The sequence below is a fragment of the Sphingosinicella xenopeptidilytica genome, assembly GCF_042676985.1.
Lineage (GTDB): Bacteria > Pseudomonadota > Alphaproteobacteria > Sphingomonadales > Sphingomonadaceae > Sphingosinicella > Sphingosinicella xenopeptidilytica.
This window is the reverse complement of record NZ_JBHTIK010000001.1, coordinates 274,525-330,444: the sequence shown is the minus strand read 5'-3', so window position 1 is coordinate 330,444 and position 55,920 is coordinate 274,525. Positions and strand designations below refer to the sequence as shown.

54 protein-coding genes (1 of these 54 only partly in view) are annotated in these 55,920 nt (G+C 66.5%); 35 read left to right on the top strand and 19 right to left on the bottom strand.

Annotation, left to right across the window (positions count from 1 at the left end; all coding sequences use genetic code 11):
* The 4 genes from ACFQ00_RS01730 to ACFQ00_RS01715 all read right to left on the bottom strand — a co-directional run.
* Positions 1-64: the 5' portion of an efflux RND transporter periplasmic adaptor subunit gene (locus ACFQ00_RS01730; protein WP_381485272.1), read on the bottom strand. Its footprint begins 1,337 nt before the window's first position; 64 of the gene's 1,401 nt are visible here — the first part of the coding sequence; it begins with the start codon at positions 62-64; its stop codon lies off the left edge, out of view.
* Positions 61-1,503 (bottom strand): efflux transporter outer membrane subunit, encoded by a 1,443-nt coding sequence (locus ACFQ00_RS01725; RefSeq protein ID WP_381485269.1) that lies wholly within the window; start codon positions 1,501-1,503, stop codon positions 61-63. Before ACFQ00_RS01725 ends, ACFQ00_RS01730 begins: the two co-directional genes overlap by 4 nt.
* Positions 1,504-1,590: 87 nt before the next feature.
* Complete coding sequence (locus ACFQ00_RS01720; RefSeq protein WP_381485266.1) at positions 1,591-2,331, bottom strand: lysophospholipid acyltransferase family protein; 741 nt, start codon at positions 2,329-2,331, stop codon at positions 1,591-1,593.
* The gene (locus ACFQ00_RS01715) at positions 2,328-3,551 is read right to left on the bottom strand and encodes a class I SAM-dependent methyltransferase (protein ID WP_381485263.1); all 1,224 of its coding nucleotides are present in this window, start codon (positions 3,549-3,551) and stop codon (positions 2,328-2,330) included. Before ACFQ00_RS01715 ends, ACFQ00_RS01720 begins: the two co-directional genes overlap by 4 nt.
* 126 nt (positions 3,552-3,677) lie before the next feature.
* Here ACFQ00_RS01715 and ACFQ00_RS01710 point away from each other — a divergent pair, with 126 nt between their 5' ends.
* Complete coding sequence (locus tag ACFQ00_RS01710) at positions 3,678-4,151, top strand: septal ring lytic transglycosylase RlpA family protein (RefSeq protein WP_381485258.1); 474 nt, start codon at positions 3,678-3,680, stop codon at positions 4,149-4,151.
* A gap of 38 nt (positions 4,152-4,189) precedes the next feature.
* Here ACFQ00_RS01710 and rlmN read toward each other — a convergent pair whose 3' ends face one another.
* Positions 4,190-5,404 carry a 23S rRNA (adenine(2503)-C(2))-methyltransferase RlmN gene (gene rlmN, locus ACFQ00_RS01705; protein ID WP_381485254.1) on the bottom strand — a complete coding sequence of 405 codons (1,215 nt, stop codon included), beginning with the start codon at positions 5,402-5,404 and terminating at the stop codon, positions 4,190-4,192.
* 33 nt (positions 5,405-5,437) lie between these two features.
* Positions 5,438-6,088, bottom strand: a complete 651-nt coding sequence (locus ACFQ00_RS01700) for a histidine phosphatase family protein (protein ID WP_381485252.1) — start codon at positions 6,086-6,088, stop codon at positions 5,438-5,440.
* A 105-nt stretch (positions 6,089-6,193) separates the two neighbouring features.
* Here ACFQ00_RS01700 and ACFQ00_RS01695 point away from each other — a divergent pair, with 105 nt between their 5' ends.
* The 7 genes from ACFQ00_RS01695 to dnaN all read left to right on the top strand — a co-directional run bounded on the left by ACFQ00_RS01695 (position 6,194) and on the right by dnaN (position 12,647).
* Positions 6,194-6,898 (top strand): CoA transferase subunit A, encoded by a 705-nt coding sequence (locus tag ACFQ00_RS01695; RefSeq protein WP_381485249.1) that lies wholly within the window; start codon positions 6,194-6,196, stop codon positions 6,896-6,898.
* Between the two features lie 10 nt (positions 6,899-6,908).
* Positions 6,909-7,757 carry a 5'-nucleotidase, lipoprotein e(P4) family gene (locus ACFQ00_RS01690; protein ID WP_381485246.1) on the top strand — a complete coding sequence of 283 codons (849 nt, stop codon included), beginning with the start codon at positions 6,909-6,911 and terminating at the stop codon, positions 7,755-7,757.
* On the top strand, positions 7,757-8,398 hold the full coding sequence (locus ACFQ00_RS01685) for a CoA transferase subunit B (RefSeq protein ID WP_381485244.1): 642 nt from the start codon (positions 7,757-7,759) through the stop codon (positions 8,396-8,398). The genes ACFQ00_RS01690 and ACFQ00_RS01685 overlap by 1 nt, the downstream gene beginning before the upstream one ends.
* A gap of 85 nt (positions 8,399-8,483) precedes the next feature.
* Entirely contained in the window at positions 8,484-9,509 is a 1,026-nt protein-coding gene (locus tag ACFQ00_RS01680) for an efflux RND transporter periplasmic adaptor subunit (protein WP_381485241.1), read from the top strand.
* A gap of 4 nt (positions 9,510-9,513) precedes the next feature.
* A complete protein-coding gene (locus ACFQ00_RS01675; protein ID WP_381485239.1) occupies positions 9,514-10,764 on the top strand; it encodes an ABC transporter permease in 1,251 nt (416 codons plus the stop codon).
* A complete protein-coding gene (locus tag ACFQ00_RS01670; protein WP_381485236.1) occupies positions 10,761-11,447 on the top strand; it encodes an ABC transporter ATP-binding protein in 687 nt (228 codons plus the stop codon). Before ACFQ00_RS01675 ends, ACFQ00_RS01670 begins: the two co-directional genes overlap by 4 nt.
* A gap of 99 nt (positions 11,448-11,546) precedes the next feature.
* Complete coding sequence (gene dnaN / locus ACFQ00_RS01665) at positions 11,547-12,647, top strand: DNA polymerase III subunit beta (RefSeq protein WP_374596058.1); 1,101 nt, start codon at positions 11,547-11,549, stop codon at positions 12,645-12,647.
* Positions 12,648-12,660: 13 nt separating this feature from the next.
* On the opposite strand, the gene ACFQ00_RS01660 is transcribed toward dnaN, so the two are convergent.
* Entirely contained in the window at positions 12,661-13,407 is a 747-nt protein-coding gene (locus ACFQ00_RS01660) for an SDR family NAD(P)-dependent oxidoreductase (protein WP_381485233.1), read from the bottom strand.
* Positions 13,408-13,568: 161 nt separating this feature from the next.
* Between ACFQ00_RS01660 and ACFQ00_RS01655 the strand changes: the two genes are divergently transcribed.
* Entirely contained in the window at positions 13,569-13,982 is a 414-nt protein-coding gene (locus ACFQ00_RS01655) for a GlcG/HbpS family heme-binding protein (protein ID WP_381485230.1), read from the top strand.
* Between the two features lie 13 nt (positions 13,983-13,995).
* Here ACFQ00_RS01655 and ACFQ00_RS01650 read toward each other — a convergent pair whose 3' ends face one another.
* A complete protein-coding gene (locus ACFQ00_RS01650; protein WP_381485226.1) occupies positions 13,996-14,715 on the bottom strand; it encodes a hypothetical protein in 720 nt (239 codons plus the stop codon).
* A gap of 48 nt (positions 14,716-14,763) precedes the next feature.
* On the opposite strand from ACFQ00_RS01650, the gene recF reads away from it, so the two are divergent.
* The 3 genes from recF (at position 14,764) to ACFQ00_RS01635 (ending at position 19,124) form a co-directional block, all read left to right on the top strand.
* The gene (gene recF / locus ACFQ00_RS01645) at positions 14,764-15,864 is read left to right on the top strand and encodes a DNA replication/repair protein RecF (protein ID WP_381485223.1); all 1,101 of its coding nucleotides are present in this window, start codon (positions 14,764-14,766) and stop codon (positions 15,862-15,864) included.
* A 7-nt stretch (positions 15,865-15,871) separates the two neighbouring features.
* Positions 15,872-18,238 carry a DNA topoisomerase (ATP-hydrolyzing) subunit B gene (gyrB, locus tag ACFQ00_RS01640; protein WP_381485221.1) on the top strand — a complete coding sequence of 789 codons (2,367 nt, stop codon included), beginning with the start codon at positions 15,872-15,874 and terminating at the stop codon, positions 18,236-18,238.
* 88 nt (positions 18,239-18,326) lie between these two features.
* Positions 18,327-19,124 (top strand): universal stress protein, encoded by a 798-nt coding sequence (locus ACFQ00_RS01635; protein WP_381485218.1) that lies wholly within the window; start codon positions 18,327-18,329, stop codon positions 19,122-19,124.
* On the opposite strand, the gene ACFQ00_RS01630 is transcribed toward ACFQ00_RS01635, so the two are convergent.
* The 3 genes from ACFQ00_RS01630 to mutS all read right to left on the bottom strand — a co-directional run bounded on the left by ACFQ00_RS01630 (position 19,072) and on the right by mutS (position 25,030).
* Positions 19,072-19,440: a hypothetical protein gene (locus tag ACFQ00_RS01630; protein WP_381485216.1), complete on the bottom strand. Its 369-nt coding sequence runs from the start codon at positions 19,438-19,440 to the stop codon at positions 19,072-19,074. The two genes, ACFQ00_RS01635 and ACFQ00_RS01630, sit on opposite strands and share 53 nt — an antisense overlap.
* Positions 19,441-19,691: 251 nt before the next feature.
* On the bottom strand, positions 19,692-22,421 hold the full coding sequence (locus ACFQ00_RS01625) for a [protein-PII] uridylyltransferase (RefSeq protein WP_381485890.1): 2,730 nt from the start codon (positions 22,419-22,421) through the stop codon (positions 19,692-19,694).
* A 2-nt stretch (positions 22,422-22,423) separates the two neighbouring features.
* Positions 22,424-25,030, bottom strand: coding sequence for a DNA mismatch repair protein MutS (mutS, locus tag ACFQ00_RS01620; RefSeq protein ID WP_381485213.1), 2,607 nt, complete (start codon positions 25,028-25,030; stop codon positions 22,424-22,426).
* A 104-nt stretch (positions 25,031-25,134) separates the two neighbouring features.
* Here mutS and ACFQ00_RS01615 point away from each other — a divergent pair, with 104 nt between their 5' ends.
* Complete coding sequence (locus ACFQ00_RS01615) at positions 25,135-27,396, top strand: NADP-dependent malic enzyme (RefSeq protein ID WP_381485210.1); 2,262 nt, start codon at positions 25,135-25,137, stop codon at positions 27,394-27,396.
* Positions 27,397-27,430: 34 nt separating this feature from the next.
* Positions 27,431-28,201: an alpha/beta hydrolase gene (locus tag ACFQ00_RS01610; RefSeq protein WP_381485207.1), complete on the top strand. Its 771-nt coding sequence runs from the start codon at positions 27,431-27,433 to the stop codon at positions 28,199-28,201.
* A gap of 16 nt (positions 28,202-28,217) precedes the next feature.
* Here the strand turns inward: ACFQ00_RS01610 and ACFQ00_RS01605 are convergent, their stop codons facing one another.
* Positions 28,218-28,670 (bottom strand): cupin domain-containing protein, encoded by a 453-nt coding sequence (locus ACFQ00_RS01605; protein WP_381485204.1) that lies wholly within the window; start codon positions 28,668-28,670, stop codon positions 28,218-28,220.
* A 41-nt stretch (positions 28,671-28,711) separates the two neighbouring features.
* On the opposite strand from ACFQ00_RS01605, the gene dapE reads away from it, so the two are divergent.
* On the top strand, positions 28,712-29,848 hold the full coding sequence (gene dapE / locus ACFQ00_RS01600; RefSeq protein ID WP_381485202.1) for a succinyl-diaminopimelate desuccinylase: 1,137 nt from the start codon (positions 28,712-28,714) through the stop codon (positions 29,846-29,848).
* Here dapE and ppc read toward each other — a convergent pair.
* The gene (ppc, locus tag ACFQ00_RS01595) at positions 29,845-32,541 is read right to left on the bottom strand and encodes a phosphoenolpyruvate carboxylase (protein WP_381485199.1); all 2,697 of its coding nucleotides are present in this window, start codon (positions 32,539-32,541) and stop codon (positions 29,845-29,847) included. The two genes, dapE and ppc, sit on opposite strands and share 4 nt — an antisense overlap.
* 47 nt (positions 32,542-32,588) lie before the next feature.
* On the bottom strand, positions 32,589-33,167 hold the full coding sequence (locus ACFQ00_RS01590; RefSeq protein WP_381485196.1) for an HNH endonuclease: 579 nt from the start codon (positions 33,165-33,167) through the stop codon (positions 32,589-32,591).
* Positions 33,168-33,363: 196 nt separating this feature from the next.
* On the opposite strand from ACFQ00_RS01590, the gene gluQRS reads away from it, so the two are divergent.
* From gluQRS to ACFQ00_RS01540, 10 genes are all read left to right on the top strand, one after another.
* A complete protein-coding gene (gluQRS, locus tag ACFQ00_RS01585) occupies positions 33,364-34,185 on the top strand; it encodes a tRNA glutamyl-Q(34) synthetase GluQRS (protein ID WP_381485887.1) in 822 nt (273 codons plus the stop codon).
* A gap of 57 nt (positions 34,186-34,242) precedes the next feature.
* A complete protein-coding gene (locus ACFQ00_RS01580; RefSeq protein WP_381485193.1) occupies positions 34,243-35,223 on the top strand; it encodes a DUF481 domain-containing protein in 981 nt (326 codons plus the stop codon).
* 55 nt (positions 35,224-35,278) lie between these two features.
* Complete coding sequence (locus tag ACFQ00_RS01575; RefSeq protein ID WP_381485190.1) at positions 35,279-35,482, top strand: twin transmembrane helix small protein; 204 nt, start codon at positions 35,279-35,281, stop codon at positions 35,480-35,482.
* A 4-nt stretch (positions 35,483-35,486) separates the two neighbouring features.
* Positions 35,487-36,047 carry a cob(I)yrinic acid a,c-diamide adenosyltransferase gene (locus ACFQ00_RS01570; protein ID WP_381485188.1) on the top strand — a complete coding sequence of 187 codons (561 nt, stop codon included), beginning with the start codon at positions 35,487-35,489 and terminating at the stop codon, positions 36,045-36,047.
* 29 nt (positions 36,048-36,076) lie between these two features.
* On the top strand, positions 36,077-37,267 hold the full coding sequence (egtB, locus tag ACFQ00_RS01565) for an ergothioneine biosynthesis protein EgtB (protein WP_381485185.1): 1,191 nt from the start codon (positions 36,077-36,079) through the stop codon (positions 37,265-37,267).
* A gap of 13 nt (positions 37,268-37,280) precedes the next feature.
* Positions 37,281-38,243, top strand: a complete 963-nt coding sequence (gene egtD / locus ACFQ00_RS01560) for an L-histidine N(alpha)-methyltransferase (RefSeq protein ID WP_381485182.1) — start codon at positions 37,281-37,283, stop codon at positions 38,241-38,243.
* A gap of 130 nt (positions 38,244-38,373) precedes the next feature.
* On the top strand, positions 38,374-38,604 hold the full coding sequence (locus ACFQ00_RS01555; protein WP_381485180.1) for a hypothetical protein: 231 nt from the start codon (positions 38,374-38,376) through the stop codon (positions 38,602-38,604).
* 84 nt (positions 38,605-38,688) lie between these two features.
* A complete protein-coding gene (locus ACFQ00_RS01550) occupies positions 38,689-38,961 on the top strand; it encodes a hypothetical protein (RefSeq protein WP_381485177.1) in 273 nt (90 codons plus the stop codon).
* Between the two features lie 19 nt (positions 38,962-38,980).
* The gene (locus ACFQ00_RS01545; RefSeq protein ID WP_381485884.1) at positions 38,981-40,165 is read left to right on the top strand and encodes a YcaO-like family protein; all 1,185 of its coding nucleotides are present in this window, start codon (positions 38,981-38,983) and stop codon (positions 40,163-40,165) included.
* On the top strand, positions 40,156-40,866 hold the full coding sequence (locus tag ACFQ00_RS01540; protein ID WP_381485175.1) for a TfuA-like protein: 711 nt from the start codon (positions 40,156-40,158) through the stop codon (positions 40,864-40,866). The genes ACFQ00_RS01545 and ACFQ00_RS01540 overlap by 10 nt, the downstream gene beginning before the upstream one ends.
* Here the strand turns inward: ACFQ00_RS01540 and ACFQ00_RS01535 are convergent.
* A complete protein-coding gene (locus ACFQ00_RS01535) occupies positions 40,838-42,841 on the bottom strand; it encodes a BTAD domain-containing putative transcriptional regulator (protein ID WP_381485172.1) in 2,004 nt (667 codons plus the stop codon). The two genes, ACFQ00_RS01540 and ACFQ00_RS01535, sit on opposite strands and share 29 nt — an antisense overlap.
* Before the next feature lie 165 nt (positions 42,842-43,006).
* Between ACFQ00_RS01535 and ACFQ00_RS01530 the strand changes: the two genes are divergently transcribed.
* The 3 genes from ACFQ00_RS01530 to ACFQ00_RS01520 are packed head-to-tail and all read left to right on the top strand — an operon-like array spanning position 43,007 to position 45,549.
* Positions 43,007-43,756: an electron transfer flavoprotein subunit beta/FixA family protein gene (locus tag ACFQ00_RS01530; RefSeq protein WP_381485168.1), complete on the top strand. Its 750-nt coding sequence runs from the start codon at positions 43,007-43,009 to the stop codon at positions 43,754-43,756.
* Complete coding sequence (locus ACFQ00_RS01525; RefSeq protein ID WP_381485164.1) at positions 43,753-44,682, top strand: electron transfer flavoprotein subunit alpha/FixB family protein; 930 nt, start codon at positions 43,753-43,755, stop codon at positions 44,680-44,682. Before ACFQ00_RS01530 ends, ACFQ00_RS01525 begins: the two co-directional genes overlap by 4 nt.
* A gap of 3 nt (positions 44,683-44,685) precedes the next feature.
* Positions 44,686-45,549 (top strand): 3-hydroxybutyryl-CoA dehydrogenase, encoded by an 864-nt coding sequence (locus ACFQ00_RS01520; protein WP_381485162.1) that lies wholly within the window; start codon positions 44,686-44,688, stop codon positions 45,547-45,549.
* Here ACFQ00_RS01520 and ACFQ00_RS01515 read toward each other — a convergent pair.
* Positions 45,546-46,778, bottom strand: coding sequence for a NupC/NupG family nucleoside CNT transporter (locus ACFQ00_RS01515; RefSeq protein WP_381485160.1), 1,233 nt, complete (start codon positions 46,776-46,778; stop codon positions 45,546-45,548). The two genes, ACFQ00_RS01520 and ACFQ00_RS01515, sit on opposite strands and share 4 nt — an antisense overlap.
* 79 nt (positions 46,779-46,857) lie before the next feature.
* Here ACFQ00_RS01515 and ACFQ00_RS01510 point away from each other — a divergent pair, with 79 nt between their 5' ends.
* Entirely contained in the window at positions 46,858-47,493 is a 636-nt protein-coding gene (locus ACFQ00_RS01510) for a queuosine precursor transporter (RefSeq protein WP_381485157.1), read from the top strand.
* Here the strand turns inward: ACFQ00_RS01510 and ACFQ00_RS01505 are convergent.
* Positions 47,490-48,440, bottom strand: a complete 951-nt coding sequence (locus ACFQ00_RS01505; protein WP_381485154.1) for a cation diffusion facilitator family transporter — start codon at positions 48,438-48,440, stop codon at positions 47,490-47,492. The two genes, ACFQ00_RS01510 and ACFQ00_RS01505, sit on opposite strands and share 4 nt — an antisense overlap.
* Positions 48,441-48,574: 134 nt before the next feature.
* Between ACFQ00_RS01505 and argB the strand changes: the two genes are divergently transcribed.
* On the top strand, positions 48,575-49,477 hold the full coding sequence (gene argB, locus ACFQ00_RS01500) for an acetylglutamate kinase (protein ID WP_374596025.1): 903 nt from the start codon (positions 48,575-48,577) through the stop codon (positions 49,475-49,477).
* A 24-nt stretch (positions 49,478-49,501) separates the two neighbouring features.
* Here the strand turns inward: argB and ACFQ00_RS01495 are convergent, their stop codons facing one another.
* A complete protein-coding gene (locus tag ACFQ00_RS01495) occupies positions 49,502-50,776 on the bottom strand; it encodes an MFS transporter (protein ID WP_381485152.1) in 1,275 nt (424 codons plus the stop codon).
* 103 nt (positions 50,777-50,879) lie between these two features.
* On the opposite strand from ACFQ00_RS01495, the gene ACFQ00_RS01490 reads away from it, so the two are divergent.
* The 5 genes from ACFQ00_RS01490 to folE all read left to right on the top strand — a co-directional run bounded on the left by ACFQ00_RS01490 (position 50,880) and on the right by folE (position 55,374).
* On the top strand, positions 50,880-51,242 hold the full coding sequence (locus ACFQ00_RS01490; protein WP_381485149.1) for a DUF4870 family protein: 363 nt from the start codon (positions 50,880-50,882) through the stop codon (positions 51,240-51,242).
* A gap of 44 nt (positions 51,243-51,286) precedes the next feature.
* A complete protein-coding gene (gene acs, locus ACFQ00_RS01485; protein ID WP_381485146.1) occupies positions 51,287-53,236 on the top strand; it encodes an acetate--CoA ligase in 1,950 nt (649 codons plus the stop codon).
* A 146-nt stretch (positions 53,237-53,382) separates the two neighbouring features.
* The gene (locus ACFQ00_RS01480; RefSeq protein WP_381485142.1) at positions 53,383-54,156 is read left to right on the top strand and encodes a CsgG/HfaB family protein; all 774 of its coding nucleotides are present in this window, start codon (positions 53,383-53,385) and stop codon (positions 54,154-54,156) included.
* A gap of 82 nt (positions 54,157-54,238) precedes the next feature.
* On the top strand, positions 54,239-54,739 hold the full coding sequence (locus ACFQ00_RS01475) for an NUDIX hydrolase (protein ID WP_381485140.1): 501 nt from the start codon (positions 54,239-54,241) through the stop codon (positions 54,737-54,739).
* Between the two features lie 47 nt (positions 54,740-54,786).
* A complete protein-coding gene (gene folE / locus ACFQ00_RS01470) occupies positions 54,787-55,374 on the top strand; it encodes a GTP cyclohydrolase I FolE (RefSeq protein ID WP_381485138.1) in 588 nt (195 codons plus the stop codon).
* A gap of 39 nt (positions 55,375-55,413) precedes the next feature.
* On the opposite strand, the gene ACFQ00_RS01465 is transcribed toward folE, so the two are convergent.
* Positions 55,414-55,872: a CVNH domain-containing protein gene (locus tag ACFQ00_RS01465; RefSeq protein ID WP_381485135.1), complete on the bottom strand. Its 459-nt coding sequence runs from the start codon at positions 55,870-55,872 to the stop codon at positions 55,414-55,416.
* Positions 55,873-55,920: the final 48 nt, after the last annotated feature.

The following is a 55,920-nucleotide window of genomic DNA, read 5'->3' as shown; positions in this document are numbered from 1 at the left end:
GCCACGGTTTTTCCGGCTGCGCACCGAGGAAATCATCGAGCGGCGGGGTGTTGGTGTCGTTCATTCGGGCTGCCATCCGTCAATCGGGTTCATTGTCTGCCATCCACCGCCAAGTGCGCTGTAAAGCTCCGCCGCCGCGAGCACTTCATCGGCGTCCGCATCGGCAAGACCCTGCCGCGCCGACAGCAAGGACTGTTCGGCGCTGAGGAGTGTCTGGAAATCGGTGAGGCCCGCCTGATACTGGCTGCGCGCGAGGATCGCGCTGGTGTTCGCCGCATCATAGGCCTCGGTATACTGCACCTGACGTTCGCGCGCGGCGCGGAGCGCGACGAGCGCGTTCTCGACATCTTCGAGCGCGCCGAGCACCGAGGCCTTGTAGGCCGCGAACGCCCCTTCCGCCGCCGCTTCCTGCGCACGAACGCGCGAAGCGGTGGCGCCGCCGTCGAAGATCAGCTGGCCGATCGAGGCGAACAGACCGCCGGTGATGATATCGCCGAGGCTGCCGAGCGAAAGCGCACTGGTGCCCACATTGCCGCTGATCCGAAGCGACGGGTAAAGCGCGGACTCCGCGACACCGATGCGAGCTGTCGCGGCGGCAAGCGCACGCTCCGCCTGCCGCACATCCGGCCGCTGGCGAAGCGTATCGGCAGGGATGCCCACGGTGATCGCATCGGGCGCATCCGGAATCGGCGACGGCGCTTCGAGCGCGCGCGTCGCCTCGCCCGGCGCATCGCCGGTGAGAACGGCGATACGATTGAGCGCGCCTGCAAGGCTCTGCTCGATCGACGGGATCGAAGCGCGGTTCTGCGCGAGCTGCGCGCGCGCCTGCTCCGCGTCGAGCGACGAGACGAGACCCGCCTCCACGCGCCAGCGCGCGATATCGTAATTGTCCTCGACCGTCTTCAGCGTGTCGCGTGAGATGCGTAGGCGCTCCTGCGCAAGGCGTGCGGTGACATAGTTGCTCACTGTTTCCGCGACGATCGCCGCGCGCACGTTCGCAAGGCTGTAGCCCGCCGCGAAGAGATCGGCGCGCGAGGCTTCGACCGCGCGGCGGGTGCCGCCGAACAGGTCGATCTCCCACGCCGCGTCGGCGCCAAGCGAATAGCTGCTGCTGTCGGCCGAGCCTTCGCGGAAATTGCGCCCGCCGCTGCCCGAGGCATTGACCGACGGCAGAAAATCCGCCCGCGACTGCCGGAGCGATTCCCGCGCCTGACGCAGCCGCGATACCGCCTGCGCGATATCGAGATTGTTTTCCACGGCGCGGGCGACAAACCCATCGAGCACCGGGTCGTTGTAGACACGCCACCATTCGGCGAGCGCCGCGTCGCCTTCGGGCGCGGCGCTGCCGTCGCTCCACGCCGCGGGCACGCCGAGCGCCACAGGCACAGGCGCACGATAGTCCGGACCGGCCGCACACGCGGCGAGCGCCAACCCGGAAAGGAGGGGAAACAGCTTCTTCACACGCACCTTGTTCGATTTCAGGTGGCAACGGACCGTCGCCATAAACGCCATACGTACGACGTACAGGTTATTCCCTGCAGCCGGCATGAATATACTGAAGAAAAAATTGCGAGTGGCCCGATCGCCTGCTCACGGCCAGTAGTGACGGAGCATCACCTCGCGGCAATGCTCGGCGAGCGCCTTGCGCGTATCGAATGCGGAAGCGGCGACCGGCTCGTGGAAATGGAGGACGACACCGGCACGCAGGCGCGCGAGCGCGAGCGCATTCGGCAGCATGTCCTCGTCGCCGATCCACGCGATCGCATCGAGCGCTTCCGGATCAAGAGGGCCTCCGCCCGGCGACGTGTAACGGATGGTGACGGGTTGGACCGCGGCAGCGGCGTCCGCCGCCGCGAACAGGCTGCTGCGGAAAGGCAGCAGGCCGCGGCCATCGGATGTGGTGCCCTCCGGGAACATCAGCACGCGCCGCCCGGCGATCAGCCGCTGCCGGATCGCCTCCATCTGGCTCACCGCCTGCGAGCGCCGCTCGCGCTCGACGAAGATCGTGCCGGTGCGCCCGGCGAGCGCACCGATACCCGGATAGGCGGCGACATCGGCCTTCGCGACGAAATCCGTATCCACCACCGCCGCGACGCTGATGATATCCGCCCAGCTGATGTGATTGGCGACGAACATCGTGCCCGCTGCGCCCGGCGTTCCGAGCACCTGCGGGCGCAGGCCGAAGCCCGCCGCGATCGTGCGATGGAAGCGGCGCTCCAGCGCCTTTGCGGGCACGCTTTTTGGGCTCATCAGGAGCCAGGGCGGGACCAGCATGGCGGCGCTCGCAAGGCCGAGCGCGGCGCGTGTGCGTCCGAGCGGGCGGTGGCTCATCTCATCCCGGCGTAACGCGCTTCGGCCTCGACCATATAATCGCGCGTGATCGGCAGCGCATCACGGCGGCGCGCGAGCTGGATCTGGAAATTGACGTGCCCGTCGTGCCGGAAAGCCCCGCGCGCGGCGGCGAGGTAGAAGGTCCACATGCGGTAGAAACGCTCGTCGTAGAGCTGCACGATCTCCGCCCTCGCCGCCTCCGTACGGCGCAGCCATTCCTCGAGCGTCTTCGCATAGTGAAGACGCAGCACCTCGACATCGGTGATCCACAGCATTTCGCGCTCGATCGCGGGGACGATCTCCGAAAGCGCGGGCGAATAGCCGCCGGGGAAGATGTACTTCGCCGTGAACGCGTCGGTCGCGCCGGGTCCGTCCGCGCGGCCGATCGTGTGGAGGAGCGCGACGCCGTCTTCCTTGAGCAGGCCACGGACATGGCGGAAGAAGGTGCGGTAGTTCGGAATGCCGACATGCTCGAACATGCCGACCGAAACGATCCGATCGAAGGCGCCCTGCACGTCGCGGTAATCGATCAGCTCGAAGCGCACCCGGTCCGCGACGCCGGCATCCGCGGCGCGGCGACGCGCCACCTTGAGCTGCTCTTCCGACAGCGTGATGCCAAGCACGTCCACATCGGCGACACGATTGAGATACAGCGCCATGCCGCCCCAGCCGCAACCGATGTCGAGCACCTTCTGCCCCGGCTTCAGGGCCAGTTTCGCAGCGATGTGCCCCTTCTTGTCGACCTGCGCCTGTTCGAGCGTTTCATCCTCCGCGCGGTAGTAGGCGCAGCTGTATTGCCGGTCCGCATCGAGGAAGAGGTCGTAGAGCCGGTCCGAAAGGTCGTAGTGGTGCGCGACATTGCGCTTCGCGGCGCGGCGGTAGTTCAGCTGATAGAGGTAGGCGCTGACGCTTTGCGCGCGGCGGGTTTCGCTGCGGATATTGTTGTCGTCGGACCAGCGGGCATTCCACGCGACGAGTTCGAGCAGCTCTGAAATGCCGCCCGCGGTGAACTGCATCCGGCCGTCCATGAACGCCTCCCCGGCAGCGATCGCCGGATTGAGCGCGATGCGCAGCGGCGTGCGCGCATCGGCGAAATGCAACGAGACGGGCACCAGCGCCGGATGCGGCCTGCCGTAGCGGCGGACACGCCGATCCGAAGTCGTCACCGTCAGCTCGCCGTCGCGGACGAGCCGCTTCAGCATACGATCCAGCAGCAGCATGGTGCGACCCTAATCAAGAACTTGGGCCATGCAAATCCCTGTTAACCCTCTCGCCGGAACGCGCGTTTGAAACGCTTCATCGCAGGCGAGTGGATGCGGCGAAGCGAAGTCGTCAGGGACAAAACCGTGATTGGGGCCAATCTCTTTCAGATTCGCGGACGCTGGATCCGCGCAACGGCTGCGGCAGCCACGGCGCTTGCGCTGTGCGCTTTTGCCGACGCGACGCCCTCCCCGCTCACCGACGAGCTTTCCGCGACCGCTGATGCCGAAGACGCCGTGTTCGCGAGCGAAGCGGAACTGCAGCTGCTCGGCTCCGGTCGGGCCAGCTATTATGCAGACAAGTTCGACGGCCGCCGCACCGCGAGCGGCGAAATCTTCGACCAGGACGAAATGACCGCGGCCCACCGCACCCTGCCAATGGGCAGCCTGGTGAAGGTGACCTGCGAGAAGACCGGCCGTAGCGTGACCGTGCGCGTCAACGACCGTGGCCCCTTCACCGGCAGCCGCGTGATCGACGTTTCCAAGGCTGCGGCGCGCGAACTCGGTATGCTGAACGCCGGGCTCACCGACGTGACTCTGGAACTGCTCCCAACCGCCTGATTTTGGCGCCTGATTTTATTGCCGTTCGGCTGGGTATGTCAGGCCAGCGCGGCCTGCTTTTCCGCTGCGATCCGATCGAGCTCAGCGCGTGACAGGCGTTCGCTCTCGCTCTTGAGCTGACCGCAGGCGGCCATGATGTCGCGCCCGCGCGGCGTGCGGACCGGCGCCGAGATGCCCGCCTTGAAGATGATGTCCGAAAAGCGCGCGATGCGGTCGTCGTCGCTGCATTCGTAGGCCACGCCCGGCCACGGGTTGAACGGGATGAGGTTCACCTTCGCGGGCAGCTTGTACTTGCGGATGAGGCGGACGAGTTCACGCGCGTCCTCGTCCGAATCGTTCTTGTCCTTCAGCATCACGTATTCGAACGTGATGCGGCGGGCGTTGTTGGCGCCAGGATAGTCCGCGCAGGCCTTCAAGAGCTCCTCGATGCCGTACTTGCGGTTGATCGGCACGATCTCGTCGCGCACGTCCTTCGTCACGGCATGGAGCGAGACGGCGAGGTTGACGCCGATCTCCTGGCCCGCGCGCGCCATCATCGGCACGACACCGCTTGTCGAAAGCGTGATGCGGCGGCGGCTGAGCGCGAGGCCCGTTTCGTCCATGACGATGCCGAGGCCCTTGGAAACATTGTCGAAATTATAGAGCGGCTCGCCCATCCCCATCATCACGATGTTGGAAAGCATCCGCGCCTCGCCGGTGAGGTCCTCGCCCGGCTGCGGCCATTCGCCGAGCGTGTCGCGTGCCAGCATCACCTGCCCGACGATCTCGCCCGCCGTGAGGTTGCGGACGAGCTTCATCGTGCCGGTGTGGCAGAAACGGCAGTTGAGCGTGCATCCGACCTGGCTGGAGACGCAGAGCGTGCCCCGGTCCGCATCCGGGATGAAGACCATCTCGTATTCGTTGCCGTCGTCGGTACGGAGCAGCCATTTGCGCGTGCCGTCGGTCGAAACCTGCTGCAGCGTCACTTCGGGGCGGCCGACGACGAAGCGCTCGGCAAGCAGCGCGCGCGTGTCCTTCGCGATGTCGGTCATGCCCGAAAAATCGGTGAGGCCGCGGTGGTAGATCCAGTGCCACACCTGTTTGGCGCGGAGCTTGGCCTGCTTTTCTGGTACGCCGGCAGCGATCAGCGCCGCCGCCATCTCCGCCTTGTTCAGGCCGACAAGGTCGATGCGGCCGTCTTCACGCGCGGTCGGCGCGCGGGGCACGGGGACGGGATCGGCCCCGCCGGGAATCGTCATGGCTGCAGTGGGCATGGCGCGTCCTGTAAGGCTTTTGCGCCGTTTTGACTAGAAGCCCTTCGCTTTGCCATCGACGCTGCCGTGGCCGACATGGATCGGCTCTTCGCGGCCGCCCTCGATGCGGAACACCGTGCCTTGCGGTGCATCCTTCGCCAGCGGCACGCAGCCCTCTTCGAACGGCGTGCCGCCGACGAGCGCCCCGCGCAGCACGCGGGCGGTTATGCCGTGGCTGATGACGAGCGCGGGGCGTGCGGGATCGAGACCCGCGAGCCAGTTTTGAAGCCGGCGTTCGATATCGGGATACCATTCGCCGTTCGGCGGCTTCCTTAGGAACACGCGGCGATCCGGGCAGATGAGCGGCCCGGATTCGGCGACAATATCGTGATAGAGGCGGCCTTCCCAGTCGCCGACATCGATCTCGAGCAGCCGGTCGTCGGCGCGGATATCGAAGAAATCGCGTTCCAGATGCTCGGCGATGATCGCCGCGGTCTGCATCGTGCGGCCGGAACGCGAGGCCCAGAGATCGATATCGGGCTTCGGGCCGAGCGACGCGCGCAGCGCGCGGCCCATGTCGTCGGCCTGCCGGATGCCGTTGCGGGTGAGCGGCGTGTGGCCCATGTGCCCCTGCATCCGGGCAGCGGCGTTGAACACGGTTTCCGCGTGGCGGGCGAGATAGAGCGTTGGTGTCGTCGGTGTCATGGCGCCGCGCTTATGCAAAGATTTTTACAGAAAACCTACTCTTTCCTAAGCGCAGCGCGTGCGCTAGCAGGGCCACATTCTTTGCTGCAGCGCGGGAGGTTCCCCTTGGCGAACAAGCTTTACGACGACGCGGTGAGCGCCCTTGAGGGCCTGCTTTTCGACGGTATGACAGTGATGTCCGGCGGCTTCGGCCTCTGCGGCATTCCGGAAAACCTGATCACAGCGCTCCGCGATTCGGGCACGACGGGCCTGACGTTCATCTCCAACAACGCCGGCGTCGACGATTTCGGGCTCGGGCTGCTGCTGAAGACGCACCAGGTCGCCAAGATGATCTCGTCGTACGTGGGCGAGAACAAGGAGTTCGAGCGCCAGTATCTTTCGGGCGAGCTTCAGCTTGAATTCAACCCGCAGGGCACGCTCGCCGAGCGCATCCGCGCGGGCGGCGCGGGCATCCCGGGCTTCTACACCAAGACGGGCGTCGGCACGCTCGTTGCCGAGGGCAAGGAGCACAAGGAGTTCGGCGGCGAGACGTACATCCTCGAAACCGGCCTCGTTGCAGACGTTTCCATCGTGAAGGCGTGGAAGGCGGACCCTTATGGCAACCTGGTGTTCCGCAAGACCGCGCGCAACTTCAACCCGATGATGGCGACCGCGGGCAAGGTGACGGTGGCCGAAGTGGAAGAGCTTGTCGGCCCCGGCGAACTTGACCCCGACCACATCCACACGCCGGGCATTTTCGTGCAGCGGCTGTTCGTCGGCAAGAACTACGAGAAGCGCATCGAGCAGCGCACCACAAGGCAGGCGGCGTGAGGCAAGCGGCGTGAACCGTATCGCAGCGGTCTGCCTGATGGCAGCGCTGCATGGCTGCGCGGCAACGGGCGTGCCGCGCACGACGCAGCCGCTCGCGTGGACGCTGGGCTCAGCCGAAGCGGGCGCGATCACCACGCAGACCTACCGCGCGCTGGTGCAATCCGTGAAAGCGCGGCTGCCCGTGGCCGCCGGTACATCTTCCGCGATCCTCGCGGCGGATGGAACGCCGCTGCCCTGCACGGCGGAGACGGCGCAGCGCCCTGCCGCCGTGTTCGACGTGGACGAGACGCTGATCTGGAATATCGGCCACGCGTATTATGAAGCGCGCAGCAACGCGCCGTTCGACGAAGACAGCTGGGCCGCGTGGGAACGCGAAGGCGCCGCGCAGACGGTTGCGATCCCCGGCGCGAAGGCCGCGCTCGATGCGCTCCGCGCGATGGGCGTGACGCCGGTGTTCAACACCAACCGCAGCGCTGAAAACGCCAAGCACACCGAAGCCGCGCTGGCGCACACGGGCCTCGGCCCGGCCGTGCACGGCGAGACGCTGTTCCTGAAGGGCGATGTCGACGGCAAATCGGGCAAGGACGGCCGCCGCGCGGAGATCGCGAAGCACTTCTGCGTGCTCGCGCTCGTCGGCGACCAGAACGGCGACTTCACCGACGGCATCGACAACGGCCCTTCCGGCAAGCGCCCGATGGCGGAGCGGCGCGACATCGCCGCCGTGCGCCATGGCGCGCACTGGGGCGCAGACTGGTTCGTGCTCCCCAATCCCCTTTACGGCGGCTGGAACAACCCGCCGATGAACCGCGACGAGGTCGTCGCGCCCGACCAACGCTGGACGTATAAAGGAAACGACTGATGGCCTGGAACCGCGACGGCATGGCGGCGCGCGCCGCGAAGGAACTGAAGGACGGCTTCTACGTAAACCTCGGCATCGGCATCCCGACGCTGGTTGCGAACCACGTGGAGCCGGGCATCGACATCACGCTGCAGAGCGAGAACGGAATGCTCGGCATCGGGCCGTTCCCGACCGAGGATGAAGTCGACCCCGATCTCATCAACGCGGGCAAACAGACGATCACCGAACTGCGCCGCACGAGCTATTTCAGCTCCGCCGACAGCTTCGGCATGATCCGCGGCGGCCACATCGACCTTTCGATCCTCGGCGCGATGGAAGTCGCGGAGAACGGCGATCTCGCCAACTGGATGATCCCGGGCAAGATGGTGAAGGGCATGGGCGGCGCGATGGATCTCGTCGCGGGCGTGAAGCGCATCATCGTGCTGATGGACCACACCAACAAGGCCGGCGAATCGAAGTTCCTGAAGGCCTGCACGCTGCCGCTGACCGGCCAGGGCGTCGTCGACGTCGTGATCTCCGACCTCGGCGTGTTCGAACGCCCGGCCAAGGGCCAGCCCTTCCGCTTGATCGAACTCGCGCCCGACGTGACGCTGGAAGAGGTCGCGGCGAAGACCGAAGCGCACTACGAGGTCGCGCTCTAGGAACCGCTCGCCATTCAGCCCTAACACCAGCGGCATTTTGATCCAGGTCGTTGCGATGCAAGGGCTTTCGGCCTAGCAATCGCACATGCGCGCGCGCTGGATCTTTCTCGGGCTTCTGGTGGCGCTCGTCGCTGCCGCCTTCGCTTATCGCACCTTGCGGCCGACGCCGGTGGAAACCGGCGAGGTGACGCGCGGCAAGGCAGTGGAGGTCGTCTATGCGACCGGCTTCGTGGAGGTCGAGGAACCCGTCGAGATCGCCGCGCGTGTCACAGCGCCCGTCGTCGACATCCGCGTGAAGGAAGGCGACCGTGTGACGCGCGGCACGCTGCTCGCCACGCTCGACATCGCCGATCTCAATGCCGAGATCGCCCGGCTGGCCGCGGTGACGCGGGGCGCGGAGGCCGAGGCGCGGCGGACGCTCGTGCTCGTCGAACGCGGCTTCGCCTCGAAGGCCGCGCGCGATAATGTGATCGCAAACCGCGACGCCGCACGCGCCGCCGAGAAGGCCGCGCGTGAGCGGCTGGAAAACTATGCGCTGCGCGCAGGCGTGAACGGCGTCGTGCTGCGCCGCGATGCCGAGCCCGGCGACCTCGCGAGCCCGAGCCGCACACTGTTCGTGATCGGCGACCCTGCGCGCATCAAGATCACCGCCACCGTCGACGAGCGCGACATTCCGCGTGTCCGCGTCGGCCAGCAGGCGCTGATGTCGAGCGATGCTTATGCGGGGCGCATTTTTCCGGCACGCGTGCGCGAGATCACGCCTGGCGGCGACCCCGATCAGCGTTCGTTCCGCGTGCGGCTGGAGCCGCTTTCGAACGATCCGCTGCCCGTAGGGATGACGCTGGAGGTCAACATCGTCACTCGCGAGAAGGAGGGCGCGCTGCTCGTGCCCGACGGCGCGGTCGAAGACGGCCACGTCTGGCGCGTCGCGGACGGGCGGGCGAAGCGAACGCCGGTGCAAACGGGAATCGTCGGCACCGACCGGACCGAGGTGACGGAAGGCCTCGCCGCCGGGGACACCGTTCTCGTGAACCCACCGGAGGGGCTGAGCGACGGTGCCCGCGTGAGCAGCCAGGCGAACGCCGCCAAGAAGACCGCCGGGCCACGCTGAGCCGGTGCTGCGCCGCTTTTCCCTGCTGCTCGGAATCGCGCTCCGCCACATCTCCAAGCGCAAGCGGCAGACGCTGGTCGCCATAGCGGGCGTCGGCATCGGCGTCGGCTTCTTCCTCGCCGTTTCGGCGCTGATGATCGGCAGCCAGAACGACTTCGTGGAAACGCTGATCGACGCGGCACCGCACATCATCATTTCCGACGAGATCCGGAGTCCGACGCCGCAGCCCGCCGTGCGTGCCTTCCCGAATGCCGCCGTCGAGGTGCGGCATTACAAGACGCGGAACGAAGTGCGCGGCATCAAGGACTGGCAGGGCCTGATGCGTGCGATCGGCGCGCGGTCCGACGCCGTGGCGTCACCTTCGCTTTCGGGCGCGGTGACGCTGCGTGTCGGCGGCCGCGAGGAGGCGCTCGCCATCGTCGGCATCGAGCCGGGCATCGAGGCGCAGGTCTCCGACGTCGAGCAATATCTGAAGGAGGGGCGCCTCCGGAACCTTGAAACCACGCAGGGCGGCGTCATTATCGGCGAGGAGATGGCGAGCCGGCTCGGCGTGCGCATGGGCGACATCATGGCCGCGACCTCGGCGCGCGGGGTGACGCGGACGCTGAAGATCGTCGGCCTGTTCGAGCGCGGCCGCGGCCAGTTCGGCGGCTCTTCGGGCTACGTGCTGCTGCGCGAGGCGCAATCGCTGACAAGCCAGCCGTTCGTGATCAACCGCATCGGCATCAGGCTGGACGACCCCTACGCGGCCGAGGACATCGCGAAGCGGCTGGAAGCGCGCTACGGTTACAAGGCGGAAAGCTGGCAGGAGCGCTCCGCCGATTTCCTCAGCCTCCTCGTGACGCGCAACGTCATCATGTACACGGTGATCTCGGCGATCCTGCTCGTCGCCTCGTTCGGCATCTACACTGTGGTTTCCACGAGCGTGGCCGACAAGCGCCGCGACATCGCCATCATGCGCTCGATGGGCTTTTCCTCGGGCGATCTGCAGGCCGTATTCGTGATGGAGGGCTTTACGCTCGCGTGCGTCGGCGTGCTCGCGGGTTGGGGGCTTGGCTTCGCGCTGATGCAGGTGCTCGGCAGTATCGAGTTCAACATCCAGGGCTCCACCGAGACGATGCCGCTCGACCGCTCGTTCTTCCAATATGCGATCTCGGCGGGGGCAAGCCTGTTTTCCGCGATCATCGCCGCGTGGCTGCCGGCGCGGAAGGCCGCGCAGGTCGATCCGGTCGATATCCTGCGGGGCGCGGTATGACGGGCACGCCGCTGATCCGCGCCGAAGGGCTGACACGCGTGCTCGCGGTCGAACCGCCGGTCACACTGATCCGCGACGTGTCGTTCGAGATCAACCGGGGCGAGTTCGTCGCGGTGATCGGCCCTTCGGGGTGCGGCAAGTCCTCGCTGCTCTACTTGCTCGGCTTGCTCGACCGGCCAACCGAAGGCCGGCTGCTCTTCGACGGCGAGGATACGACGGGCACCGACGGCAACGCCCGCGCGAACCTGCGGCTGGCGCGCTTCGGCTTCGTGTTCCAGTTCCACTTCCTGCTGCCCGAGTTCACCGCGCTTGAAAACGTGACGCTGCCGATGCGGCGGCTGGGGCGGCTCGGCGGTACTGAAATCGACGCGCGGGGTCGCGCGCTGCTCGGCGCGATGGGGCTTGAGGGGCAGGAGCACAAAACGCCCGACAAGATGTCCGGCGGCCAGCGCCAGCGCGTTGCCATCGCCCGCGCGCTTGCGAACGACCCCGCGCTCCTCCTCGGCGACGAGCCCACCGGCAACCTCGACAGCCTCAATTCGAAACGCGTCATCGAAATCTTCCACGACCTTGCCGCGAAGGAAGGCCGCACCATCATCTGCGTGACACACGACCCCGACGTGGCCGCCTCGGCACACCGGCGCATCCACATGCTCGACGGGCGGATCGAACGCATCGATTGAGGTCGCGGGGGCTTGCATTTGGCCCCGGATTCCCCCTACCGAAGGTTGACGCAGGCGCTATAGTCGCGCGCTCACAATCGGGGGTTTGAAGGGAAACGCATGAAGGCGACGGTCGAGCGGGCGACGCTGCTCAAATGCCTTGGTCACGTCCAGTCGGTGGTGGAGCGTCGCAACACGATCCCGATCCTGTCGAACGTTCTCATCGAGGCTGAAAACAACGGCCTCAAGCTGATGGCGACGGACCTCGACCTGCAGGTCGTCGATTCGATCGCCGCGCAGGTGGAGACATCGGGCGCAACGACGGTTTCGGCGCACACGCTGTTCGACATCGTGCGCAAGCTGCCCGAAGGCAGCCAGGTCGAGATCGCGGTTTCGGGCGACAAGATGTCGATCGCGGCGGGCCGCGCGCGCTTCAACCTCGCGACGCTGCCGCGCGACGACTTCCCGATGATCGCCGAGAGCGATCTGCCGACGAAGTTCCAGCTTCCCGCCGAAACGCTGAAGCAGATCATCGACAAGACGCGCTTCGCGATCTCCACCGAAGAGACGCGCTACTACCTCAATGGCATCTTCATGCATGTCGTCGAGGGCAAGCTCTACGCGGTCGCGACCGACGGCCACCGGCTGGCGCGCGTCGCGCTCGACGCGCCCGCGGGCTCGGACGGGATGCCCGACATCATCGTGCCGCGGAAGTGCGTCGCCGAGGTGCGCAAGCTCCTCGACGAGGTGACGGGCGAGATCGAGGTTTCGCTCTCCTCCACCAAGATCCGCTTCCGCGCGGGCACCGCCGTGCTCACCTCGAAGCTGATCGATGGAACCTTCCCCGACTATTCACGGGTAATCCCCACGAAGAACGACCGGCTGCTGAAGGTGGACACGAAGTCGCTCGCCGAGGGCGTCGACCGCGTGGCGGCGATCGCCACCGAGAAGACCCGCGCGGTGAAGATGAGCATCGATCGGGACCGCATCGTGCTTTCGGTAACGAGCCCGGAAACCGGCACCGCCGCCGAGGAAGTGCCCGCCGACTACGCATCCGAGAGCCTCGATGTGGGCTTCAATGCACGCTATCTGCTGGACATCCTCAGCGAGATCGAGACCGACGAGATCGAGATCCATCTCGCCGACGCGGCCGCGCCGACGCTGATCCGCGAGGGCCAATCGTCTCCCGCGCTCTACGTTCTGATGCCAATGCGCGTCTGACGCGCACGCAGCATCAACCCGCGCTCATACCGCCATCCACCGAGACATTGGCGCCGGTGACGTAGCGCGCGTCGTCTGAGAGCAGCCAGCGCACCGTGCGTGCAACGCCTTCCGGCTGCCCGATGCGGCCTGCGGGAATCATGGCATCGAGCGCATGGGCGTCGCCGCCCGTGACGCGAAGCAGGTTCGGCGTCGCGGTGGCGCCGGGGGAGACTGCGTTGATGCGGATGCCGGTTCGCGCATAATCGAGCGCGGCCGCGCGCGTCATGCCGACGACGGCGTGCTTGGCTGCCACGTAGTGTGCGATGCCCGCAACGCCCTTGATACCGAAGATCGAGGCCATGTTCACGATCGCGCCGTGCCCCTGCCGAAGCATCAGCGAAACCTCAGCACGCATACCGTAGAACACCGCTTTCAGATTGAGATCGAACACCCATTCGCATTCGTCGACAGGCGTTTCGTGGAGCGGTTTGAAATCGCCGTGGCCGCCCGCATTGTTCACGGCGAGATCGAGCCTGCCCCACCGCGCGCCGATCCCATCGACGACGGCATCAATGGCACCGGGCCGCGTCACGTCGGCGGGGCTGACGACGGCTTCGCCGCCGCTTCCGGCACATTCGGCCGCAACTGCCTCCAGCCGCGCGCGATCCCGCCCGACGAGAACCACGGTTGCCCCCTCCGCAGCGAGCATCAGCGACACCGCGCGGCCGATTCCCGAGCCCGCGCCGGTGACAAGTGCGATCCTGTCTGCGAACTGCATGGCCTTCCCTTTCCCGAACCGGCGCAAGCGTAGGCAGGGGAGCGCGCGCGCTCCAAACCCGCCTGCCCGCCGTGTCTCGGAATGCGAGAACCGGCGGGCCGGGCGCATTGGCGGAGTCGGGGCGGCGCTGCCATCACCGCAGGCAAGGAAGGGATGCGCGCATGTCCGGCTTCACGATGGAAATACCGACGCTGACCACCGCGGGCGCGAAGCACGTGCTTGCCGCGGCAGAGGCTGCCGCCGCCACGAACGGCCTCAAGGTCAGCATCGCGGTCGTCGATGCCGCGGGCCACCTGCTGGCGTTCATGCGGCGCGACCGTGCGGCGCCGCTCAGCGTGGCGGTCGCGCTCGCCAAGGCGCGGACTGCCGCTGAACTCGGCGCGCCGACAAGCGTGTTCCAGCAGATGGTGGACGGCGGGAAACCGTCGCTTCTTGCCGTGGAAGGCCTTACCGCCGCGAAAGGCGGCGTGCCGATCATGCACGGCGGCAACGCCATCGGCGGGATCGGCGTCAGCGGCGCCTCCGGCGAGGAGGACGAGCAGGTCGCAGAAGCCGGCGCGGCCGCGTTCGCCTGAGAAACCGAAGGGCCTAGTTGGAGGGCGGTGCGCCCGCCTTCATCTCTTTCAGAAGGTCAGCCCGGCTGATCGGCGCGGCGGGGAGCTTGAAACGCGCGGGGTCGATGGCGCCGTCCTTCACGCTCACCAGCTCGAACTTGCCGCCCGCCTTGAGCGGCGTGCCGAGCGCGAATGCCTGGCGCATCTCGCCGATCATGGCCGGCGCCGCCTCGCCCAGGAACGGGGCGGCGAGAACCATCGTCGCCTCGATGAACTGCTGCATCGCCTTGCCGGCGGGGGCGAGCGCGGGATCGCGCGTCGCGATCCATTCGACCGCCTCGTCCGGCTTCTGATCGTCGAGGCCCTTAACGCGGTATCGATCGCCGGTGAAACCCGCGACGCTCGCCGTGCCCGCGGCTTCGATGGCGAGCGGTGTCTTGGGCTTCGTATCGGCTTTCGCCGCCGTCTCGAACAGGCCCTTGAAGATCGGCCCGATCGCCTCATCGACCACAGCCGCAAAATCGGCGATCCGCATGACGCGCGCCTCCGGGCGCGTGGTGTCGACGAGATAGAGCTCGCCGTTCAGGATCACCGCCGTCTGCCCCGGCGTTGGGCCGCCGACATGCACGGCGCCGCTGTCCGCGATCTCGAGCGTCAGGTTCTTGCCGTCCTCGCCCTTGTAGACGACGGTCTGGTCGGCAAGCGCGGCGGACGAAAACAGCATGGCGGCGACAAGCGCGGCGGCACGGATCATGGACGTCTCCCTTTCGCCCAAGACTAGCACGCGATAGACGGGGCCGCCATGCCGACACAGCCCCGCACCATAGACCGGCTGCGCCTGACGGATTTCCGCAGCTACGCGCACGCGGACATCACCGCCGGGCCGGGCACGGTCGTGCTGACCGGGGACAATGGCGCGGGGAAAACCAACCTTCTCGAGGCCATCTCGCTGCTCGCGCCCGGGCGCGGCCTCCGGCGTGCGGGCCTTCCCGAAATGGCGCGCATCGGCGGCAGCGGCGGCTTCGCGGTCGCCGCGACGCTCGGCTGCGGCGCGGATGCGCCCGTCGAGATCGGCACGGGCACGCAGGCCGACGCGCCGGGGCGGCGGCTGGTGCGCGTGAACGGCGCGGGCGCGGCCGCGAACGCGCTTTCCGAATGGCTTTCCGTGCTGTGGCTGACCCCGGCGATGGACCGGCTGTTCCTGGAAAGCGCAGGCGGGCGGCGGCGTTTCCTCGACCGGCTGACGCTGGCGCTCGTTTCGCAGCACGCCGGGCACACGCAGCGCTATGATGCCGCCATGCAATCGCGCAACAAGCTGCTGGGCGGCGAGCGCGTGCCCGACGCGGACTGGCTCGCCTCGCTCGAAAAGCAGATGGCCGAGCATGGTGCGGCCGTGGATGCCGCGCGGCGCATGGCGATCGAGGCGCTTGGGCAAGAGATCGCCGCGTCGGACACGGGGCCGTTCCCGGAAGGCGCGCTATTGCTGGAAGGCGAGACGTGGGAGGCCGAGGCGCTGGCCGAGGCGCTCGCCGCCTCGCGCCGCGCCGATACGGCGGCGGGGCGCACCACCGTTGGCCCGCATCGCAGCGACCTTGCCGTCACGCACCTCGCCAAGGATCAGCCCGCCGCGCGCGCCTCCACGGGCGAGCAGAAAGCGCTGCTGCTCGGCCTCGTCCTCGCGCACGCCCGCGTGGTGGCGGCGCGCACCGGGCGGCGACCCGTGCTGCTGCTCGACGAGGTCGCCGCGCACCTCGACGAAACACGGCGCGCAGCGCTTTTCGCAATGCTGGAAGCGGACGCCATGCAGGTGTGGATGACGGGCACGGACGTGTCACTTTTCCGTGCAATCGGCGCCGACGCTACCTATATAGACGTGTCAAACGGTCGCCTGAGCAGACTTTAAGGAAATCATGAGCAGCAACGCACCTTCCGGTGAATACAGCGCCGATTCGATCAAGGTCCTGAAGGGGCTCGACGCCGTGCGCAAGCGGCCGGGCATGTACATCGGCGACACCGAGGACGGTTCGGGCCTGCACCACATGGTGTTCGAGGTTTCCGACAACGCGATCGACGAGGCGCTCGCGGGCTACTGCGACACGGTGACGATCACGCTCAACGCCGACGGCTCCGTGACGGTGACGGACAACGGGCGCGGCATCCCCACCGATATCCACCCGAGCGAGGGCGTTTCCGCCGCCGAGGTCATCATGACCCAGCTGCACGCGGGCGGGAAGTTCGACCAGAACAGCTACAAGGTTTCAGGCGGCCTCCACGGCGTCGGCGTCTCGGTCGTGAACGCGCTTTCGGACTGGCTGGATCTGCGCATCTTCCGCGACGGCAAGGAGCATTACATGCGCTTCGAGCGCGGCGATGCCGTCGCGCCACTGAAGGTCGTGGGCGATGCGAACGGCCGCAAGGGCACGCACGTCACGTTCTTCGCTTCCGAGGAAACCTTCAAGGTCATCGAATTCGATTTCGAAAAGCTGGAGCACCGCTACCGCGAGCTGGCATTCCTCAATTCCGGCGTGAAGGTGGTGCTGAGCGACGCCCGCCACACCGAGCCGAAATCGATCGAGATGTTTTACGAAGGTGGTGTCGCGGCCTTCGTGAAGTACCTCGACCGCACCAAGACGCCGCTGATCCCCGAACCGATCCTGATGGAGGGCGAACGCGACGGCATCTCCATCGATGTCGCGCTGGAATGGAACGACAGCTATTACGAACAGGTTCTGCCCTTCACCAACAACATCCCGCAGCGCGACGGCGGCACCCACCTTGCCGCGTTCCGCAGCGCGCTGACGCGCACGCTCAACAACTACGCCGAAAGCTCCGGTATCCTGAAAAAGGAGAAGGTGTCGCCGACGGGCGAGGACATGCGCGAGGGGCTGACCGCCATCGTCTCCGTCAAGGTGCCGGACCCCAAGTTCTCGTCGCAGACCAAGGACAAGCTCGTCTCCTCCGAGGTGCGGCAGCCGATTGAATCGCTGATGGGCGAGAAGCTCGCCGAATGGCTGGAGGAGAATCCCGGCCCGGCGCGCGTGGTCGTCGAGAAGATCGTTTCCGCCGCCGTGGCGCGCGAGGCCGCCCGCAAGGCGCGCGAGGCGAGCCGCAAGAACGTGCTGCAGATTTCCTCGCTGCCCGGCAAGCTCGCCGACTGCCAGGAGAAGGACCCGGCGAAATCCGAGCTGTTCCTCGTCGAGGGCGATTCGGCAGGCGGCTCCGCGAAGCAGGGCCGCGATCGGCATTTCCAGGCGATCCTGCCGCTTCGGGGCAAGATCCTGAACGTCGAGCGCGCGCGCTTCGACCGGATGCTCGCATCGCGCGAGATCGGCACGCTCATCCAGGCGTTCGGCACCGGCATCGGTCGCGACGACTTCGATATTTCGAAGCTGCGCTACCACAAGATCGTCATCATGACCGACGCCGACGTGGACGGCGCGCACATCCGCACGCTGCTCCTCACCTTCCTCTATCGGCAGATGCGCGAGCTCATCGAAGCGGGCCATGTCTACATCGCCCAGCCGCCGCTCTACAAAGTCGCTCGCGGCCGCTCGGAAGTGTACCTGAAGGATCAGGCGGCGCTCGACGATTATCTGATCCGCACCGGTCTCGACGGGCTCGTCGCCGAGACGGCGGACGGCCAGCGCACCGGCGAGGACCTGCGCGGCCTCGTCGATCAGGCGCGCAAACTCCGTGCGCTGATGGCCTATGTGCCGGGGCGCTACGACTCCCGCATCGTGGAGGCGCTGGCGATCTCCGGGGGACTCAATCCCGAGCGTGATGCCGCCGCAGACGTCGCCGCGTGGCTGAATGGCCACGACGACGCCCAGTGGGCGGCCGAGTATGTCGACGGCGGCTACAAGCTCGCCCGCACCTACCGCGGGGTGACCGATCACTACGCCATCGACCGGGCGTTCATCGTTTCGGCGGAGGCGCGCAAGATCAACCAGCTGCTCGCAGGCGAGGCCGCCGCCTATCGCACACCGATCCTGCTCGGCGACCGTCCGGTGACGCGCCCCTCGGCGCTTCTGGAGGCGATTTTCGAGATCGGCCGCAAGGGACTGGCCATTCAGCGCTACAAGGGCCTCGGCGAGATGAACGCCGAACAGCTTTGGGAAACGACACTCGATCCCACCGTGCGAACCATGCTGAAGGTGGAGATCGCGCAGGCCGACCTTGCCGACGACATCTTCACCCGGCTGATGGGCGACGTGGTGGAGCCGCGCCGCGAATTCATTCAGGAGAACGCGCTGAACGTCGCCAATCTGGACGTTTAGGCCGCTCGCTCTCCTTCTTGATCTGCCGCAATGTTGCTTGCGTTGGCGGTGGTATCACCCGTTCGGGTGAATAGCGGGAGACCGGAAGATGAAATCGATTCTCGTTCATATCCATGACGATGCCGGGCAGAACGCCCGTCTTCAGGCCGCACTCGACGTTGCGCGCTACTACAGCGGGCACCTGACCTGCCTGCAGGCGATGCCGTTCGCGGCCTACGCCGGCGAACCCTTCACGGGCGCGATGATCGCCTACGAGGCCTATGCCGAAACGATGGAAGCGACACGCACGCGCATCGAGGCGCAGCTCCAGAAGGAGGGCGCGCCTTGGGACTGGATCGATTCGCGCGGCAGCGGTTCGGTCGCGGTGATGATGCACAGCCAGCTCACCGACCTCATCGTGCTGAGCCCCACGGGCAAGCTCACCGACCCCGACGCGGCGCTGCCGATCGTCGGCGAGATCGCCACGAAGGTCCGCGCGCCGGTGCTCGCCGTCCGCGACGACCAGAAAAGCTTCGATCCGGCGGGCGCCGCTCTCATCGCCTGGAACGGCTCGCCCGAGGCGGCGCAGGCGGTGCGCAACACGATGGGCCTGCTGACCGCCGCGAAGGGGGTTCACATCGCCTGCATCGAAGAGGATTTCGACACGCATATCCCGGCGCGCGAGGCGGCCTCCTACCTTTCCCGCTACGGGATCAAGGCCGAGGTCCATGCCCGCGCGAAGAGCGGCACGGTGGCGGACACGCTCAGCAGCATCGCCGCCGAGGTGCGCGCAGGCTATCTGGTGATGGGCGCCTATGGCCGCTCGCGGTTCGCCGAGTTCATCCTCGGCGGCGTCACCCGCTCGCTGCTGGCGGATGCCTCACTGCCGCTGGTGCTGTCGCACTGACGTCACCCGTTGGTATTTTGCGGATCAGGTAGCGGTAAACGCCGACGGCGTTGATGACGAAGAGCACGGCGTTCTGTGTGGAGAGCGCCGGCTCCGCGTCGAGCAGTCCGGCGATAATCCACGCCGCGCTCGACAACAGGAACAGCACGAAACCCCAGCCGGTGATGCGCCGGCCGAGATCGGCGGCAACCGCGAACGCCGCCACCATGCCGCTGATCGAGGCAGCCCACTTCACGATTTCCAGCACGGCGCGTTCCTTCTCGGTGCCCCCGAGAGCTTCAAGCCCCATGCGGCGTGCAAGTTCCGGCTGTGCCATCACAAAAGCGTGACATTCCGGCAACAGCGGACAGCGATGCACGGCGTGGGCGCCTTGCCGCCGTGCGTAATGGTTGCAGGATTGTGCGCTTCGCCCCAACTTAGGTCTTTACGCGAATGGAAGCTGTCGGCAGGTTCCGTTCGTGCGTCCGGCTGCAGTTCCGGTTTTCGCAGTCTGGACGGGGATATTCGGAGACACTCCACGCTGACCCGGGGAGTTGGACCCGTGCCCCGAGGGGCGCGGGTCCTTTTTCAAGCGGCGGCCTTCGCTTCGGCTTCACCCGAGGCGACCGCCAGGAGCTTGCGCGTGATGCCTTTCAGGCGCTGCGCGTTCTCGATCTTGTCGCCGGTGAGATCGGTCACGTAGAAAACGTCGACCGCGCGCTCACCATAGGTCGCGATGTGCGCAGAGCTGATCGAAAGCCGCGCATCGAACAATGTGCGGGTAAGCCCGTAGAGCAGCGCAGGCCGATCGAGCGCGTGCACCTCGATCACGGTGTAGCGGTTCGATGCCTTGTTGTCGGCGAGCACGTTCGGCTCCACCTTGAACACGTCGGCGCGGTGCCGCGTCAGCGGCCGTGCCGCCAGCCGCTCGGCGAGCTTCACCTGCCCTGACGCGGCTTCGATGATCGTCGTCTTCAGCCGGTCGAGCGCGTGCGCCTCCTCAAGCGCGCGGCCCGTGGGCGTCTGCACGACGAGGTTGTCGATCGCCATGCCGTCGCGCGTCGTATGAATGCGCGCATCGACGATATTCGCGCCGCAGAGCGTGATGCCGCCCGCGATCCGGTAGAAGAGGCCCGGATGATCGGGCGCAAAGACCGAGACCTGTGTGGCGCCGAGCGCGTCGTCGCAGGTCATCGAAACGGAAATCTCGTCCTTCGCCTCCGCGATCTGCCGCGCGTTCGCGAGCAGCGAGCCGGCGGGCTCGGCGACCCAGTAGCTGTCGAAAAACCGCTTCGCATGGGCGTTGAAGACCCGGTCGCTCCAGCCGAGTGCTGTTTTCAGCTCCTCCTTCTTCGCGGCGATGCGCTCGGCACGCCCGCGCTGCTGGTGGCCGAGGCGCAGCATCTCCTCGGCGGCGACATAAAGGTCGCGCAGAAGCTGTGCCTTCCATTCCGTCCAGCGGCCGGGGCCGACCGCACGGATATCGACCACGGTGAGGATCATCAGCAGCCGCAGCCGCTCCACGTCCTGCACGACCGCGACGAAATCCTGGATCGTCTTGAAATCCGAAAGGTCGCGGCGCGTCGCCGTTTCCGACATCAGCAGATGATAGCGCACCAGCCATGAGACGGTTTCGGTTTCGGCGGGCGTGAGACCGAGGCGCGGGCAGAGCGCGAGCGCCACATCGGCGCCGAGCATACTGTGATCGCCGCCGCGCCCCTTGGCGATATCGTGCAGCAGCACCGCCGCGTAGATCACCCGGCGCGAGGCGATCTGGTGGATGAGGACGGCGCTGATCGGATGCTCCGCCGTCAACTCGCCGTTCTCGATGCGCGCGAGGAGGCCGATGGCGCGGATCGTGTGCTCGTCCACCGTATAATGGTGGTACATGTCGTACTGCATCCGCGCGACGACGCGGCCGAAATCGGGAACGAAGCGGCCGAACACGCCCGCCTCGTTCATCCAGCGCAGCACCGTATCGGGCGCGCGGCGGCTGGTGAGCACATCCATGAACAGCGCGTTCGCGCGCGGATCGCGGCGCACGCGCGCGTCGATCAGCTTCGCGTCGCGGCCCGCCTGCCGCATCGCCTGCGGATGGATTTCAAGCGCGTGCTTTTCGGCGAGCGCGAACATCTCGATGAGCCGCACCGGGTCCTTCGCGAAGAAATCGTCGGTCGGCACGCCGAGGCGGTCGCGCTGCACGGTGAAGCCGTTCAGCTTTCTGGGCGCCCGCCGCATACTCGGCAGACGAATCCGGCTCTCCGCGTAGGTCTCTTCAAGGTGTGACAGAAACAGCCCGGTGAGATCGCCAACCTGCCGTGCGATCAGGAAATAATGGCGCATGAAGCGCTCGACCGCCGACATGCCGGCGCGGTCCTGATAGTGCAGCCGCTCGGCAAGCTCGCGCTGCATGTCGAAGGTCAGCCGCTCCTCGGCGCGCTTCGCGATGTCGTGCAGGTTGATGCGGACGGCCCACAGGAAGTTCTCGGCCTTGTTGAACTGGCGATACTCCCGCGGCGTCAGCAGCCCCTTGTCGACCAGCTCCGCCGCGCGCTCGACGCGCAGCACGTATTTGCCGATCCAGAACAAGGTGTGGAGATCGCGAAGCCCGCCCTTGCCCTCCTTGATGTTGGGCTCGACGACGTAGCGACTGTCGCCCATGCGCGTGTGCCGCGCCTCGCGCTCAGCGAGCTTCGCCTGCGTGAAATCGCGCTCGGTGCCGGAGACGACATCCTTCAGGAATCGCGTGTTCGACTCGTCATAGAGTGCTTCATCGCCCCACACGTAGCGCGCCTCCAGCATCGCGGTGCGGATCGTCACGTCCTCGCGCGACAGGCGCACGACATCGGCGATGGAGCGCGTCGCGTGGCCGACCTTCAGCCCGAGGTCCCACAGCGTGTAGAGCATCGTTTCGACGACCTGCTCGATCCAGCCCGTGGATTTCTGCGCGGTGAGGAACAGGATGTCGACGTCCGAGAACGGCGCCATCTCGGCGCGGCCATAGCCGCCGACGGCGCACACGGCGATACGTTCGGCGGCACTCGGGTTGCTCGCAGGATACAGGCGCTGCGTCGCGAAATCGAAGACGAGGCGTACGAGCTGGTCGGTGAGGAACGCATGGCCGTTCGCAAGCTCCAACCCCTTGTAGGGCGCGGCTTCCAGCCGCCGCTTGAGTTCGGCTCGGCCGCCCGCGAGCGCGACGCGCAGCACGCCGACGGCAGCGGCGCGGTCAGCCGGAATCGAAGCCAGAACCTCGGCGACCTCGCGGCGATCGATGATCGCGCGGCGGTCTGTGACGCGGTGAAAGCGATCGGTCATGCTCATGATATCGCCCCTCCGCCGCCATCTGCCAAGCGCTTGAGGTCGTAGAGCGCATCGAGCGCCTCTCGCGGGCTCATCTCGTCCGGCCGCAGCGCGGTGAGCGCATCCCGAAGCGCGTCGCGGGCCGGGGCGGCCGGCGCGGCGGCGCTGAACAGCGGCAAGTCGCCGAGGCCCGCGGCGATGCCGCCGGTCTTCGCCTTGCCCTGCTCCAACCGCGCGAGCACCTCGGAAGCGCGGTGCGTGACGAGCTCCGGCAGCCCCGCGAGACGCGCGACGGCGAGGCCGTAGCTGCGATCGGCCGCGCCGGCGATCACCTCGTGCAGGAACACGAGTTCGCCCTTCCATTCGCGTACCTTCACCGTCGCGAGATGCACGGCGGAGAGGCGCTCGGCGAGTACGGTCAGCTCGTGATAGTGCGTTGCGAACAGGCAGCGGCTGGCGAGGCTGTCGTGCACCGCCTCCACCACCGCCCATGCGATGGCGAGCCCGTCGTAGGTGGAGGTGCCGCGCCCGACCTCGTCGAGGATGACAAGCGAGCGCGCCGTCGCCTGCCGCAGGATCGCCGCCGTCTCCACCATCTCGACCATGAAGGTCGAGCGCCCCTCGGCGAGATTGTCCGATGCGCCGACGCGGCTGAACAACCGATCGACGACGCCGATATGTGCCGACGCGGCGGGCACGAAGCTGCCCGTCTGTGCGAGCACGGCGAGGAGCGCGTTCTGGCGCAGAAAGGTCGATTTACCGGCCATGTTGGGGCCAGTGAGAAGCCACAGGCGGCATTCCGGCCCAAGATCGCAATCGTTCGCGACGAACGCCTCGCGCTTCGTGCCGAGCGCCGCCTCGACGACCGGATGGCGGCCGCCGCGAATATCGAAGGCGGTGCTCGCGTCGACCTCGGGCCGTACCCAGCCGCCGCGTGCGGCAAGCTCGGCAAGCGCTGCGGCGACATCGATGCGGGCGAGCGCGGCTGCCGTTTCGCCGGCGGCTTCCGCTTCGGCGAGCACAGTGTCGCGAAGCGCCGCAAAATGCGCGGTTTCCTGAGCCAGCGCCTTCGTAGACGCCTCGGCGATGCGCGCGGCGAGATCAGCGAGATCAACGCTGTTGAAGCGGACGACACCCGCCAGCGTCTGCCGATGTGTGAAGCCGCTGTCCGCCGCCATCAGCGGGTCCGCATAGCGCGCCGAGACCTCAACGTGATAGCCGAGCACGTTGTTGTGGCGGATCTTGAGCGCGGCGATCCCCGTCGCATCGCGGTAGCGCGCCTCCAGCGCCGCGATGTGGCGGCGCCCGTCCTGCGCGAGCCCGTGCAGTTCATCGAGTGCCGGGTCGAAGCCTTCCGCGATGAAGCCGCCGTCGGACACGGAAAAGCCAGGCTCAGGCACGAGCGCGGCGGCGAGGCCTTCGACGAGCGCACCGTGGGGCCCGATGCGGTCGAGGCAGTCCGCAAGCATCGCCGGCACGCCGAGCTGGCTTTCGGAAAGCAATCGCTTGAGATCGAGCGCACCCGACAGCGCATCGCGCAGCAGGCCGAGATCGCGCGGACTGCCGCGCCCCGCCGAGAGCCGGCCGAGCGCGCGTTCGATATCGGCAATGCGTTTCAGCGCGGCGCGGACACGTTCACGTATGGTCGGCGCACCGACGAACCAGCCGACGAGATCGAGACGCCGGGCAATGGTTTCGGGATCGGTGAGCGGCGCGGCGAGATCGGCGCCGAGACGGCGTGCGCCCGCGCCGGTGACGGTGAGGTCGATGCAATCAAGGAGCGAGCCCTTGCGGCTGCCCGCCATGGTTTCGGCGAGTTCGAGGCTGGCGCGCGTCGCCGCATCGATCAGCATGGCGCTTTCGGGAAGGTGCCGTGCGGGCGGACGCAGGCGCACGGCGGCGTCTTTCTGCGTCGCCTCGACGAAGGCCATGAGCGCACCCGCCGCTGCCAGCTCGGCGCGCGTGAACGCCCCGAAGCCGTCGAGCGTGCCAACATCGAACCGGCGGCACAGCTTCCGCTCGCCCGCCGTGCTGTCGAAATCGGCGCGCGGCCGCACTGCGACGAGGTGGCTGGCGAGGGATATGGCGGGCGCCTCTCTGCCGTCCGCGAGCAGAAGCTCGGCGGGACGCAGCCGCGCCAGCTCCGCGCCGACGAGTGCGGCGTCCACCGGCGCGGTCATGAACTCGCCCGACGACAGGTCGCACCACGCAAGGCCCATGCGCCCTTCCGCCTCACCGATGGCGGCGAGGCGATTGGCGCTCCGCGCATCGAGCAGGTTCTCCTCTGTGAGCGTGCCCGGCGTCACGACGCGGATGACCGCGCGGCGCACCACCGATTTCGATCCGCGCTTCTTCGCCTCCGCCGGGTCTTCAACCTGCTCGGCGATGGCGACGCGGAAGCCCTTCGAGATCAGCCGCGCCAGGTACGTTTCATGGCTGTGCGCGGGGACGCCGCACATCGCAATATCCTCGCCCAGATGCTGGCCGCGCTTGGTCAGCGCGATATCGAGCGCGCCGGCCGCCGCGACAGCATCCTGAAAGAACATCTCGTAGAAATCGCCCATGCGGAAGAACAGCAGGCTGTCCCCGGCCTCTGCCTTCAGCGCGAGGTACTGCTCCATCATGGGCGAGGGGGAATCCGCTTTTACAGATTTCACGGATTGAGGACTGGCGTCAGCGCACATGCGGACGCTAATAGCGATCTCAGGCGCCTTGGTGGAGAAAACATTTGTCAAAAGGCAGTTCGGTCAAGTTCAGCGATCAGGAAGCCCTGCAATTCCATTCGCAGGGCCGTCCGGGCAAGATCGAGATCATCGCATCGAAGCCGATGGCGACGCAGCGCGACCTCAGCCTCGCTTACTCCCCCGGCGTCGCCGTGCCCGTGGAAGCGATCGCCGCCGATCCCGTGCTCGCCTACGACTACACCGCCAAGGGCAACCTCGTTGCCGTTATCTCCAACGGCACCGCCATCCTCGGCCTCGGCAACCTCGGCGCACTCGCCTCGAAGCCGGTGATGGAAGGCAAGGCCGTCCTCTTCAAGCGCTTCGCCGACGTCGACGCAATCGACATCGAGCTTGCGAGCGAAGACGTCGATGCGCTGGTGAGCGCCATTTCGCTGATGGAACCGAGTTTCGGCGGCATCAACCTTGAAGACATCGCCTCGCCGGACTGCTTCATCATCGAAAGCCGCCTGCGCGAGATGATGAATATCCCCGTGTTCCACGACGACCAGCACGGCACCGCGATCATCTCCGCCGCCGGCCTCATCAACGCGCTGAAGATCACCGGCAAGTCGATCAAGGACGTGAAGATGGTGGTGAACGGCGCCGGCGCCGCCGCCATCGCCTGTGCCGAGCTCATCATCGCGATGGGGATGCCGCGCACGAACGTCCGCATGTGCGACCGCGAGGGGGTGATCCACAAGGATCGCCACGATCTCAACCAGTGGAAATCCGCGTATGCGATCGAGACCGGCGAACGCACGCTGATGGATGCCATGAAGGGCGCGGACGTGTTCCTGGGCCTCTCCGCCGCGGGCGCGGTGACGCCCGAGATGGTGAAGGCGATGGCGCCCAATCCCATCATCTTCGCGATGGCGAACCCGGTGCCCGAGATCCTGCCCGAGGATGCGCACGCCGTGCGCTCCGACGCGATCATCGCAACGGGCCGCTCGGACTATCCGAACCAGGTCAACAACGTCCTCGGCTTCCCCTACATTTTCCGCGGCGCGCTCGACGTGCGCGCGACGACGATCAATGAGGAAATGAAGATCGCCGCCGCCGAAGCGCTCGCCGACCTCGCGCGCGAGACGGTGCCGGACGAGGTCGCCGTCGCTTACGGCAAGCAGCCGGTGTTCGGCCCCGAATACATCATCCCCGCGCCCTTCGACCCGCGCCTGATCGAAGCGATTCCGCTCGCCGTCGCACGCGCCGCGATGAAGACCGGCGTCGCGCAGCGTCCGATCATCGATGAGGACGCCTACCGCACCGAGTTGCGCGCGCGGCTCAACCCGACGACGGCAGTCCTTTCGAACAGCTACGACGCCGCCAAGGCGAATCCCAAGCGCATCGTCTTCGCCGAGGGCGAGGAAGAAACCGTGCTACGCGCCGCGATGACGATCAAGAGCGCGGGCTACGGTATCCCTGTGCTCGTCGGCCGCGACGAGCGCGTGAAGGAGGGGCTGCAGAGGCTCGGCGTGGAGGACACCGGCAGCTTCGAGATCCACAACAGCCGCATCAGCCCGCTGGTGCCCGGCATGGCCGAGCATCTCTACCGGCGCCTGCAGCGCAAGGGTGTGCTCTACCGCGACGCGCAGCGCATGGTGAATCAGGACCGCAACATCTTCGGCGCGCTCCTTGTCGCGCTCGGCCACGGCGACGTGCTCGTTACCGGCGTGACGCGCCATTTCAGCCAGACGCTGAGCCAGGTGCAGCAGGTGATCGACCCGGCGCCGCGCCACGTGCCCTTCGGCATCCACCTCATCGTCGGCCGCTCCGACAGCTTCCTCATCGCCGACACCACGGTGAACGAGCGCCCAAGTGCTGAACAGCTTGCCGACATCGCGGAGCAGACCGCGAGCGTCGCCCGCCGCATGGGCAAGACGCCGCGCGTCGCCTTCCTCTCCTATTCGAACTTCGGCAATCCGCCGGGGGACATCACCAACGTGCTGCGCGAAGCGGTCGCCGTGCTCGACGATCGCCGCGTCGGTTTCGAATACGAAGGCGAGATGTCCGCCGACGTCGCGCTCAATCGCGACATGGCGAAGCTCTATCCGTTCAGCCGCCTCACCGGCCCTGCGAACGTGCTGATCATGCCCGGTCTGCATTCGGCGAACATCTCCGCGAAGCTGCTGAAGGAGCTGGGCGGCGGACGCGTGTTCGGGCCGCTTTTGATGGGCATGTCGAAACCCGTGCAGATCGTGCCGATGACCTCGACGACGAGCGATCTCGTGACGATGTCGGTGCTGGCGGCAAGCGGCGTTGTCGACTAACCTGCCCCTGTTTGGCGAACCGGAGGGCCCGTCCATGAGCAAGCCGCCGCTTCTCTTCATCCACGGCATGTGGTCGACGCCGCATGTGTGGGACTGGTTCACAGATCGCTACCGCACCGCAGGATACGCCGTCCATGCCCCTGCGCTGCCCTATCACGACATCGACCCCGCCGAGCCGCCGCCCGCCATCCTCGCCACCATCGGCGTGCAGGACTATGTCGACGCCATCGCGGCCGTGGTGCGCACGCTGCCCGAAAGCCCGGTGATCGTCGGCCATTCGATGGGCGGTATGCTCGCGCAGAAGGTGGCGGAGGCCGCCGGTGCGCGCGGGCTCATCCTGCTGTCGCCCGGGCCGACGGCGGAGACGCAGAGCATTTCGCTGGCGCCGCTCCGCACCGTGTTCGGCATCGCCGTGAAGCGCCAGTGGTGGAAGCAGCCGACAAAGATCGACGCCGAGCGCGCACGCTGGGGCATCTTCAACGAAGTGCCCTTCGATGTCGCGAATGCGGAAATCGCGAAGCTGGTGTGGGATTCGGGCCGCGTGCTCTTCCAGATGTCGATGCCGTGGGCCGACAAGACGCGCGGAGCGCGGGTGGACTACGGCAAACTTTCGATGCCTGCGCTCGTCGTCGTCGGCGACCGCGACCGTATCACGCCCATCGCCGTCGCCCGCGCAACCGCACGCGCGCTCACCGGCCACACCGACTACCGCGAGATCACCGGCGCGGGGCACTGGCTGTTCCACGATCCCGTCCGCGAAAAGGTGGCGGCGGAGATGGACACGTTCCTGAACGCGATCGGGTAAAGCCAGCCGGCAACGCTCAGAAAGCGCTGCCGTCCTTGCGCGTGAACGGCCCGTCGTTCCGCGGCAGGTGCATGTCGATATCGGGATAGGTGCACATATCATCGGGGACATTGCTGCCGACGACGAGCAGCACCGCGTCCGCGTTCGATCGATTCACGAAATGGTGCGCGTCGCCGTCATCCTTCGGAAAGGCCGCGCAGTCACCCGGGCGCATCAGCGTTTCGCCCGCGTTCGTCACCAGCACCGCCTCGCCTGAAATCAGGATGGCGAATTCATCTTCCTTGCTGTGCCAGTGGCGCTGGCTCGACCATCCGCCGGGTTCGAGCCTGCAGAAATTGACGCCGAAATCGGTGAGCCCGCCCGGCCCCGCAAGACGCCGGTAGTGCCGGCCCGCGACAGCGGCATTGAAAGGCGCGGGATAGCCCGTGCGGCAGACTTCGGGGATCGCATCGAGATCGAGTTTTGGCATGGCGCTTCCTTAACCCAGCGGCGCCACTATAAGCACCTCTCATGTCCGCTGCCATCGATCCGCTCGCGCTCACCCGTGCGCTCATCCACTGCCCCAGCATCACCCCGCGCGACGAGGGCGCGCAGGCCGTGCTTGCCGAAACGCTGGAGGCGATCGGCTTCAAGGTGTGGCGGCACGTGTGGGGCGAGGCGCCCGACGGCCCCGTGCACAATCTGTTCGCGCGGATCGGGAGCGGTGGTCCTCATTTCGCCTTCGCCGGGCACACCGATGTCGTGCCGGTAGGCAACCGTGACGGCTGGTCCGTGGAGCCGTTCGCCGCCGAAGTGCGAAATGGCCAGCTCGTCGGGCGCGGCGCCGCCGACATGAAGGGCGCCATCGCCGCGTTCGTCGCGGCGGCGGCCGGGAATATTCCCACGCAGGGTTCGCTCAGCTTCGTCATCACCGGCGACGAGGAAGGCCCGGCCACGTTCGGCACCAAGCCGCTGCTCGACTGGATGGAGGCGACCGGCAACGTCCCCGATCACTGCCTCGTCGGCGAACCCACCAGCCGCCACCGCCTCGGCGACATGGTGAAGATCGGGCGGCGCGGATCGGTGAACGTGTGGATTCGTGTGCAGGGCGCGCAAGGCCACGTCGCTTATCCGCACATGGCCGACAATCCCGTCCGTCACCTCGTCAACATTCTCCACGCGCTGCAGGCGCGCGAGCTTGATATCGGCAATGCGTGGTTCGATCCGTCGAACCTCGAAGTCACCGACATGACCGTCGGCAACCCAGCAACAAACGTGATCCCAGCGACCGCCGAAGCGCGGCTCAACATCCGTTTCAACGACGAGCATACAGGCGCGGGCCTCGTGCAGTGGATCGAAAAGGTCGCCGCGCGCGAGACGGCCGGTGCAAGCGTCGAGGCGAAGATTTCCGGTGAGGCCTTCCTCACCGAACCCGGTGATTTCAGTGCGCTTCTCGCCGATGCGATCCGCGCCGAAACCGGTGTCGAAACCGAGTTTTCGACAAGCGGCGGCACATCCGACGCGCGCTTCATCCGGCGCCTCTGCCCGGTCGTCGAATTCGGCCTACCCGGCCAGTCGATGCACAAGGTCGACGAGCATGTCGCGGTGGATGATCTCCACGCGCTCACCCGCATCTACGGGCGCATCCTCCGCGAGTATTTCGCCTAACCGCTGTTACGCAGACCTGCGGCGATGCCGTTGATGGTGAGGTGGATGCCTTCGCGCACGCGCGCATCGGTCTCGCCGCGCCGGTAGCGGCGGATGAGTTCCACCTGCAGCGCATTCAGCGGCTCGATGTAGGGCAGCCGCATCCGGATACGTCGCGCGAGCACGGGATCGTCGCCAAGCACATCGGTCTTGCCCGTGATCTCCAGCAGCGCACCCCGCGTGCTGTGCCAACCCGTGCTGATAGCGCCGAACACCGTGGCCCGCAGCGCCTCGTCTTCCACGAGATCGCTGTAGAGCGCGGCGATGTCGATATCGGACTTCGCGAGCACCATTCCCATGTTCGAAAGTGTCGCCGCGAAGAACGGCCACTCGGCGTTCATCGCGCGCAGCAGCCCCTTGTCCTCAAACCCCGCAAGCGCCGCGCCGACGCCATACCAGCCGGGCAGCATCACGCGCGATTGCGACCAGCTGAACACCCACGGGATCGCGCGCAGATCCTCGATCCGGTCGGACTTCGTGCGCGACGACGGCCGCGAGCCGATCTTGAGTTCGGCGATCTCGCCCACGGGCGTTGCTGCGCGGAAATAGGTGTTGAAGCCGGGCGTCTCGTAAACAAGCCCGCGATACGCCGCGCGCGCCGCGTCGCTCAGCGTCTCCATCGCGGCGCGGAAGCGGGCGAGGTCGGCGGGATCGGTTTCAGGCGGCGCCAGCGTCGCGAGCAATGTCGCTGACGTCATGGTTTCGAGGCTGAGCGCAGCGAGCGCGGGCGTGCCGTATTTGGAGGCAATCACCTCGCCCTGCTCCGTGATGCGGATACGCGCGCCGACCGTGCCCGGCGGCTGCGCGCGGATGCCCGCGAACGCCGAGCCGCCACCACGCCCCACCGTGCCGCCGCGCCCGTGGAACAGCTGCAGCCGCACGCCCGCCTCGGCGAACACGTCGGCGAGCGCCTGCGATGCTTCGAACAGCGCCCAGCTCGACGTCAGGTAGCCGCCGTCCTTGTTGCTGTCCGAATAGCCGATCATCACTTCCTGCACGCCGCCGCGCGCATCAGCGAGCGCCTGCGCTTCCGGCATCGACAGGAAGGCGCGCATCACGGCGGGCGCGGCTTCGAGATCCTCGATCGTCTCGAACAGCGGCGACACCATGACGTCACATGCCGGAACATCGCCGGGGCGATAGAGGCCGACTTCCTTCAGGAGCAGGTACACCTCGAACAGATCGGCGACGCAGGTCGAGTGCGAGATCACGTAGTTGCGAACGGCGGCCGGACCGTAGCGCGCGTGCGCTTCGGCAGCCGCGCGCAGGATGGCGAGTTCGCTTTGCGCGAGGTCCGAATAGGCGGCGAATGGACCGCCGAGCAGACGCCGGTGCGCGAGTTCGCGGCGCAGCAGCGCGGTGCGCTCCTCCGGCCCCAGCGCTTCGTAATCGCCGCACACGCCCGCCTCGCGGAGCAGCTCCGCGACGACGGCGCGGTGGATGCCGCTGTTCTGCCGCATGTCGAGCGAGGCGAGGTGGAAACCGAAGATGCGCACCGCGCGCACGAGATCGTCGAGACGACTACCCACAAGCCGCTCGCCGCCATGCGACACGAGGCTCGCGCGTACCACCTCCAGATCGGCGATCAGTGCAGCAGGCGCGGCATAGCTCTCCGCAATCAGCGTCGAGGCGCGCGGCGGGCGTGTGCCCGTCAGCTCCGCATGGGTCTCGGCGAGCCGCGCATAGATGCCCGAAAGCGCACGGCGATAAGGCTCGTCCTGCCGGTGCGGGGACTCGTCGCCGCTTTCGTCGGCGAGCGCCGCAAGGTCCGGCGTGATGCCCGCGATCGAGGCGCTGATCGAAAGCTCGGCGCCGAGCCGGTGCACTTCGTCCAGATAATATTGCAGCGCCGCGCGCGCCTGACCCCCAAGCGCAGCCCTCAGCGTTTCGGCGGTAACGAACGGGTTGCCGTCGCGGTCGCCGCCGATCCAGCTTCCCGGCTTCAGAAAACTGCCGACCTCGGCGCCCATCAGCGCCTCGGCGCGGCGGTGCAGCGCGGGCAGCACCGGCAGCAGGCTGTCGCGCATCACAGAGAGCACGTTCGCGATCTCGTCGACGACAAGCAGGCGCACCGCGCGCAGCGGGCGTGTCTGCCAGAGCAGCGCGATCTGGCGGTAAAGCTCCGCATCCACGGCCTGCGCGTCCGCGGAAGGACGGCGCGCGACGAGTTCGGCGATGGCGCTTTCACGGTCGATCACGCTCTTGCGCCGCACCTCGGTCGGGTGCGCGGTGAGCACGGGCGAGATGAGCGCACCCGCGAGCGTCGCCGCAACCTCCCCCGGCGCGATGCCGTGGCGCGCAAGTTCAGCGAGCGCACCTTCAAGGCGTTCGGGGCGGGTTTCCGATCCCTCCGGCACAAGTCCCGCCTGCCGGTCCTCGGCGATGTTCGCGAGCAGCGAGAAGTTGAGGAAGCCGCGGATGAAGCGCACCGCATCGTCGAGGCTCAGCCCGGCGAGCAGCCGCGCCAGTTCCGCGCGCCGTTCCGGCCCGTCGTCGCGGTGCACCGCGACCGAGGCCTGCCGCAACGCCTCGATCGTGTCGAACGCGGCCTTGCCGTCGAAATCGCGGATGACGTCGCCGAGAAGCCGCCCGAGGTGGCGGACCTCGTCGCGGTCAGAAAGCATAGCGGGCTGGCGAAGCGGAAAGGGGCTCATGCCCCAAGGCTATTGCCCCCGATGCTGCACCGCAACAGGAGATCGCCTCAGGCTTCGAGTTCGGTGTCCCAATAGAGGTAATCGCGCCACGTTTCATGCAGGTGATGCGGCGGAAACGCGCGCCCGTTCACCTGCAGTTCGTGCGCGGTCGGCTGGCGCGGCGCCGAGCGCAGCGCCATGTGCGCCTCCGCCGGCGTGCGCCCGCCCTTGCGCAGGTTGCAGGGCGCGCACGCCGTGGTGACGTTCGCCCATGTCGTGCGCCCGCCGTAGGCACGCGGCACGACATGATCGAAGGTGAGATCGTGCCGCCCGCCGCAATACTGGCAGCTGAATCGATCGCGCAGGAACAGGTTGAAGCGCGTGAATGCCGGGTGCGACGACGGCTTCACATAATCCCGAAGCGCGATCACCGAGGGCAGCCGCATCGCGAAGCGCGGGCTATGCACCACACGGTCGTATTCGGCGACGACCGAGACCCGATCGAGGAATGCCGCCTTGATCGCGGTCTGCCACGACCACAGACTGAGCGGATAATAGGAAAGCGGCGTATAATCGGCATTCAGCACCAGCGCCGGGCAACTTTCCGGCGAAACCGCACGCGCATCGAGAAGTTCGGTCGTATACATCAAGCCCCAGTCCGCATTTTCGCGGACTGCCGGGGCGCTACCCGTACCCTGTCGCACGCAAGGCGGCCGCACCGGCCGTCCGCAACCTTACTGCACGCACCATACAGCGTATTGTGTGTCGCCGCTATGACACCACTTGATCTGGGGTGAGGTCAATGCGCTTTGTGCAGACTGCGCCAAGAATTTCGAGGAGTCCATCATAACGGTCGTCACGCGCTTCGCGCCGAGCCCCACGGGGCGACTGCATTTGGGCCACGCCTTCTCAGCACTCACGGCGTTCCGCTTCGCCGGGGTGCACGGCGGCCGCTTCCTGCTGCGCATCGAGGATATCGATACCGGGCGCTGCCGCGCCGAGTTCGTGGACGGCATTTTCGAAGATCTCGCCTGGCTCGGCCTCACATGGGAGGCGCCCGTGCGCCGCCAGTCTGAACACATGGAGGATTATGCCGCAGCGCTCGCGCGGCTGCAGGCGGCGGGTGTGGTATATCCCTGCTTCTGCACGCGCGCGGACATTGCCGCCGCGGCCACCGCCCCGCACGGCGCGCAGCCGCTCTACCCGGGCACCTGCCGCGCGCTGGATGCGCAAACGCGCGCACGGCGCATGGCGGAGCCGCACGCGTGGCGCCTCGACGTCGCCCGCGCCGCCGCCATCACTGGGCCGCTTTCGTGGCACGACGCAGTGCAGGGCGAGATCGCGGCAACGCCCGAGACGGAAGGCGACGTCGTGCTCGCGCGCAAGGATGCAGGCACCAGCTACCACCTCTCGGTCACTGTCGACGACGCACTGCAGGGTGTTACCGACGTCGTACGCGGCGAGGATCTGTTTTCTGCGACGCACATCCACCGGCTGCTGCAGGGCCTGCTCAGCCTGCCGACGCCGCGCTACCACCACCATCCGCTGCTCACGGGCCCGGAAGGCAAGCGCCTTGCCAAGCGCGACCGCGCCGAGACACTAGCCGAGCTTCGCGCACGCGGCGTTCCGCCCGAGGCGATAAAGCATCAGCTTGGTTTTGCCTGACACGCAGACTTTTGTTAGGCGGTTCGCGCCGGGGGGCGAAAAGAAGGAGATCGACACGTGTGGCGTATCGCGCTCGCCGCTCCCTTTTCCATTGCGGCGGCAACTTCGGCCGCGCAGACGGCCCTGCCCGTCGAGGCGCCCGCCGATCCCCCCGCCGAATCGTCGGCTGAAGACAAACCCACCGAAGGCGTCCTCCCCGCGCCCGTCGCCGAGATGATCCGCGCCGCCGAGCCCGGCCAGCTCGATACGATCGCGGCGCTCGCCCGCCGCACGCAGCCGCAGGCGATGGCGGAGATCGACGCGCTGGTTTCGGAAATCCGTGCCGTGCAGGAGGCCGAGAAGCAGCGCCGCCGGATTCTGGCAACGCAGGGCTTCACAAACGGCTGGGAGGGCGAGGCCGCGCTCGGCGCAACCTTCACCACCGGTAACACCGATCAGCAGGGCGCCTCCGGCAAGATCGATCTCGTGAAACAAGGCCTCACGTGGCGACACCGCCTGTTCGCCGAAGCCGATTTCCAGGAATCGGATGGCGAACGAACCCGCGAGCGTTATGGCGCCTCGTATCAGGCGGATCACCGCTTCAGCCCGCGCTTCTACACCTTCGGCTTTGTTGGCTGGGAAAACGATCGCTTCGCAGGTTTCAGCCGCCGCTTCACCGAATCCGCCGGTTTCGGCTGGATCGCGGCGGAGCGCCCGCGCCTGCGGCTTGCGCTCGAAGGCGGCCCCGCGCTCCGGCAGACGCGTTTCGTCTTCGACGAACTGGAGCCCGATGCCGATCGGAGCCGGAACGAGCTCAGCGTACGCGGCAAAACCAACCTGCGCTGGACCATCGTCGGCGATCTTATCTTCACCGAGGATGCGGGATTCATCGTAGGTAGCGGCAACGACACGCTGTTCGCCAACAGCGCGCTCACCACGAAGCTCGTCGGCAGTCTTTCGACGCGCCTTTCGTTCGACGTGAAGCACGAGACCGATCCGCCCGACGACCGCGTGAAGACCGATACGGTGACGCGCGCCAGCCTCGTCTACAAATTCTGAGCGCGGGCATACGGCAGCGTGACATGCGCGCCGAAACCCGTATTAGTCTCGGGGAATGACCGGACTCGTCATCGCCCTCATCGTGCTTGGCGCGCTCGCGACCGCGGCCGTCCTCGTGCGCGGCATCATCGTGATGGCGCGCGGCAAAGATATCACCGGCCAGCAATCGAACAAGCTGATGAGCTACCGCGTGCTGCTGCAGGGCATCACCGTCGTGCTCGTCATCATCCTCATCATGATGACCCGAAACGGCGGCTGATTTCATGGTCAAGCTCAACAAGATCTACACACGCACGGGAGACGACGGCACCACCGGCCTCGTCGATGGCAGCCGCCGCGCCAAGCACGATGCGCGCGTCGCCGCTTACGGCACCGCCGACGAGGCGAACAGCGCGATCGGCGTCGCGCGGCTCCATGCCGAAGGCGCGGAGGATGCGATGCTCGCGCGCATCCAGAACGATCTGTTCGATCTCGGCGCCGATCTCGCCACGCCAGGAGAGATTACCGGCGCACTCCGCGTCACACAGGCACAGGTTGATCGGCTGGAGCGCGAAATTGATGCGATGAACGCCGATCTGGAACCGCTCACGAGCTTCATCCTGCCCGGGGGATCGGCGCTTGCCGCGCATCTCCACGTCGCGCGCACCGTCGTCCGCCGTGCCGAACGCATCGCCGTGGAAGCGAACGAGACGGATGCGATCGGCGATCTGCCGATCAAATATTTGAACCGTTTGTCCGATCATTTGTTTGTCATGGCACGTCACTGCAACGACAAGGGCAGGGCTGACGTGCTCTGGGTTCCGGGCGCCAACCGGGACGCCTGAACGCGGCCCTTCCCGAACGGGGAGGGCGCATGGCTTCACGAACGGTTTCGGCGCACGCCGCACTCCGCCAGTTTCTCCGCGAGACGCGGCGGCACAGCCTCGATCTCGCCGCGCCGCTTTCGGACGCCGACTCAAGCGCGCAGTCGATGCCGGATGCAAGTCCCGCGAAATGGCACCTCGCGCACACGACATGGTTCTTCGAAACCTTCGTGCTGACGCCACACGTGCCCGACTACCGCGTGTTCGATCCGGCATACGGGTTTCTGTTCAACAGCTATTACGAAGCCGCCGGGCCGCGCCTCCGCCGCGACCGGCGTGGACTCCTGACGCGACCGGCGCTTTCCGAAGTGCTAGCGTGGCGCGCGCACGTCGATGCCGCGCTGGAGCGCGCGCTCGATGATCTGCCGGACGCCGCGCGGGCACTCGTTCTGCTCGGCTGTCACCACGAGCAGCAGCATCAGGAACTGCTGCTGACCGACATATTGCACCTGTTCTCGGAAAACCCCCTCGCGCCCGTCTATGCGGAGGACGCTCCGTTCCCGGCGGCAAACGCCGATGCCCATGATTGGCTGGCGCATCCCGGCGGTATCGTTTCCATCGGCCACGATGAAGATGGGTTTGCGTTCGACTGCGAAACGCCCCGGCATCCCGTGCTGTTGCAACCCTTCGCGCTCGGGTCGCGGCTTGTGACGAACGCCGAATGGGCAACGTTCATCGATGACGGCGGCTATCGCACGCCAACGCTCTGGCTTTCGGACGGATGGGCATGGGTAGAGCGCGATGACATCACGGCTCCGCTCTATTGGCGCCGCGAAGACGGCGGCTGGTCCACGATGACGCTCTCCGGGCGGCAACCCGTCGATGCCGCCGCACCGGCGACACATGTCAGTTATTTCGAGGCCGATGCTTTCGCGCGCTGGGCTGGCGCGCGCCTGCCGCGCGAGGCGGAATGGGAAGCGATCGCCGAAAACACGGCACTTTCCCAAATGTTCGGCACCTGCTGGCAATGGACCCAAAGCGCCTACGCTGCCTATCCCGGCTTCCGTCCGGAGGCGGGCGCTGTCAGTGAGTACAATGGGAAGTTCATGTGCGGGCAGTTCGTGCTGCGCGGCTCTTCATGCGCGACCCCGGCAAGCCACGCTCGCCCCACCTACCGCAACTTCTTCTATCCCCACCAGCGCTGGCAATTCACCGGCGTTCGGCTGGCGAAGGACATTTAGGAACGGATGCGTCATGACGTCAGCAACAGAAGCCCTGCTGAAGGACGATTTCGCGGATGCCGTGGTGCGAGGCCTGTCCCAGCCCCGCAAGGTGATCCCGGCGCGCTACCTCTATGATTGGCAGGGTTCCGAGCTTTTCGAAGCGATCACTACGCTTCCCGAATATTACCCAACCCGCACCGAAACCGGCCTTCTGGATGCGTACGCCCATGAAATCGGCCGGATCGCTGGCACCGGCAAGGTGGTTGTGGAGTTCGGTTCTGGCTCCTCGACGAAAACCCCGGTGTTCGTGGAGGCTGTGCGGGCCGCCGCTTACGTGCCGATCGATATTTCCGCGGACTTCCTGCGCGATGCGGCCGCCGGGTTGGCGCGCCTTCTGCCCGGTCTCGATATCCTGCCGGTTGCGGCGGACTTCACGAAGCCGATCGCACTTCCCCGCGCCGCCCGGGGCCGCCCGATGATCGGCTTCTTCCCCGGTTCCACCATCGGCAACCTCACGCACGCCGCTGCCGTCGACCTGCTGCGCGCGTTCCGCGCCACGCTCGGAGAAGCGCCGTGGCTCGCCATCGGCATCGACCTGCGCAAAAACCCGCGCCTCATCGAGGCGGCGTATGACGATTCCGCAGGCGTAACCTCAGCGTTCAATCTCAACCTGCTGGCGCGCATCAACCGCGAGCTCGGCGGCGATATCCCGCTGGACGCCTTCGAACACTGCGCGCTGTGGAACGACGATCTCGGCCGTATCGAAATGCACCTCGCCGCGACACGCGACGTGCGCTTCCATGCGGCCGGCGAAACATTCAGTCTTCGCGAAGGCGAGACGATCCATACCGAGAACAGCCACAAATACACGATCGAGGAGGCACGCCTCCTCGCGCGCGCCGCCGGATGGCGGCCTGTCCGTTACTGGACCGATGCGCGCGGCCTGTTCAGCCTGCACCTCTGGCGCGGCGGCGCGGACATAATGGAGCCCTGAGCCGCGATTTGACGATGATCTGACGGAGCGTTTGCGGGGCGGCTGACGCTGGCAGCCTAGAAGAGCACGTGTCGGTGGTGGTGGTCGCAGCCGCTGCCGGCACGAAATTCTCCTTTGAAAGTACGAACCGATGCCGTCCGATCTCAAGCGCATTCTCGTTGCCGCCGCGCTTGCCGCCGCCGCGTTCAACGCCACCGCACCTGCAAGCCGCGCTGTCAACATGCCCGGCGCGCCCGCGATGCTTACCGGCGCCGACGCTGCGCCGCGCCTTTTCCTTGCCGAGCACCGGCCGAGCCGGATCCGGATCGGAAAGTGCGCGGAGGAAGAGGATATCCACTTCACCAACCTCCTTGAAATCTGATGTTCACCCTCTTTGTCTCTGGCGCTTTTCTGGCGCCGGACGTAGGCAATGTGGACTGAATCCATCAGGCAGGAGGCAGAAACCATGAGTGTACCCCCGACGATAACGCGCGTTCAGCTCGGCGGCTCCAGCGACCCGACCTTCATCATCAAGGATGGCGGCACCTATTACGTCACCCAGTCGGTCGCCACCTACGATCTTGCGAAGGCGAAGACCGCGCAGGAAAAGACCGACATCGAGAACCTCGTTCGCATCTTCGAGGCCGCGAAGAAGGCCGGCGATGCGGTCGAGGCGGTCAAGCTGCCGAAGGCCAACAACGTCATGTCCTTCCAGCAGACTTGGGGCGGCGACAACTAGAGCGGATCGCCGGCTCGTGATGCACGGTAACGCTGCCGACGCCCGGCGGCGAACGGATGATTATGCCCGACGGCTTCCCGAATGGCTGACGCTGGTGCCGCCCTCGGACCGTTGGCGGCAGGTCGATTCCGCAGTGCTGCTGTCGCAGCTCGGCCCGGTGCTCGATTGGGCAGGCATTACCCGGATCGGTGAGGTCACGCACCTCGATCGCATCGGCTTGCCGGTGTTTCAAGCGGTGCGGCCGATGAGCCGGTCGCTCGCCGTACATCAGGGCAAAGGGCGACGCGAGGCCGACGCGCGCATTTCCGCCGTGATGGAGGCGATCGAGGGGGCTTGTGCGGAGTTGGTGCAGGCAGACGGGCCTTGCTGCCGTTTTGACGATCTTCCCGAAGACGTACGCCTGCCCCGCTTCCTCGACTACGGTGAGGTCCGGCCGAGCCGAACGCAGTGGCCGGACGCGCCCGTCCGCTGGCACGCGGCGGAGCGCTTCCCGGAAGGCGGCCGCATCTTCGTCCCGTTCGATACGGTTTCGGTGGATTTCACCTTCGATGGCGACAGTCCTTTCGCGCGCTCGAGCCTTGGCCTTGGTGCGGGAGCGAGCCTTGAGGACGCCACCGTCGCGGCGCTTCTCGAACGCATCGAGCGCGACGCACAAGCTTGGTGGCTGAAGAGCGGCATGGCCGGGCAGGCGCGCGCGCGCGTCGATCCTGAAACGATCGAGGCGCCGTGGTTCCACGCGCTCACGGAGCATCTCGCGGACCTTGGCATCGCCACTGCCGTATATGTGGTTGAGGGCGCGGGCCGGCTCCCCGTGGTGATGTGCCGTCTCGATGATCCGGGTTACGCGCCGTCGTTTCTCGGCGCCGCGTGCCGCCCCGATCCCGACGACGCGCTGTTCCGCGCCTTTGCGGAGGCAGCGCAGTCTCGCCTCACCATCATCAGCGGTGCGCGCGACGACATCATGCCCGAGGAGCCAACGCAAGCCGGGCACCAGGCACTCGGTGCACCGACGGGTCAAAACACGGATTGGCGCCGCGTGCGCGATGCCTATTCAGCGCGCCCCGGGCTTGATGCGCTGTGCGTGCGCCTTGCCGAAGGCAGCGTACGGAACATGCTGCGCTGCGACCTCTCCCCGCCCTGCCGCAGCGTCAGCGTCGTACGGCTGTGGATGCCGGGAATGCTGGGCGCCGAACAATGCCTTTAAGCGTATACATCGGCCCGACGCTCCCCTCCGCAAATCGTCCCGCTGCCGATACCGTCACATACCTTCCCCCAGCCAGCGCCGGCGACATGCTCGCGCTCGCCAAACAGCCGCCGCACCGCGTGCTGCTTATCGACGGCATCTTCGAAGCGGCCAGAGCGCCGTGGCACAAGGAGATCCTCGTGCTGCTCGCTGAAGGCTTCGATGTGTGGGGGGCGGCAAGCCTTGGCGCGCTCCGCGCCGCAGAGCTTCATCGCTTCGGGATGCGCCCCGAAGGCGCCATCGCGCACGCCTATGCCGCCGGGCGCATTATCGGGGACGATGAGGTGGCGGTGGCGCACGCGCCGAGCGCCTTGGGCCACCGCGCGCTTTCGCTGGCGCAGGTCGACGTGCGCCGAACGCTCGCTGCCGCGCTTCGCGACCGCGTGCTGACAGGGGACGAGGCTCGGCGCCTTCGCACCGCGTCGCACGCCATCTTCTTCAAGAACCGCACGATACCCGGGCTGATCGCTGCCGCCGCAGAGCTGCTACCGGACCGCGCAGAGCGGTTCGCGGCGTGGCTGCCGACCGGCTTCGTTTCGCAGAAGGCTCTCGACGCGCAAGGCGCCATCGCCGCAGCACTCGCCACGCCATTCACCCCCTGCCGTCGCGAGCCGCCGCCCGAAACGCTGTTCCTCAAGCGGCTTCGGGATGAGCGTCCCTGAGCACGGGGCCAAGGTAGGACGAGAATAACGACCAGTGTTCGGGCTTCCGGAACGGCAGGTGCGTGTGCAGCCACGACATCATGTTGCCGTCCGTCATCGGCACGTCGGGCGACCAGATGGCTGCGATGCGCTGCCGCCACGCGGCCGCCATCGCCTGTCCCGCGGGATGCCCGACCGCGCAGCTTGCAAGCACGCCGTAGAGATCGGCGAACAGCGTCGGCTCCACGATCAGGTCGAAGTAGGCCACGGCCTCGTCAGGCCTCCGCTGCATCAGCTTGAGGAAGCCGAGGTCTTCGAAGAAATTGTCGTTGGGCAGCGGATCGAGATCGAGGCAGCGCTGCAGATAATCGCCGCCCTTCGCATGTTCGCCGAGGAAAATGAGGCCGAAGGCTGCCTCCTTGATGCGCTCCGAATGGTAGGGATTAAGCTCCACCGCCTGTTCGAAATGCGCGCGCGCGGCATCCCATCCGCCGCGCCAGAGCTGGCACCAGCCCATCACCGTGTAGCCGTGGATGTGGCCGCGATCGAGCGACAGCGCTGTTTTCGCGAGCTCGAAGGCACGAACCCGGTTCGGCGCCGGATCGATGCCTGCGATCTTGTAGAAATAGTTGGTGTTGTAGAGCCGAATGAGATGCGGATAGGCGACCGCGAGCTCCGGCGCGTCGGCGATCACGCCTTCGAGAAGATCGGCCGCCGCTTTCGCTTCATCGAGCGTGGCCGCCGTCCGCGCACGGTGGCGGGCAACGAGGTAACGGTCGTAGACAGCACCCGGCTGCGCGCGCGGAACGGCATCGCGCTCGACGCGCGGCGTCACCGCACCGATGATCCGATCGACCATCGCATCGATCGCTTCCTGAAGATCGCCCACCTCGATCGACACGGGGTTGGACCAGACGACAGAACGATCGGAAAGGCGCGTCAGCACCGGTGTCACCCGCATGTGCGTGCCCGATTGCCGGAGCGTCGCGGTGAGCGCATAGGCGATCGTTCCTGCGCCGAACATCGCCGCCTCGTCCGACGACGGCATACGGTCTTCCACCAGCACGCGCAAATCCTTGAAGCGGGAGAGGCCGGACAGGACCTCCTCGCGCACACCATCCGCAAGGTGCATCAGATTGCTCGCAAAGCCCGTTTCGACGAAGGGGCACACCAGCAGCAGCGGCGGGCCATCGTGGGCGGGAAGCACTGGAAGCGCGGGCGCTGCCAGCGCAACCGGCTCGGCCACCGGCGCGCTGGCCACGGCGGCAAGCGCGTCGAGCGCGGTGGAGCCCGGCACTGTGCCCAGTTCGGCAGCAAGGTAGTCCCGCAGCTTCTGGAATCGTCGGTGCGCAATCGGTGCCGCGCCGCGCATCGCATCGGCACGCATGGCGAGCACGGTGACCTCTTCGTCGCCCGGATCGCGCAGCAGATAATGATCAGCGATGCGCCGGGCCGACTCCGCATCGCCGGTTTCTATCGCCCGGGTAAGGCCGCGCCGCGCCGCATCGGCAAGCCGCGCATCAAAATCGGCGCGGGCGAGCGTCAGCCACTCGTCATACTCATCACTGACGAACAGCCCGCCGAGCAGCTGTTCCCGCCCCGCGGCTTCGATCGCATCGGCGATGCTTGCAGACGTCCCCGCCATCGCCATCTCGATCTCGGCGATATCGCTCGTCCAGCCATGGCCCAGCGAAACGCTTTCCCGGTCCGAAGAGAGGATCTCGACGCCGGTATCGCCCGCGGCGCTGCGGACTTCGAGCAGGCATTGCCGGAGGCTGCCGCGCGCCTGCGCTTCGCCACGATCACCCCAGAAGAGATCGGCAAGCCGCGCACGCGTGGCCGTGTACCCGCGCGAAAGCGCAAGATACGCAACGAGCGCGCGCGCACGTTTAGAGCGCGGCGTGACATCCGCACTGCCGACGCTGAATCGCACCTCTCCCAGGAGCTGCAAACGCAAATGCACGCCACCGCCGCCCGGCGATGTCTCCCTGTTCACGACCGACCCCGACTGCTTCTTTTTAGAGTTGCACCATTCTGGCACGCGAATTCTTCACGTCAAACGGTCAGTTGCGTGCCTTGGCCGTTGACACATACGTCCCATTGACGCAGGTCGTCGCGCGATCCGGCTCCCAGAAGCCGGCCAGCTTTCCGGAGGATGCCGATGAAGATCCTTGTGCCCGTGAAGCGGGTGATCGATTACAACGTGAAGGCCCGCGTGAAGTCCGACCAGTCGGGCGTCGAACTTGCCAACGTCAAGATGAGCATGAACCCCTTCGACGAGATTGCCGTCGAGGAGGCGATCCGCTTGAAGGAAAAGGGTGCGGCGACCGAAATCGTCGTGGTTTCCATCGGTGTTCAGCAGTGCCAGGAAACGCTGCGCACCGCGCTCGCGATGGGCGCCGACCGCGGCATCCTCGTCACCACCGACGTTTCCACCGAGCCGCTCGCGGTCGCGAAGATCCTCGCGAAAATCGCCGAAGCGGAAGGCCCCGGCCTCATCATCCTCGGCAAGCAGGCGATCGACGACGACGCCAACCAGACCGGCCAGATGCTCGCCGCACTGCTCGGCTGGGCGCAGGGCACCTTCGCCTCCAAGGTTGAAGTGGCGGGCGACAAGGTGAACGTGACGCGCGAAGTCGACGGCGGCCTCGAGACGGTAAGCCTGAAGGCCCCGGCCATCATCACCACCGATCTGCGCCTCAACGAGCCGCGCTATGCCTCGCTGCCGAACATCATGAAGGCGAAGTCCAAGCCGATCGATGCGAAGACGCCCGCCGACTACGGCGTCGACGTCACACCGCGCCTGAAGACGCTGAAGGTCAGCGAGCCGCCGAAGCGGCAGGCGGGCATCAAGGTCGATTCGGTCGACGCTCTCATCGGCAAACTCAAGGAAATGGGAGCGATCGCATGAGCGTCCTCGTCCTCGCTGAACATGACAACGCCTCGATCAAGGACGCGACCCGCGTCGCCGTGACGGCTGCCGGCAAGCTCGGCGGCGATGTGCACGTGCTCGTCGCAGGCCAGGGCGCGCAGGGTGCCGCCGATGCTGCCGCGAAGATCGCAGGCGTTTCCAAAGTGCTGCTCGCCGACGATGCGGCCTATGCCAACGGCCTTGCCGAAAACGTCGCGCCGCTGATCGAAGGCCTGATGGCGAACTACGACGCGCTCGTCGCTCCCGCCACCACATCGGCCAAGAACATCGCGCCGCGCGTCGCCGCGAAGCTCGATACGCAGCAGATCTCCGAGATCACCGGCATCGTCGACGCCAGCACGTTCGAGCGGCCGATCTATGCAGGCAACGCCATCGCCACCGTGCAGTCGGGCGACGCCAAGAAGGTGATCACCGTGCGCGGCACGGCCTTCGAGAAGGCCGGTGACGGCGGCTCGGCAAGCATCGAGACAGTCTCCGGCAGCGGTGACGCGGGCCTTTCCAGCTTCGTCGGTGCCGAGATCGCCAAGCTCGAGCGCCCCGAGCTCACCTCCGCCAAGATCATCGTGTCGGGCGGCCGCGCGCTGAAGGACAGCGACACGTTCCAGCAGGTCATCTTCCCGCTCGCCGACAAGCTTGGCGCGGCTGTGGGCGCATCGCGCGCAGCCGTCGACGCGGGCTACGTGCCGAACGACTATCAGGTCGGCCAGACCGGCAAGATCGTCGCGCCGGAACTGTATGTCGCGATCGGCATCTCGGGCGCCATTCAGCACCTCGCGGGCATGAAGGACTCGAAGGTGATCGTCGCCATCAACAAGGACGAGGATGCCCCGATCTTCCAGGTCGCTGATCTCGGCCTCGTCGGTGACCTCTTCACCATCGTTCCCGAACTCACGCAGAAGCTGTAGGCCATGAAAACGGTAGGGGTCATCGGCTCAGGCCTGATGGGCAACGGCATCGCACACGTCTCCGCGCTCGCCGGGTTCGACGTCATCCTTTCGGATGTGGAACTCGCGCGCGCCGAAGCGGGCAAGGCCGTCATCGAGAAGAATCTCGGCCGCGCCGTCGCCAAGGGCACGATGCAGGTGGACGAGGTTGAAGCGACGCTCGCGCGCATCCGCCTGACCACGGACCCCGCCGCCTTTTCGGACTGCGACCTCGTCATCGAGGCGGCGACCGAGAACGAGGCGGTGAAGAAGGCGATCTTCAAGGGCCTAGCCCTGAAGGACTCCGCGCTTCTCGCCTCCAACACCTCGTCGATCTCGATCACGCGGCTGGCGGCGGCAACCGACCGACCCGACCGCTTCGTCGGCCTCCATTTCTTCAACCCCGTGCCGGTGATGAAGCTCGTGGAGATCATCCGCGGACTCGCGACCTCGGACGCCACGACAGCGGCGATGCACGCCTTCTGCAAGGCGATCGGCAAGACCACGGTGGAAGCGCTCGACAGCCCGGCGTTCATCGTCAACCGCGTGCTCTGCCCGATGCTGAACGAGGCGATTTTCGCGCTCGGCGAAGGTGTCGGTTCGGTGGTCGATATCGATCAGGGTATGCGCCTCGGCGCCAATCACCCGATGGGCCCGCTGACGCTCGCCGATTTCGTGGGCCTCGATACGCTGCTCAGCGTCATGCACGTGATGCAGGAAGCGACCGGCGATCCCAAGTATCGTCCCGCGCCGCTGCTCGTGAAGTACGTCGAAGCCGGCTGGTACGGCCGGAAGTCCGGCAAGGGCTTCTACGACTATTCGGGCGAGACGCCGGTTCCCACCCGCTAGACGGAGAGTAGCAGGCCCGCGAGGGCTGCGCTCATCAGGTTCGCAAGGCTGCCCGCAACGAGCGCCTTGATGCCGAGCTTCGCGATCATCGGGCGCTGGCTGGGCGCGAGACTGCCCGTCACCGCCATCTGGATCGCGATCGAACTGAAGTTTGCGAAGCCGCAGAGCGCGAAGGTGACGATCGCTACGGTCGCGGGCGACAGCGCCGCCTGCTGCGCGCTGAGATCGATATAGGCGACGAACTCGTTGAGGACGACCTTGGTGCCGAAGAGGCCGCCCGCGATGCCGGCTTCATCCCACGGCACGCCGAGCAGGTACATGATCGGCGCGAACACGTAGCCGATGAGCTGCTGGAAGGTGAGGCCTTGAAGCCCAAACCAGCCACCGACCCCTGACAGCAGCCCGTTCGCAAGCGCCACCAGCGCCACGAACGCCAGCACCATCGCGCCCACGGCGACCGCGAGTTTCACGCCGGTCTGAGCGCCCTGTGCCGCGGCCATGATGATGTTCGCGGGCTTTTCCTCATCATGGTCGGAGATTTCCACGACCTCGCCCTGCGTGCGCGCAAGGTCGGCAGGATCGTCGGGCATGATCAGCTTCGCCATCAAGATGCCGCCCGGCGCCGCCATGAAGCTCGCCGCGAGCAGATAATCGATGCTGATCCCCATCGATGCATAAGCAGCGAGGATCGTGCCCGCGACGCCCGCCATGCCGGATGACATCACCGCAAAGAGCTGTGCAGGGCTGAGGCCCGCCAGATAGGGCCGGATCACGAGCGGCGATTCGCTCTGGCCGACGAAGATGTTCGACGCCGCGCACAGCGATTCGACCTTGCTGATGCCCGTGATCTTCTCGAGCCCACCACCGATCCAGCGGATGATGAGCTGCATCACACCGAGGTGATAGAGGATGGCGATGAGCGCGGCGAAGAAGATGATCGTGGGCAGCGCCTGAAACGCGAAGCTCTGCCCGAGTGGATCGCCGAGCAGCTTGCCGAACAGGAATTCGGAGCCCGCGCGCGCATAGCCGAGGAGTTCACCGACGCCTGCGGAAAGCCAGGCAAGCGCGCGCCGTCCGGCCGGAACATAAAGCACGAGCACAGCAATTCCGGCCTGAAGCGCGAAGGCGGCGCCAACGACACGCAGACGGATGGCCTTGCGATTGGAGGACAAAAGAACGGCGATGGCGAGGATGAGCGCAATGCCGCCAAGGCCGATCAATATTCGCATTGTTCCCCCGGCGAACGCGTGCTCCAGACCCCAAGCTATATAGCTTTCTCGGGCCGCGAAAAGCCGTTAGCAACAGGCGATGACGACCGCCGCCGCGCCGATATCTCGCTCGCTCTTCGTGCTTTCGATCCTCTACGGCGGCATGACCTGTATCGCCGGTATCCTCGGCAACAAGCAGGTGGCGCTGGGGCCACTCGCGGTCGAGGCGGGCATCTTCGCCTTCCTGCTGCTCGTCGTGCTGTCGAGCGCGGTTGCCGAGCTGCACGGCCGCGAGACGGCGAACCGGCTGGTGCTGTTCGGGTTCGTGCCGCTTCTGGTTTCGATGCTGCTGATCATCATCGTGCTCACGCTCCCGGCCTCGCCCGAGATGGACCCGGCGCGCCTAGCCGGTTTCCAGCTCGTGCTGGCGCAAAGCCCGCGGCTGATGGGCGCCGGAATCGTCGCTTACGGCATCTCGCAGTTTCTGAATGTCGGCCTGTTCAGCCTGATGCGCCGTGAAGGCGGGCTGCTGTGGCTGCGCGGCGCGCTCGCGAGCGTGCTCTCGCAAATCGTCGACACGCTGATCTTCATCACGCTCGCCTTCTACGGCGTATTCCCGATCCTCGATCTGATGATCGGCCAGATGCTAACGAAAGTGGTGCTGTCGGTCGTGCTGGTGCCGCCATTGATCCACAGCTTCGTCGCGCTCGGCCGGAAACTCGATTCGAAGAGCTAGCGGCAAAGAGGGGCGTGATCGCCCTCTTCGATTTCGACGGTGGCGTGATCGACATGGAAACGCGATTGCAACCGTTCGCGGATTGCCGCCTTCACCAACGTCGGTGACGCATCGGGACGGATGCGTGCGTGGAGCGTTGTCATCGGGCGCTCCTCGCTGATCGACCAGACATGAATGTGGTGGACGCTTTCGACGCCGTCGACGTTCGCCGTGAGGTCGGCGGCAACCGTATCCGCCTCGAGGCCACTCGGCGCACCTTCGAGGAGGATATGCGCTGCGTCCCGCGTCACACCCCACGCGCTCCTGAGGATGATGAGCGCAACGAACACCGACAGCAGCGGATCGGCCGCCGTCCAGCCCGTGCCCATGATGATGAGCGCTGCTGCGATGGTGCCCACCGAGCCGAGCAGGTCGCCCGCGACATGCGCGAGCGCGCCGCGAATGTTGAGATTGCCGCGGTCCGCACCCAGCAGCATCCAGAACGCGAGAATGTTCACGACGAGACCGAGCACCGCGACCCATAGCATCGTCGGCGCCGCGATCGGCGGCGGTGATTGCAGACGTTCCGTCGCTTCCCAGAGGATGACCGCCGCGATCACGAACAACGTAAGCCCGTTGACGAACGCCACCAGCACCGAAAAACGGTCAAAGCCATAGGTGCGCCGCCAGTCGGCAGGACGAGCGGCAAGGTGGAAACCGAACCACGCGAGGGCAAGCGCAGCGAAATCGGTGAGCATGTGGCCGGCGTCGGCGAGCAGCGCCAATGATCCCGATACGATGCCGCCGGCCACTTCGGCGAGCATGAAGCTTCCCGTAAGCAGCGCGGCGAGGCCAACACGGCGCTGGTTGCCCGCGCTGACCTTCGGCGCATGCGAATGGCCAGCGCCATGATCATGGCCGTGATGATCATGCCCATGATGGTCGTGGTGATCGTGATCGCTGCCCATAGGTTGCCTATGCTCCCACGCTCGTACTTATGTCAATAAAAACAGAATGTTATGAGATAACACGCCCCGCGCTCTTTCCCTTTCGCGCCGAGCCTTTATAGCGGCGCACGATCACGCCTGAGGAGTCCTGCCGAATGTCTGCCGACCACACGCCCGATCCGGCCATGCTCGCCAAGGCTGAAACGCTGACGGAGGCGCTGCCCTTCATCCAGAAATATGTCGGCCAGACCTTCGTGGTGAAATACGGCGGTCACGCGATGGGCGACCCCGAGCGCGCGATCGACTTCGCGGAGGACGTGGTGCTGCTGAAGGCGATCGGCATCAACCCGATCGTCGTGCACGGCGGCGGGCCGCAGATCGGCAACATGCTCGGGCGGCTCGGCATCAAGTCGGAGTTCGTGGACGGCCTGCGCGTTACCGACGCGGCCACCGCCGAGGTCGCGGAAATGGTGCTGGCGGGCGCCATCAACAAGGATCTCGTCAGCTGGATCGGCCGTGCGGGCGGTACCGCAGTTGGCATTTCCGGCAAGGACGCACGGCTCGTGACGGCGCGCAAGCTGACGCGCACAGCGCGTGATCCGGACAGCGCCATCGAACGCGTCGTCGACCTTGGCTTCGTCGGTGAGCCGATCGCGGTGAACGCCAAGATCCTCGATCTGATGACGCGCTCCGATGTGATCCCGGTCATCGCCCCGATCGCCGAGGACGCGGAAGGCCACACCTACAACATCAATGCCGACACGATGGCGGGCGCAATCGCGGGCGCCGTGGGCGCGGCGCGGCTGATGCTGCTCACCGACGTTCCGGGCGTACTCGCGAAGGACAAGTCGCTGCTCACCGATCTCACGCCCGCGCGCATCGAGGAACTGATCGCCGACGGCACGATTTCGGGCGGCATGATCCCCAAGCTCGAAACCTGCCTCTCCGCCGTAACCGGCGGCGTCGAGGCTGCTGTGATCCTCGACGGCCGCGTACCGCACGCGCTGCTGCTCGAAATCTTCACGCGCAAGGGCGCGGGCACGCTCGTTCGCGCCTAGCCAGAAGTTGCGCGGCGCAACTTTTCAGGCAGTGCCGTGCGCACGCTGGATGCGGTGAATCCTGAGGCAGGGAATCACGATCAGCAGGTTGGCGAGCCCGACGGCGAGCAGGATTTGGGGCACATCGAGTCCGGCTTTCAAAAGTACGCCGGAGCCGAGCGCCGCGGCGACCATGAAGCCTGAATTGATGATGTTGTTGGCCGCGATGGTCCGCGCCCGCGCCGAAGGGTCGCTCGCGGTCTGCAACAGCGCGTAGAGCGGAACGATGAACGCGCCCGCCGCAACGGAGAGCCCGAAAAGGTCGAGCACGATGCGCCAGCTCCCAGGATCGGAAAGGAAGGCGCCAACGCCGATAAGTTCGGCATGGGGCACGTCGAACGCACGGATCGCGAAATAGAGGTCGGCGATGAACGCGGTCATCAGCACCGCCGATGCGGGTGCGTAGCGGACGGAGACGGCACCTTTCAGGAGGCGCGCGACGACGAGCGAGCCGGCCGCGACACCGACCGAAAAGATCGTGAGAAACAGCGTCGCCACGGTTTCCGCGCCGCCAAGATCACCCTTGACCAGCGGCACGAACAGGCTGGTGAACACGGCCCCCACCGACCAGAACCACGACACGGCGAGCACCGCACGACCGAGCTGTGGATCGCGCGTTACTTCGCGCGTGATGCGCAGCGAACTTGCAAGGATGTTCCATTCGATGCGCGCGCGGCCGGGCGGCGGTGCCGCGGGCACCTGCCGGCCGCTTACATAGCCGAGCACGGCGACCGCAACGATCGCCCACGCCGAAACCTGCGGCGCGAGGAGGCCGCCGGCGACTTGCCCGGTGAGGATGGCGATGAACGTGCCCGCCTCGACGAGGCCGGTTCCCGTGAGCAGTTCCCGTGGCGCGAGATGTTGAGGCAGGATCGCGTATTTGATCGGTCCGAAGAAGGTGGAGTGCAGACCCATCGAAAACAGCACCAGCATCATCAGCGGCACCGAACCCCATGTCAGCGCCGCTGCGCCTACGAGCATGATACCGATCTCAGCCGCCTTGATGATGCGGACGAGCCGCGCCTTGTCGACACTGTCGGCGATCTGTCCGGCGAGCGCGGAAAACAGCACGAAGGGCAGGATGAACACGCCCGCCGCCACGGTGACGATCTGTGCCGATGCCGCGGTATCCCCCGCGAGCAGCGTGTAGGTGATGAGGAACAGCATCGCCGTCTTGTAGAAATTATCGTTGAACGCGCCCAGGAACTGGGTGGCGAACAGCGGCCCGAACCGGCGCGCGGCGAGAAGAGGGATGCCCACGGCGGCGGACGCTAGCGCGCCGCGTGGACCTGCGAAAGCCCATCCTTGCGGAATGGACCGACGCAGGCCAGAATTGCCGCCTGAAAACAGTGGAGTCTGGACCATGGCGAGCAGACCGGAAGCACAGGGTTTCGATCTCAACCGGCCGACCATCGTGGCGCTGCTGATCCTCGTCGGCGCGGTCTCCGGTCTGCCGACTCTCATCGGTGCGATCCTCGCCTACGTTTGGCGGGGCGCGGCGGAGAACGCGCCGTGGGAGGAAAGCCACTACGCTTATCATATCCGCGGTTTCTGGATCACTGTCGTCGCAGTGATCGGGCTCGCCGTGTTGACACTCCTGTCGTTCGGCCTGCTCGCGTTTCTGTTTCCGCTGATCTCGATCTGGCTCGTCGTGCGGGCCATCGTTTCGATCGCGAAGGCGCAGCGCCACGAGCCGATGCCCGATCCGAACACGTATTTGTGGTAGTGATGCGGCCAACGTGCCGCGAAGTCCTTGGGAGAGTTTGACCGATGAGCGACGCCACGACCGCGACGTATCCTGTGCCCGCGCATACCGCCGCGCGGACGATCTGCGACACTGAAACCTACGAGGCGATGTACCGGCGCTCGCTCGAGGACCCCGATGGTTTCTGGCGCGAGCAGATTGGGATCGTCGACTGGATCAAGACGCCGGGCGTGATGGGCAACTGGTCTTACGCGCCGGTCGATATCAAATGGTTCGAGGACGGTGTGCTGAACGCCTGCTTCAACTGTGTCGACCGGCATCTGCCGGCGCGCGCCGACCAGCCGGCGATCGTCTGGGAGGCAGACGACCCAGACGCTGCGTCCATCACGCTCACTTATGCCGAGCTTCATGCGGAGGTGTGTCGGTTCGCGAACGCGCTGAAGGCGATGGGCGTCGCCAAGGGCGACCGCGTGACGATCTATCTGCCGATGATCCCCGAAGCCGCCGTCGCCATGCTGGCGTGCGCGCGGATCGGCGCGGTGCACAGCGTCGTCTTCGCGGGCTTTTCAGCCGAAGCCGTCGCGGGGCGCATCGACGACGCGAAGAGCGACTTCATCATCACCGCCGACGAAGGCCGCCGCGGCGGCAAGACGATTCCGCTGAAGCAGACCATCGACGACGCCATCTGCCACGCCTGGCACGAGGTGAAAGGCGTGCTCGTCGTGCGCCACACGGGCGCCGACGTGCCGATGACGCACGCGCGCGACAGCTGGTGGCACGACCGCCGCGAAACCGTCTCCGCCGACTGCCCGGCCGAGCCGATGAACGCCGAAGACCCGCTGTTCATCCTCTACACCTCGGGTTCGACCGGAAAGCCGAAGGGCGTGCTGCACACGACCGGCGGCTATCTCGTCTGGACGACGCTGACCTTCAAATACGTGTTCGACTGGCGCGACGAGGGCGCGCTCCACTGGTGCACGGCGGACGTGGGCTGGGTGACGGGGCACAGCTACATCGTCTACGGCCCGCTTTCGAACGGCGCCTCGACATTGATGTTCGAGGGCGTGCCCAACTATCCGGCGGTCGACCGCTTCTGGGCGGTGATCGAAAAGCACCGGCCCGCCACCTTCTACACCGCGCCGACCGCGCTCCGGGCGCTGATGCGCGAGGGCGACGCGCCCGTGCTGAAACACGACCTCTCCTCGCTCCGCCTCCTCGGCACCGTGGGCGAACCGATCAACCCCGAAGCCTGGCTCTGGTATCATCGCGTCGCCGGCAAGGAACGCCTGCCGATCGTCGACACGTGGTGGCAGACGGAAACCGGCGGCATCCTGATCTCGCCGCTGCCGGGAGCGATCCCCACAAAGCCGGGCAGCGCAACGAAGCCGTTCTTCGGCATCGAGCCCGCGCTCGTGGACGCCGACGGCAAGTTCATCGAAGGCCCGGCCTCGGGCAACCTCGTGCTCAAGAGCTCGTGGCCGGGGCAGGCACGCACGCTCTACGGCGATCACCAGCGTTTCGCCGAGACCTATTTCTCCGCCTACAAGGGCCTCTACTTCACCGGCGACGGTTCGCGGCACGACGAGGACGGCTACTGGTGGATCACCGGCCGCGTCGACGACGTGCTCAACGTTTCAGGCCACCGGCTCGGCACCGCGGAGGTGGAATCGGCGCTCGTCGGCCACCCCAAGGTCGCGGAGGCCGCGGTCGTCGGCTACCCGCACGACATCAAGGGCCAAGGCATCTACTGCTACGTGACGCCGATCGCGGGCGTGGAGGGCGACGCCGCGCTCGAAGCCGAGCTGAAGGCGGAAGTGCGCCGCGAGATCGGGCCGATCGCGACGCCCGACCAGATCCATTTCACCCCCGCGCTGCCCAAGACGCGCTCCGGCAAGATCATGCGGCGTATCCTGCGCAAGATCGCCGAGAACGACTTCGGATCGCTTGGCGACACGACGACGCTCGCCGACCCTTCTGTCGTCGACAGCCTGATCGCGGGACGAAAAAACCGGTAGCCGAAACCGAATCATAACGTGTGCGGACTATGCGGGAACGATTGCCGGGACCGCCCAACTCCGGCAATATACGCTCCGGCTGCGGGCGGCGCCGGAAACGGCGACAGGGGTTTCGCCAACCAGCACATTTGAACATGGGGAAGTTTATGAAGATCCTGAAAACACTCGGCTTCGGCATTGCCGTGGCCGCCATGGCCGTCGCTTCGGGCACGGCATCCGCGCAATCCCAGTCCTCCGCGCGCAAGGCGCAGACGAAGAGTATGCAGGAAATCCCGGTCTGCCAGAAGCGGCTCGGCACGGTTTCCATCGTCGAGCCGGACACCAACTGGTGGCAGCAGCTCGGGCTCGGCAGCCCGGAGGCGATCATCAAGCTGTTCGTGATGAAATCCGGCTGCTTCGGCCTCGTCGATCGCGGCAAGGGCCTCGCCAGCCGCAACATCGAGCGCGCGCTCGCCGATTCCGGCGAACTGCAGAAGGGCTCCAACATCGGCAAGCGCCAGGTGAAGGCGGCCGACTATTTCATCGTTCCCGACCTCGTTTCGAAGAACGAGAACTCGGGCGGCGGCGGCATCGGCGCCATCGCCGGCGGCCTGCTCGGCAGCCGCACGCTCGGTATGCTCGCGGGCGGCCTTTCCACGAAGAGCAAGGAAGCCAACGTCATGCTGACGCTGGTGAACGCGCGCACCACCGAGCAGGAGCGCCTGACCGAAGGCTACTTCCGCAAGAAGGACCTTTCGTGGGCGGCCGGCGGCGGTGGCGGCTGGTGGGGCGGCTTCGGCGGCGTCGGCGGCGGCAGCTATGCCAACACCGAGATCGGCCAGGTGATCACGCTCGCCTATCTCGACGCCTACAAGCAGCTCGTGACGCAGCTCGGCGGCCTGCCGGAAGACCCGAGCGCCGCGGCGCCGGTCGCGCAGTAAGCCTGAGAACACCGGCCTGAGAACACCGGAAGGGGGCGGCACCGCATGGCGCCGCCCTTTTTCTTTGCCTGAAAGAACAGCCGTGATCGACAACACCGTCTGGAAGGGGCGTTTCCTCGAAGCCGTCGTTGAAAAGGACTGGGAGTATGTTCGCCGCCCCGGCGGCATGGGCGCCGCCGTCATCCTCGCCGTGACGGCCGCTGCAGAGATCGTGCTTGTTGAGCAGTATCGCGTGCCGCTCGGCGCGCGCTGCCTCGAACTTCCGGCCGGGCTCGTCGGCGACGACGGCCCCGAGGAGGTGCTGACGGCGGCGCGTCGCGAGCTTGAGGAGGAAACCGGTTTCCGCGCCGAAACCGTGGAAGACCTCGGCGTGTTCACCTCCTCTCCCGGCATGACGAGCGAGCACTTCACGCTGGTGCGGGCAACAGGGCTTGCCCGTGTCGGACCCGGCGGCGGCGTCGATGGCGAGGCCATCACCGTTCACTGCGTTCCGCTTCGAACATTGCCGGAGTTTATCGCCGAAAAGCGCCGTGCAGGCGTGATGATCGACGTCCGGCTGCTTGCCGCGCTGACGCTGCTGTGAAAGCGCGGGACTTGCGGCAAGCGACCGTCGGTGGTTAGGGAAGGGGCATGACCGCATCCAACGACCGCGACAACGGCATCCCGGACGACGTGCTTGGCGCCGTCCGCCGTCTTATCGAATGGGCCGGAGACGATCCCGCACGCGAGGGGCTCGCCGATACGCCGGGCCGCGTCGCGCGCGCCTACCGCGAGTATTTCCGCGGCTATGCCGAAGACCCCGCGCGCCACCTTTCGCGCACCTTCGAAGAGGTCGGCGGCTATGACGAGATCGTGCTGCTGCGCGACATCGCCTTCCAGTCGCACTGCGAACATCACATGGCGCCGATCATCGGCAAGGCGCATATCGCCTATCTACCGGGCGACCGCGTCGTCGGCATCTCGAAGCTCGCGCGCGTCCTCAAAGGGTTCGCCTCGCGCCTGCAGGTGCAGGAGCGACTGACCGCCGAGGTCGCCGACTGCATCTGGGAGCATCTGCAGCCGCGCGGCGTCGCCGTGGTGATCGAGGCGGCGCACGCCTGCATGTCTGCGCGCGGCGTTAACACCCCCGGCGTCACCATGACGACGAGCCGCATGATGGGCGTGTTCCGCGACGACGAGCGCAGCCGCAAGGAAGTGCTGAGCCTGATGGGGCTCTAGGGCGGATCGTTTAAACCGGGATCGCGGTCCAGCGCCCCGCTAACCTTCGCAGAAGAGTTGCCCGTTCCGGTTCCCTGCGCGGTAGGATGGGCACTGGCGCGGCGTGATCATCGTTCGCTGCCATACGCCCTTTGCGTTCTGGCAGCTTGCGATCAGGTTTCCGTTGTTCCCGGTCGAAGCATCGCGGCAGCTCGTTTCAAAGGAGCCGCTCCAGCGATAACTGCCGCCGCCATCCGTTTCGCAAAACAGCGTGCCGTTGCGGTTGCCGAAGGACCGGCAGGTGCCGATGCGCGCCGCAGCGGGGCGATACGTGTTGTTCGCGGTGAGACACTGCGCGCGGAGATAGCCGTTGCGGACCTGACCGTCGCGGCAGGACTGCTGCCACGAACCGCCGGGCAGCGGACCCGGAAGCGGTGTCGGCCGATCATTGTCGTAACCCATGCACGCGGCAAGCAAGAGCGGCGCGGCGAGCGCACCGACAAGTCCCGTAACCCGCATTGGACCTCTCCCCAGTTGAGCGGGGATCTTCCGAGTCACTGCGACTCG

What these genes read in the sequence shown, in the direction of transcription:
- ACFQ00_RS01465 (WP_381485135.1), bottom strand. Translation starts at nt 55,872, where the DNA reads ATGCGGGTTACGGGACTTGTCGGTGCGCTCGCCGCGCCGCTCTTGCTT.
- ACFQ00_RS01545 (WP_381485884.1), top strand. Translation starts at nt 38,981, where the DNA reads ATGCACGGTAACGCTGCCGACGCCCGGCGGCGAACGGATGATTATGCC.
- ACFQ00_RS01720 (WP_381485266.1), bottom strand. Translation starts at nt 2,331, where the DNA reads ATGAGCCACCGCCCGCTCGGACGCACACGCGCCGCGCTCGGCCTTGCG.
- ACFQ00_RS01635 (WP_381485218.1), top strand. Translation starts at nt 18,327, where the DNA reads ATGAAATCGATTCTCGTTCATATCCATGACGATGCCGGGCAGAACGCC.
- ACFQ00_RS01570 (WP_381485188.1), top strand. Translation starts at nt 35,487, where the DNA reads ATGGTCAAGCTCAACAAGATCTACACACGCACGGGAGACGACGGCACC.
- ACFQ00_RS01605 (WP_381485204.1), bottom strand. Translation starts at nt 28,670, where the DNA reads ATGCCAAAACTCGATCTCGATGCGATCCCCGAAGTCTGCCGCACGGGC.
- ACFQ00_RS01625 (WP_381485890.1), bottom strand. Translation starts at nt 22,421, where the DNA reads ATGACCGATCGCTTTCACCGCGTCACAGACCGCCGCGCGATCATCGAT.
- ACFQ00_RS01510 (WP_381485157.1), top strand. Translation starts at nt 46,858, where the DNA reads ATGACGACCGCCGCCGCGCCGATATCTCGCTCGCTCTTCGTGCTTTCG.
- ACFQ00_RS01515 (WP_381485160.1), bottom strand. Translation starts at nt 46,778, where the DNA reads ATGCGAATATTGATCGGCCTTGGCGGCATTGCGCTCATCCTCGCCATC.
- ACFQ00_RS01480 (WP_381485142.1), top strand. Translation starts at nt 53,383, where the DNA reads ATGAAGATCCTGAAAACACTCGGCTTCGGCATTGCCGTGGCCGCCATG.
- ACFQ00_RS01590 (WP_381485196.1), bottom strand. Translation starts at nt 33,167, where the DNA reads ATGTATACGACCGAACTTCTCGATGCGCGTGCGGTTTCGCCGGAAAGT.
- ACFQ00_RS01575 (WP_381485190.1), top strand. Translation starts at nt 35,279, where the DNA reads ATGACCGGACTCGTCATCGCCCTCATCGTGCTTGGCGCGCTCGCGACC.
- argB (WP_374596025.1), top strand. Translation starts at nt 48,575, where the DNA reads ATGTCTGCCGACCACACGCCCGATCCGGCCATGCTCGCCAAGGCTGAA.
- egtB (WP_381485185.1), top strand. Translation starts at nt 36,077, where the DNA reads ATGGCTTCACGAACGGTTTCGGCGCACGCCGCACTCCGCCAGTTTCTC.
- ACFQ00_RS01680 (WP_381485241.1), top strand. Translation starts at nt 8,484, where the DNA reads ATGCGCGCGCGCTGGATCTTTCTCGGGCTTCTGGTGGCGCTCGTCGCT.
- ACFQ00_RS01550 (WP_381485177.1), top strand. Translation starts at nt 38,689, where the DNA reads ATGAGTGTACCCCCGACGATAACGCGCGTTCAGCTCGGCGGCTCCAGC.
- ACFQ00_RS01650 (WP_381485226.1), bottom strand. Translation starts at nt 14,715, where the DNA reads ATGATCCGTGCCGCCGCGCTTGTCGCCGCCATGCTGTTTTCGTCCGCC.
- egtD (WP_381485182.1), top strand. Translation starts at nt 37,281, where the DNA reads ATGACGTCAGCAACAGAAGCCCTGCTGAAGGACGATTTCGCGGATGCC.
- ACFQ00_RS01490 (WP_381485149.1), top strand. Translation starts at nt 50,880, where the DNA reads ATGGCGAGCAGACCGGAAGCACAGGGTTTCGATCTCAACCGGCCGACC.
- ACFQ00_RS01670 (WP_381485236.1), top strand. Translation starts at nt 10,761, where the DNA reads ATGACGGGCACGCCGCTGATCCGCGCCGAAGGGCTGACACGCGTGCTC.
- rlmN (WP_381485254.1), bottom strand. Translation starts at nt 5,404, where the DNA reads ATGCCCACTGCAGCCATGACGATTCCCGGCGGGGCCGATCCCGTCCCC.
- ACFQ00_RS01555 (WP_381485180.1), top strand. Translation starts at nt 38,374, where the DNA reads ATGCCGTCCGATCTCAAGCGCATTCTCGTTGCCGCCGCGCTTGCCGCC.
- ACFQ00_RS01660 (WP_381485233.1), bottom strand. Translation starts at nt 13,407, where the DNA reads ATGCAGTTCGCAGACAGGATCGCACTTGTCACCGGCGCGGGCTCGGGA.
- ACFQ00_RS01610 (WP_381485207.1), top strand. Translation starts at nt 27,431, where the DNA reads ATGAGCAAGCCGCCGCTTCTCTTCATCCACGGCATGTGGTCGACGCCG.
- ACFQ00_RS01725 (WP_381485269.1), bottom strand. Translation starts at nt 1,503, where the DNA reads ATGGCGACGGTCCGTTGCCACCTGAAATCGAACAAGGTGCGTGTGAAG.
- ACFQ00_RS01715 (WP_381485263.1), bottom strand. Translation starts at nt 3,551, where the DNA reads ATGCTGCTGCTGGATCGTATGCTGAAGCGGCTCGTCCGCGACGGCGAG.
- mutS (WP_381485213.1), bottom strand. Translation starts at nt 25,030, where the DNA reads ATGATGGAGCAGTACCTCGCGCTGAAGGCAGAGGCCGGGGACAGCCTG.
- ACFQ00_RS01520 (WP_381485162.1), top strand. Translation starts at nt 44,686, where the DNA reads ATGAAAACGGTAGGGGTCATCGGCTCAGGCCTGATGGGCAACGGCATC.
- ppc (WP_381485199.1), bottom strand. Translation starts at nt 32,541, where the DNA reads ATGAGCCCCTTTCCGCTTCGCCAGCCCGCTATGCTTTCTGACCGCGAC.
- ACFQ00_RS01685 (WP_381485244.1), top strand. Translation starts at nt 7,757, where the DNA reads ATGGCCTGGAACCGCGACGGCATGGCGGCGCGCGCCGCGAAGGAACTG.
- gyrB (WP_381485221.1), top strand. Translation starts at nt 15,872, where the DNA reads ATGAGCAGCAACGCACCTTCCGGTGAATACAGCGCCGATTCGATCAAG.
- dapE (WP_381485202.1), top strand. Translation starts at nt 28,712, where the DNA reads ATGTCCGCTGCCATCGATCCGCTCGCGCTCACCCGTGCGCTCATCCAC.
- ACFQ00_RS01655 (WP_381485230.1), top strand. Translation starts at nt 13,569, where the DNA reads ATGTCCGGCTTCACGATGGAAATACCGACGCTGACCACCGCGGGCGCG.
- folE (WP_381485138.1), top strand. Translation starts at nt 54,787, where the DNA reads ATGACCGCATCCAACGACCGCGACAACGGCATCCCGGACGACGTGCTT.
- recF (WP_381485223.1), top strand. Translation starts at nt 14,764, where the DNA reads ATGCCGACACAGCCCCGCACCATAGACCGGCTGCGCCTGACGGATTTC.
- ACFQ00_RS01530 (WP_381485168.1), top strand. Translation starts at nt 43,007, where the DNA reads ATGAAGATCCTTGTGCCCGTGAAGCGGGTGATCGATTACAACGTGAAG.
- ACFQ00_RS01540 (WP_381485175.1), top strand. Translation starts at nt 40,156, where the DNA reads ATGCCTTTAAGCGTATACATCGGCCCGACGCTCCCCTCCGCAAATCGT.
- acs (WP_381485146.1), top strand. Translation starts at nt 51,287, where the DNA reads ATGAGCGACGCCACGACCGCGACGTATCCTGTGCCCGCGCATACCGCC.
- ACFQ00_RS01525 (WP_381485164.1), top strand. Translation starts at nt 43,753, where the DNA reads ATGAGCGTCCTCGTCCTCGCTGAACATGACAACGCCTCGATCAAGGAC.
- ACFQ00_RS01505 (WP_381485154.1), bottom strand. Translation starts at nt 48,440, where the DNA reads ATGGGCAGCGATCACGATCACCACGACCATCATGGGCATGATCATCAC.
- ACFQ00_RS01630 (WP_381485216.1), bottom strand. Translation starts at nt 19,440, where the DNA reads ATGGCACAGCCGGAACTTGCACGCCGCATGGGGCTTGAAGCTCTCGGG.
- ACFQ00_RS01700 (WP_381485252.1), bottom strand. Translation starts at nt 6,088, where the DNA reads ATGACACCGACGACACCAACGCTCTATCTCGCCCGCCACGCGGAAACC.
- dnaN (WP_374596058.1), top strand. Translation starts at nt 11,547, where the DNA reads ATGAAGGCGACGGTCGAGCGGGCGACGCTGCTCAAATGCCTTGGTCAC.